This window comes from Armatimonadota bacterium, from assembly GCA_022563855.1.
Classification (GTDB): domain Bacteria; phylum Armatimonadota; class Fimbriimonadia; order Fimbriimonadales; family Fimbriimonadaceae; genus JADFMN01.
Window position 1 is genome coordinate 57672 of record JADFMN010000006.1, and the last position, 57671, is coordinate 115342.

At 60.8% G+C, this 57671-nt stretch carries 42 protein-coding genes (2 of these 42 cut by a window edge); 31 read left to right on the plus strand and 11 right to left on the minus strand.

The features are described 5' to 3' along the window. A protein-coding gene (locus IH944_08910) for a hypothetical protein (protein ID MCH7904667.1) crosses the window boundary here: on the plus strand, positions 1 to 323 show its 3' portion. Its footprint begins 319 nt before the window's first position; the window shows 323 of its 642 coding nt (coding positions 320–642); its start codon lies off the left edge, out of view; the stop codon is at positions 321 to 323. 127 nt (positions 324 to 450) lie between these two features. On the opposite strand, the gene mnmG is transcribed toward IH944_08910, so the two are convergent. Then, positions 451 to 2523, minus strand: a complete 2073-nt coding sequence (gene mnmG / locus IH944_08915; GenBank protein ID MCH7904668.1) for a tRNA uridine-5-carboxymethylaminomethyl(34) synthesis enzyme MnmG — start codon at positions 2521 to 2523, stop codon at positions 451 to 453. Positions 2524 to 2668: 145 nt separating this feature from the next. Between mnmG and IH944_08920 the strand changes: the two genes are divergently transcribed. Together IH944_08920 and IH944_08925 are read left to right on the plus strand one after the other, a co-directional pair. Beyond that, positions 2669 to 3655, plus strand: a complete 987-nt coding sequence (locus IH944_08920) for an NAD(P)/FAD-dependent oxidoreductase (protein ID MCH7904669.1) — start codon at positions 2669 to 2671, stop codon at positions 3653 to 3655. Continuing rightward, positions 3655 to 3831, plus strand: a complete 177-nt coding sequence (locus tag IH944_08925) for a hypothetical protein (GenBank protein ID MCH7904670.1) — start codon at positions 3655 to 3657, stop codon at positions 3829 to 3831. The genes IH944_08920 and IH944_08925 overlap by 1 nt, the downstream gene beginning before the upstream one ends. A 76-nt stretch (positions 3832 to 3907) precedes the next feature. Here the strand turns inward: IH944_08925 and IH944_08930 are convergent, their stop codons facing one another. The 4 genes from IH944_08930 to hemW form a co-directional block, all read right to left on the minus strand. Continuing rightward, positions 3908 to 4615: a hypothetical protein gene (locus IH944_08930; protein MCH7904671.1), complete on the minus strand. Its 708-nt coding sequence runs from the start codon at positions 4613 to 4615 to the stop codon at positions 3908 to 3910. A 410-nt stretch (positions 4616 to 5025) separates the two neighbouring features. Then, on the minus strand, positions 5026 to 5730 hold the full coding sequence (locus tag IH944_08935) for a hypothetical protein (GenBank protein ID MCH7904672.1): 705 nt from the start codon (positions 5728 to 5730) through the stop codon (positions 5026 to 5028). 42 nt (positions 5731 to 5772) lie between these two features. Then, positions 5773 to 6333 carry a hypothetical protein gene (locus tag IH944_08940; protein ID MCH7904673.1) on the minus strand — a complete coding sequence of 187 codons (561 nt, stop codon included), beginning with the start codon at positions 6331 to 6333 and terminating at the stop codon, positions 5773 to 5775. 66 nt (positions 6334 to 6399) lie between these two features. Beyond that, on the minus strand, positions 6400 to 7542 hold the full coding sequence (gene hemW, locus IH944_08945) for a radical SAM family heme chaperone HemW (GenBank protein ID MCH7904674.1): 1143 nt from the start codon (positions 7540 to 7542) through the stop codon (positions 6400 to 6402). Positions 7543 to 7790: 248 nt separating this feature from the next. On the opposite strand from hemW, the gene IH944_08950 reads away from it, so the two are divergent. Then, positions 7791 to 8816, plus strand: a complete 1026-nt coding sequence (locus IH944_08950) for a twin-arginine translocation signal domain-containing protein (GenBank protein ID MCH7904675.1) — start codon at positions 7791 to 7793, stop codon at positions 8814 to 8816. Here IH944_08950 and IH944_08955 read toward each other — a convergent pair. Beyond that, complete coding sequence (locus IH944_08955; protein ID MCH7904676.1) at positions 8813 to 10909, minus strand: arginine--tRNA ligase; 2097 nt, start codon at positions 10907 to 10909, stop codon at positions 8813 to 8815. The two genes, IH944_08950 and IH944_08955, sit on opposite strands and share 4 nt — an antisense overlap. A gap of 204 nt (positions 10910 to 11113) precedes the next feature. On the opposite strand from IH944_08955, the gene tadA reads away from it, so the two are divergent. From tadA to ribD, 23 genes are all read left to right on the plus strand, one after another. After that, the gene (gene tadA, locus IH944_08960; protein MCH7904677.1) at positions 11114 to 12874 is read left to right on the plus strand and encodes a Flp pilus assembly complex ATPase component TadA; all 1761 of its coding nucleotides are present in this window, start codon (positions 11114 to 11116) and stop codon (positions 12872 to 12874) included. A gap of 91 nt (positions 12875 to 12965) precedes the next feature. After that, positions 12966 to 14180, plus strand: coding sequence for a type IV pilus twitching motility protein PilT (locus IH944_08965; protein ID MCH7904678.1), 1215 nt, complete (start codon positions 12966 to 12968; stop codon positions 14178 to 14180). A gap of 9 nt (positions 14181 to 14189) precedes the next feature. Continuing rightward, positions 14190 to 15425: a type II secretion system F family protein gene (locus IH944_08970; protein ID MCH7904679.1), complete on the plus strand. Its 1236-nt coding sequence runs from the start codon at positions 14190 to 14192 to the stop codon at positions 15423 to 15425. Positions 15426 to 15526: 101 nt separating this feature from the next. Then, a complete protein-coding gene (locus IH944_08975; GenBank protein MCH7904680.1) occupies positions 15527 to 17368 on the plus strand; it encodes a prepilin peptidase in 1842 nt (613 codons plus the stop codon). A gap of 61 nt (positions 17369 to 17429) precedes the next feature. Next, a complete protein-coding gene (locus IH944_08980; GenBank protein MCH7904681.1) occupies positions 17430 to 18278 on the plus strand; it encodes a prepilin-type N-terminal cleavage/methylation domain-containing protein in 849 nt (282 codons plus the stop codon). Between the two features lie 46 nt (positions 18279 to 18324). Beyond that, positions 18325 to 20424, plus strand: a complete 2100-nt coding sequence (locus tag IH944_08985) for a hypothetical protein (GenBank protein MCH7904682.1) — start codon at positions 18325 to 18327, stop codon at positions 20422 to 20424. Between the two features lies 1 nt (position 20425). Continuing rightward, entirely contained in the window at positions 20426 to 22711 is a 2286-nt protein-coding gene (locus IH944_08990; protein ID MCH7904683.1) for a prepilin-type N-terminal cleavage/methylation domain-containing protein, read from the plus strand. A gap of 18 nt (positions 22712 to 22729) precedes the next feature. Beyond that, entirely contained in the window at positions 22730 to 25924 is a 3195-nt protein-coding gene (locus IH944_08995) for a hypothetical protein (protein ID MCH7904684.1), read from the plus strand. Beyond that, positions 25921 to 30702 (plus strand): hypothetical protein, encoded by a 4782-nt coding sequence (locus tag IH944_09000; GenBank protein MCH7904685.1) that lies wholly within the window; start codon positions 25921 to 25923, stop codon positions 30700 to 30702. The genes IH944_08995 and IH944_09000 overlap by 4 nt, the downstream gene beginning before the upstream one ends. Before the next feature lie 76 nt (positions 30703 to 30778). Then, entirely contained in the window at positions 30779 to 37645 is a 6867-nt protein-coding gene (locus tag IH944_09005) for a PQQ-binding-like beta-propeller repeat protein (protein MCH7904686.1), read from the plus strand. 177 nt (positions 37646 to 37822) lie between these two features. Further along, entirely contained in the window at positions 37823 to 39037 is a 1215-nt protein-coding gene (gene pilM, locus IH944_09010) for a type IV pilus assembly protein PilM (protein MCH7904687.1), read from the plus strand. A gap of 9 nt (positions 39038 to 39046) precedes the next feature. Continuing rightward, on the plus strand, positions 39047 to 39871 hold the full coding sequence (locus IH944_09015; GenBank protein ID MCH7904688.1) for a hypothetical protein: 825 nt from the start codon (positions 39047 to 39049) through the stop codon (positions 39869 to 39871). Between the two features lie 21 nt (positions 39872 to 39892). Next, a complete protein-coding gene (locus IH944_09020) occupies positions 39893 to 40663 on the plus strand; it encodes a hypothetical protein (protein ID MCH7904689.1) in 771 nt (256 codons plus the stop codon). 40 nt (positions 40664 to 40703) lie between these two features. Further along, positions 40704 to 41402, plus strand: a complete 699-nt coding sequence (locus tag IH944_09025) for a hypothetical protein (protein ID MCH7904690.1) — start codon at positions 40704 to 40706, stop codon at positions 41400 to 41402. 99 nt (positions 41403 to 41501) lie between these two features. After that, entirely contained in the window at positions 41502 to 42185 is a 684-nt protein-coding gene (locus IH944_09030; GenBank protein ID MCH7904691.1) for a hypothetical protein, read from the plus strand. Positions 42186 to 42225: 40 nt separating this feature from the next. Continuing rightward, complete coding sequence (locus tag IH944_09035) at positions 42226 to 43893, plus strand: hypothetical protein (protein MCH7904692.1); 1668 nt, start codon at positions 42226 to 42228, stop codon at positions 43891 to 43893. An 83-nt stretch (positions 43894 to 43976) separates the two neighbouring features. Continuing rightward, the gene (locus tag IH944_09040; GenBank protein ID MCH7904693.1) at positions 43977 to 44498 is read left to right on the plus strand and encodes a shikimate kinase; all 522 of its coding nucleotides are present in this window, start codon (positions 43977 to 43979) and stop codon (positions 44496 to 44498) included. Further along, on the plus strand, positions 44479 to 45489 hold the full coding sequence (gene aroB, locus IH944_09045; GenBank protein ID MCH7904694.1) for a 3-dehydroquinate synthase: 1011 nt from the start codon (positions 44479 to 44481) through the stop codon (positions 45487 to 45489). The genes IH944_09040 and aroB overlap by 20 nt, the downstream gene beginning before the upstream one ends. Continuing rightward, positions 45486 to 45695, plus strand: coding sequence for a hypothetical protein (locus IH944_09050; GenBank protein ID MCH7904695.1), 210 nt, complete (start codon positions 45486 to 45488; stop codon positions 45693 to 45695). The genes aroB and IH944_09050 overlap by 4 nt, the downstream gene beginning before the upstream one ends. Continuing rightward, positions 45692 to 47467, plus strand: coding sequence for a protein kinase (locus IH944_09055; protein ID MCH7904696.1), 1776 nt, complete (start codon positions 45692 to 45694; stop codon positions 47465 to 47467). The genes IH944_09050 and IH944_09055 overlap by 4 nt, the downstream gene beginning before the upstream one ends. Before the next feature lie 5 nt (positions 47468 to 47472). Beyond that, positions 47473 to 48126 carry a ribulose-phosphate 3-epimerase gene (gene rpe, locus IH944_09060; GenBank protein ID MCH7904697.1) on the plus strand — a complete coding sequence of 218 codons (654 nt, stop codon included), beginning with the start codon at positions 47473 to 47475 and terminating at the stop codon, positions 48124 to 48126. Continuing rightward, positions 48108 to 48404 (plus strand): hypothetical protein, encoded by a 297-nt coding sequence (locus tag IH944_09065; protein MCH7904698.1) that lies wholly within the window; start codon positions 48108 to 48110, stop codon positions 48402 to 48404. The genes rpe and IH944_09065 overlap by 19 nt, the downstream gene beginning before the upstream one ends. Further along, positions 48385 to 49443 (plus strand): bifunctional diaminohydroxyphosphoribosylaminopyrimidine deaminase/5-amino-6-(5-phosphoribosylamino)uracil reductase RibD, encoded by a 1059-nt coding sequence (ribD, locus tag IH944_09070; GenBank protein ID MCH7904699.1) that lies wholly within the window; start codon positions 48385 to 48387, stop codon positions 49441 to 49443. Before IH944_09065 ends, ribD begins: the two co-directional genes overlap by 20 nt. A gap of 82 nt (positions 49444 to 49525) precedes the next feature. Here ribD and pdxT read toward each other — a convergent pair whose 3' ends face one another. After that, the gene (gene pdxT / locus IH944_09075) at positions 49526 to 50089 is read right to left on the minus strand and encodes a pyridoxal 5'-phosphate synthase glutaminase subunit PdxT (GenBank protein ID MCH7904700.1); all 564 of its coding nucleotides are present in this window, start codon (positions 50087 to 50089) and stop codon (positions 49526 to 49528) included. Between the two features lie 190 nt (positions 50090 to 50279). Here pdxT and IH944_09080 point away from each other — a divergent pair, with 190 nt between their 5' ends. After that, positions 50280 to 51251, plus strand: a complete 972-nt coding sequence (locus IH944_09080; GenBank protein ID MCH7904701.1) for an arginase — start codon at positions 50280 to 50282, stop codon at positions 51249 to 51251. 12 nt (positions 51252 to 51263) lie between these two features. After that, positions 51264 to 52226 carry a KpsF/GutQ family sugar-phosphate isomerase gene (locus IH944_09085; protein ID MCH7904702.1) on the plus strand — a complete coding sequence of 321 codons (963 nt, stop codon included), beginning with the start codon at positions 51264 to 51266 and terminating at the stop codon, positions 52224 to 52226. 8 nt (positions 52227 to 52234) lie between these two features. On the opposite strand, the gene rpmA is transcribed toward IH944_09085, so the two are convergent. The 3 genes from rpmA to IH944_09100 form a co-directional block, all read right to left on the minus strand. Beyond that, a complete protein-coding gene (gene rpmA, locus IH944_09090; protein MCH7904703.1) occupies positions 52235 to 52495 on the minus strand; it encodes a 50S ribosomal protein L27 in 261 nt (86 codons plus the stop codon). Further along, complete coding sequence (gene rplU / locus IH944_09095) at positions 52495 to 52812, minus strand: 50S ribosomal protein L21 (GenBank protein MCH7904704.1); 318 nt, start codon at positions 52810 to 52812, stop codon at positions 52495 to 52497. Before rplU ends, rpmA begins: the two co-directional genes overlap by 1 nt. 72 nt (positions 52813 to 52884) lie before the next feature. Continuing rightward, positions 52885 to 54807 (minus strand): GGDEF domain-containing protein, encoded by a 1923-nt coding sequence (locus IH944_09100; GenBank protein MCH7904705.1) that lies wholly within the window; start codon positions 54805 to 54807, stop codon positions 52885 to 52887. A 52-nt stretch (positions 54808 to 54859) separates the two neighbouring features. Between IH944_09100 and IH944_09105 the strand changes: the two genes are divergently transcribed. After that, positions 54860 to 56719 carry a hypothetical protein gene (locus IH944_09105; GenBank protein MCH7904706.1) on the plus strand — a complete coding sequence of 620 codons (1860 nt, stop codon included), beginning with the start codon at positions 54860 to 54862 and terminating at the stop codon, positions 56717 to 56719. A gap of 326 nt (positions 56720 to 57045) precedes the next feature. Further along, on the plus strand, positions 57046 to 57471 hold the full coding sequence (locus IH944_09110) for a 30S ribosomal protein S18 (GenBank protein MCH7904707.1): 426 nt from the start codon (positions 57046 to 57048) through the stop codon (positions 57469 to 57471). On the opposite strand, the gene IH944_09115 is transcribed toward IH944_09110, so the two are convergent. Beyond that, on the minus strand, positions 57468 to 57671 hold the final stretch of the coding sequence (locus tag IH944_09115) for a DUF3187 family protein (protein MCH7904708.1). Its footprint extends 750 nt past the window's final position; only the last 204 of its 954 coding nucleotides appear in the window; its start codon lies off the right edge, out of view; the stop codon is at positions 57468 to 57470. The two genes, IH944_09110 and IH944_09115, sit on opposite strands and share 4 nt — an antisense overlap.

Here is a 57671-nt window from a genome sequence, read left to right on the forward strand (position 1 = left end):
TGGACTATCGCAGCATGTTTGTCTCGTTCATGTTCGTGTATCCGAACAAGACAGTGTCGGTCGGCGACAAGTGGTCTTACGAAGAGAAGGACGACGAGATCAAGGTTCTGCTCGAGGCTGTGGCGGAAGAGACCGTGAGGGGCACCAAGACCTTGAAAGTGCGCGCCAAGATCACGGAGGGCGAGAACGGCATGACGTGCACGGGTGACTACTGGCTCACCGCCGACGGCGAGTTGCTGAAGTACGAGCTCGACCTGAAAAACTGGTTTGTGCCGATGGTCGGAATGGCGTTCGACGCCAAGGTCACGGCGAAGAAAGCTTAGGCGTTCAGCTTTTTGGTTCGGGGGTTCGGAGGTTCGGGTTGGTTCGGATTTGTTCGGATTTGTTCGGACTTGTTCGGATTTGACCCTCGGCCCTGCCAACTGCCAACTGCCAACTGCAAACTGCAAACTAGATCCTGACCCGGTCGCGCTTGCGCAAGTGCCCGATCAAGAGGGCGATGTCGGTCGGCCGCACGCCGGGTATGCGGCTGGCCTGACCGATTGTAGTTGGTCGCACGCGAGTCAGTTTCTCCACCGTTTCGTAGCTCAAGCCGGTCAGCCGTTGGTAGTCGAAAGATTCCGGGATTGGCAGTTGCTCCAGGCTTTTGGCGCGATCGACTTCCTCTTGCTGCCTGCCCAAGTACCCGTCGTACACCGCCATGATCTCGATCTGCTGGCGTGTGGTGTACGCGATCCCGCCGTAGTCGCCGTTCGTGTTGGCGCTCGGCAGCAGGGAGAGGTCCATGCCTGCCTCATCTGCGAGGCGCTCGATTAGCCTAAGATTAACTTCCGGCCTTTTGAGCATGGCGCGAAGAGAAGTCTTGTTCTTGACCGGTGCCAGTTGATGCGCGATCAGTAGCTCGTTGTGCGCGTTGATAAAGTGCAGCTCTGAAAGACACTTGACTGAAGCATTGATCGCTGCGATCTTCTGCTCGAATCTTTTCTTGCGGAGATCACACGCGATCCCGAGCTTTATGGCGAGCGGCGTCATCCGCTGGTCGGCGTTGTCGTGCCGCAGTAGCAGGCGGTGCTCAGCGCGCGCGGTGAGCATCCGGTACGGGTCGTCCACCCCCTTCGTCACGAGGTCGTCGATCATCACGCCGATGAAGCTTTCGTGCCGTGGGAACTCGACCTTCTCCTCTCCCCGGGCGTACCGCGCCGCGTTGATCCCCGCGACGATACCTTGGCCTGCGGCCTCTTCGTAGCCGCTCGTGCCGTTGATCTGCCCGGCGAGGAACAGCCCGTCGAGCAGCTTTGACATCAGCGCGGGGGTGAGCTGCAACGGGTCGGCCATGTCGTACTCGACCGCGTACCCCGGCTTGATCATCTCGACGTTCTCAAGTCCCGGGATCGTCTTCAACGCCTCCAATTGCACCTCGCCCGGCATAGAAGAAGAGAAGCCCTGGACGTAGATGCTCTCGCTGTCCCACTCCTCCTGCTCCAGGAAGATCGGGTGCGAGTCCTTGTCGGCGAACCGCACGACCTTGTCCTCGATGCTCGGGCAGTAGCGCGGCCCGACGCCTTTGATCTCGCCGCTGAACATCGGGCTCTCGCTGAGCTTGTCGCGGAGTGTGTCATGGGTTTTGGAGTTGGTGTGGGTCTGCCAAGTCGGGAGCAGTTCGCGCTTGGGGAACGGCCGGTCGTGCAAGAAGCTCATCGGCCCCGCGTCCTCCTCGCTCGGCATGACTTCGGTCTTGCTGAAGTCGATCGACGAGAACTTGATGCGCGGCGTCGTGCCGGTCTTGAACCGCTTCTGCCGCACACCCAGGTTCTTAAGGAAGTCACTGAGGGTAGTGACCGCTTGCTCCCCATCCCGCGCAGCGACGGTCTTCTTCCGCCCTTCGTGGCAGAGCCCGTTGAGGAACGTGCCGGTGGTGATGATGGCCGCGTCGCACTCTATCGTTCGGGCCTCTTTGGGAGTGCGGTGATTTATCACCGCTTTTGCTACCGCGTCTTGACCAGTTCGGGTTGGTTCGGATTGGTTCGGGTTGGTTCGGGTTCGTCCTTCGTCGTCCCGACCCTCGACCCTAGACCCTTGACCCTCGTACCCCGCACCTCGAACCTCGTACCTCACCAGCACACCCGTCACCTTGCTGTCTTCGTGCAGCACCGTCTCCACCTGTGCTTCCAGCAAGTCCAGATTCTCCTGCTCACGCATCACGCGCTGCATGAACAGCGGGTACTCGCGCTTGCAGACCTGCGCGCGGGTGGTCTGCACCGCCGGCCCCTTGCCGGTGCCGACCTTGCGTAGATGCGTCAATGTGTAGTCGGTCGTGACCCCCATCTGCCCGCCGAGCGCATCCACCTCTCGGGCGATGTGCCCTTTCGCCGGGCCGCCGATCGAGCAGTTGCACGGCAGGTGCCCGATCTTGTCGAGCCGCAGCGTCACGCAGAGCGTGCGCCGCCCCATGCGCGCCGAAGCCAGGGCCGCCTCGATTCCAGCATGCCCCGCTCCGATGACGACGACCTCGTACCGCTCCACGCTTGAAAGTGTACCGAGGGGCGTTCGGGGTGGCTCGGGTTGGTTCGGTTTTGTTCGGATTTGTCCCGACCCGAATCCCTCCCGTCTCGGGACTCATGACTTGTGACTCGGGACTATTCCCGTATACCGGATACACTTCCTGCCAATGGATCGAGTCGACGTAACGATCATAGGCGGCGGGCCGGTGGGGCTGTTCGGGGCGTTCTACGCAGGAATGCGCGGGATGAGCGTGCGCATCATCGACAGCCTGCCCGCGCTAGGCGGCCAGCTTACGGCGCTCTATCCCGAGAAGTACGTCTACGACATGCCGGGTTTTCCCGAGGTTCTCGCCAAAGACCTGGCACGTGAGATGGCGGAACAAGCCATGCGGTTCGATCCCGCAATCGTGCTGAACGAGACGGCCTCCGCGATTACCAAAGACGATGATGGCTGGACGATTCAAGGCTCTTCGGGCGAGTCATATCCTACACGCACGGTCATCGTGTCAGCCGGCCCTGGCGCGTTCTCGCCGACGAAGCTCGGCGTTGACAACGAAGAGGATTTCGTCGACAAGGGACTGGCTTACGGCGTGATGGACAAGGAAGCGTATCGCGATAAGCGCGTCATCGTTGTCGGCGGCGGAGACAGCGCGTTCGACTGGGCGCTCAACCTCCATCCGATCGCGAAGTCGATCAAGCTCGTCCACCGGCGCGACGTGTTCCGAGCGCACGAAGAGACGATCAAAGCGGTCCGCGAGACCGACGTCGAGTTCTGCCTTTTCGAGACGGTCGTCGAGCTTCACGGTGACGGCCGCCTCGACGCAATAACGGTTGAGAACTCTAAGAGCGAAGAGACAAAGCGGTACGACTGCGACGCCGTCACGGTCAACCTTGGCTTCAAGTCGTCGCTCGGTCCGCTCGAAGAGTGGGGCATGGAGATCGTGAAGCGCCAGATCAAGGTCGATGGGATGTATCAGACCAGCCTGCCGGGGGTGTTCGCCGTCGGCGACGTCTGCACGTTCGACAACAAGATCAAATTGATCGCGACCGGCGTCGGCGAGGTGACCACGGCCGTCTGCGTTGCAAAGCGGCTCATCGACCCAAGCGCAAGGCTGTTCCCCGGCCACAGTTCGGACATGAAGCAGTTTCAGTGATGGAAGGTGCGAGGTGCGAGGTACATGGAACTTGGTACTCGGTTCTACAGAACTCGGCCGTCTCCTCGACCGTCATCCTGAGCGAGCCTGTCCCGAGCGGAGACGAAGGAAAGGATCGAGAGTCAGAGCTAGTCTCCTCGACCGTCATCCTGAGCGGATCGAAGGAGCGCGGTTGAGGAGACGGCATTCGTCGCAGAATATCGAAATCACACGCGCAGGTCCGGAGACACGCACCACAATTTTGGCCCGTTGCTAACCTGAATCTTCTGAGTCAGTCTTGACTTCTTCGATTGCATCCTTCAACGCCCGAAATTGCTCCAGACTGTCTTGCAGGTCAGCAGAGTCTTCGGCCTTCTCGCTCAGGTCGGAGAGAGCACGAGACTCGGCCTCCAAAGACCGCAAGCCATCTCGAAGTCTCGTCAGATTTGCGATCTCGTCTTCACTGGTCGTCATGCCAAGATGGATCGGGCGTCGTACGGTAAAGAGGGCGCGGCGCATTAGGGCGTCGGAGGCGCTCGCGGCCTCGCGCTGTGCCTTCAAGTAGGCGCGCGATGCACCTGCTCTAAACATTCTTGCTTCGGTGTGAAGCGCTAGCGGCACGTTCGCCGCCTCTGCGCACCGGTCGAGCAGCGCAGTGGCTTCTTCACCTATTTTGGAAACCAGCTGCCGTTTTTTCAGCAGCAGCTTCATTCTTTCGGGCAGCTTGTGTTTCAGACTATCCGCGAGCAGTTCCTGCAATCCGAAACTCTTGATTCGAATACAAGTGAAGACGTGTCTAAGGCCGGCCCCCAATACCACCGCCAAAATAACTCGCCCGAGCAATGTCAGATCGGAAACAAGTAAAGCAACGACAATCCCGGCAATACCTGCCCATGTCTCAATCCGGCGGAATTCGTAGATTGTGTTTGCTAGGACAATTCCCTTTAGCGACTTCTCGAGATTGGGATAGCTGTCGGCCATTTCACGTCGCTTTCCTCGCGTGATAAGACCAACTATACATCGTTTCGGACATGGAGGGCGTTGCTCAGTCGACGCCAAGGAGCGAAGCACAATCCGCCAGCCGGCTACTCACGGGCTATCGCGCCATTCGTCTTTTGGGTTGACGGCCGAGGGGCGAGGGTGTCGGTTGAAGGGTGCCACGGTCTGACCCGTAGGGCAGGCCGTGCGCCTGCCAGATACTTACTCTAGAACGGGAGGGCGAGCTGTCGTCCTGAGCGGAGACGAAGGAAAGGATCGAGAGCTAGAAGTAGTCCCCTCAACCGTCATCCTGAGCGGATCGAAGGAGCGCGGTTGAGGGGACGGTATTTGCCGCAGGATATCAAATGCGCCCGTGCAGGTCTGGAGACCCGCACCACAATTCCAGGCCGTCGCTAACCTGAATCAGTGTCGGTCTTGACTTCTTCGATTGCATCTTTCAACGCCCGAAAGTGCTCCAGACTGTCTTGCAGGTCAGCAGAGTCTTCTGCCCTTTCGCTCATGTCGGAAAGGGTACGCGACTCTCTTTCCAGTAAATGCAAATCATCGCGCAAGTCATTTAGTTGGTTAATCTCGGCGTCGCTCGGTTCGGTCTGAAATGTTAGTGATCGCTGGACTGCAGACAACGTCCGTCGCATCAAGACATCGGCAACTTTGAAAGCCTCGAACTGCGCCTTCAAGTAAGACGGCGAAGCTCCTGGTTTCAACATTTTTGCCTCCGTATGAGAGATCTGAACTTCCCACGACGCCTTCGAGCACTCCTCTAGAACATTCATGATATCTTTGCTTAGCATCGCCTGCAGCTTGCCCTTCTTTAACCACGAACGCATCCGTCTGGGCATAACCTCTTTCATGCCTTCCGAAATCGAAGCTGCAAAGCTGAAGTCCTTTAGACGAATTCCTTCGGCCAAATGCGACAACACGAATGTCGTGGCTAGCGCAAGAATCGCCAGCCCGTACGACCCATCAACCAAGAACATCGTGAGTGCGACCATCCCAATTGCCCAAATCCATTGATCTAGTTTTCGAAGGTATGAAAAGTAATCGGCAACAATAATTCCTTTCAGGACTCTGTCTAGATTCGGATAGCTCGCGGTCATGTCAAAACTCTGTTGCTAGCGGTCGCACCATGATCTGGGTGCTCATGTGACCACCGGCACCGTTCCAGTCATTGCAATACGGTTTTGCTCCGCCCAGTGGCAAATCGACTCGATTGCGTCGGGCTGTGCCAGAAGCCTGCAGTCGATGTAGATAGGCGGAAGCATCGACCACTTTCGTCTCACGAGACACCCCTCGTCAAGCCACTCGATAGATTTGACCCGCTTAGCTCGGATTATGACAGTGAAAGGCAGTTCGTACAGCCACTTCGTCCGGTGCCTCTCCTTAAGGCCGATCCAATCGGACTGCAATGTAAATTTGATTTGGTCGAGGGAACCAACGATTCTTCGAACTTCTGGCAGTAGACCGAATAAAACTGCACCAATGGCAAAGCCGAGCGGCGCACCCCATCCGAAAAACAGGTCCATGAGGAACGTCCCGATGACCGATGCCAGACAGAGGCAAGCGAGCGTATTTTCGTCTCTCCACTTCAATACCGTGCGCCGAGAGTGTTTATAGGACCGCAAGTCGGCGGCGTCCGTGAAGGCGTACTCGTACGACGCCCCCAAGACCCCCCGTAAACTATCGGCAGCTACGTGTGCCACATTTTGATTATACAGCGCCTCCGGGCCGGGCGAGATGATCCGAGTTCGGCCTGGGGTTGGGGAGTCCTACGGTCTGAGAGCCAATTCGCGCCAGGCGGCGACGGTGATCTCGGTGCAGAAATGCCGGCCTTCCGCGGTCAGGAACACCGAGCCGTCGCGTTCCTCGATCCAGCCGGTGTCGAGAAACTTTTCAAGAGCGGAGTGGTCGAGACTCAAGCCCTCAACAGGTACTCCTTCGTTCAGGCGGATGCCGAGCATCCAGCGCTCGAAAGCCAGCGTATCGGCGTCCAAGACCTCGCTGTCGCACCACATATCGATCGCGCCTTCGAGCGCGTCGCAGTACCGCTCCGGGTGCTTCTGGTTCGTGTACCGCGTGCGTCCGTCATCGGAAGAAGCAAAACACCCGACCGCTCCAGGGCCGTAGCCGAGATACTCCTCCTCGTGCCAGTAGCACAGGTTGTGCTCGCACTCGAAACCCGGCCTGCAGAAGTTGCTGATCTCGTACTGCCGGAAGCCCGCTTTCTCTGCCAAAGAGCAAGCAGAATCGTACATCTGCACCTGCGACTCGTCGTCCGGCAGATCTAGCAGCCCGCGCTGAGCGTAACGGTGAAACCGCGTGTTCGGCTCGATGGTCAAGCAGTAGAGGGAAAGGTGATCCGGCCGGAGCGCAAGGGCCGTCTTCAAGTTCTGTTCCCAAGTGCGCGGAGACTGACCGGGCAGAGCAAACATCAGGTCTAGATTCAGATTATCGAACCCGGCCTGCCGCGCGGCTTGCACCGCGCGGGCGATATCGCTCGCTTCGTGAACGCGGCCAAGTTGGATCAGCTCACCCGATTGAAAACTCTGCGCGCCAAGGCTCAGCCGGTTGAAGCCCGCCGCGCGCATCGCCGAGAACTTCTCCGCGTCCACCGTGCCGGGATTCGCCTCGCTCGTAATCTCCGCACCGGCAACCGGCGGATGAGCTTCGATCACGGTGCGAAGCAATCGGCATAGCTGTTCGGCAGAGAGGAAAGTCGGCGTTCCGCCGCCGAAGAAGATCGTCTTCGCTGGTCGCCCTCGCCAGTAGCTTCTCTCAATTTCAGAAACGGTCGCAGCGACAGTCCGCTCAATGATCTCACCATCAAGCGCAAAGGAATTGAAGTCGCAGTAGCCGCACTTGCTGGGGCAGAACGGCGTGTGGACGTAAACGGCGACGGGGTCGAGATTCACCGCTTAGAGGTTAGCACGGCGATCAACCCGAGAATGGCGCCACCAAGAACCGGTACCACCGGCTCACGACAACTGATTCAGCCGGAACTGATCGCTTTCATCAGCAGGTGATAGCCGAAACCGCCCGCCGCACCGATGGCTGTTCCTACTAGAGTTTCCCAGCGCATTACAAGGATCATAGCGTGTCAAACCGCATCAAAGTTCCGCGCGCCTGGGCGGACACCGTATAATTGCCGGACGCGAGCGAAATGAAACTGACACGAAGAGACGTTCTCAAGGCAGGCGCGATCGGTGCTGGCGCTTTGGCCTTGGGCGGGGCAGCGGGCGCGCTTTCGCGCGGCCTGCAGAAAAGGCCGGTGATCGGCTCTGGCGAGCACACCTACGAGGTGTATCACGACTGGCTCCAGCCCCCGGCGAACCTCAAGTGGGGCGACACCCACGGTTTGGTTCAAGACTCGAACGGTTGGATCTACGTCGCTCACACCGTCAACGGTGCGAGCGTGAGCAAAGACGCCGTCGTGGTCTTCGACGAGAAAGGCAAGTTCGTGAAGTCGTTCGGCGCGGAATTCGCCGGCGGGGCGCACGGGCTCGACATCCGCAAGGAAGGATCCGACGAGTACCTGTACCACTGTGATATCAACCGCAGGCTGATCGTGAAAACGAACCTGACGGGAGACGTGGTCTGGGAACAAGGCATGCCGACCGAGCCCGAAGTCTATGAGAACGAGGGCCAGTGGCGGCCGACGAACGTCGCGTTCGCCCCCAACGGCGACTTCTTCTTGGGCGACGGGTACGGATCGAGCTACATCCACCGGTACACCAAGGACGGCGAGTACGTCAGCCTGTTCTGCGGGCCGGGTTCGGACGCGGGGAAGGTCTCCTGCCCACACGGACTCTGGGTGGACGAGCGAGGCGACGAGCCGATGCTCGTCGTGGCTGACCGCTCGAACCGGCGGCTTCAGTACTTCACCTTGGATGGCAAGCACGACCGGTTTATTACGGAGGGCATGCGTCTGCCGTGCCACGTCCACTTCAACAAAGACCTGATGCTCGTGCCCGACCTATCGAGCATCGTCACGATTCTTGGGGCGGATAACCAAGTGGTTGCAGCCCTCGGAGACGGCCATCCGACGAACCTGCGTGGGAAGCCGCGAGAGGACTTCATTCCGGGCAAGTTCATCCACCCGCACGCCGCGATCTGGGTCAACGGCGACGATATTTTGGTCGCTGAATGGGTGCCGATCGGCCGATTGACTCTGCTGAAGAAGCTCTAACGGTCCATCCGCTTGGGCGCGCTGATGCCGAGCAGGCCGAAAACCGCCTTCAACCCGGTCGCCGTCGCCTGGCAGAGGGCGAGCCTAGCCTGACTGAGTTCAGGCTCCTCAGGCTGAATCACTCGGCAAGCGTCGTAGAAGTGGTGGTAGGTTCGCGCGAGTTCGGTGGCGTACGTCGTCAACCGGTTCACGGCATAGTCCTCAGCGCACCTCTCGACTTCGTATCCGAGGTCCTGCAGCTTCAAAATGAGCGCCTTTTCCTTCGGGTCCCGAAGCAATTCGAGGTTCGGGCCTCCACCCCTAACCCCCTCCTCCATTTCGCTGTCGCAAGAATGGAGGAGAGGGCTCTTGATCCCTGCCTCGGCAGCCTTGGCGATTAAGCTGCAGATGCGTGCGTGGGCGTACTGGACGTAGAAAACCGGGTTTTCGTCGCTCTGCTTTTCGGCCAGATCGAGGTCGAAGTCGAACGTCGTGTCGTGGTGCCGCATCAAGTAGAAAAACCGTGCGACGTCCCTGCCGACCCTCTGCTTATCCTCGTCCGAACCATCCGGTTGTACGTGCTCTCCGATTTCGTTGATTAGGTCGATGAGCGCATAGATGTTGCCGTCGCGCTTGCGCATCGGGGCTGCGACGCCGTCCTTCAGAAACCGGACGAGCTGGAAGATCAGAACGTCCAGCTTTTGGTTCGCTTCGTCGCGCGCGTCGAGGCAGTCCTGCTTTTCGCTCTTGTCGGACCAGATCATGGCGTCGTGCTCGTCGAACGTCTCGGACTTTGCTGGGCTGGGCTGCATCAGCATGGCCGCGACTACCGCATGGAGCCTGCTGATGTATCCGTGGTGGTCCGGGCCGAGCACCGTGATCAGCTTGTCGCACCCCTCCGGCCGGTTGAATTTGTCCTTGTGGTACGCGATGTCGCTGGCGATGTAGGTCAGGCGTCCGTCGGACCGGCGCAGCACCCGGTCCATGTCGTCGCCAAACTTGGTTGAGCGCAACCAGAGCGTTGCTGTCCCTGGGCTATTGGCTTCGCCTGACTCTTGGCTGTCGCCTGACTCTTGACTTGCGTCTGACTCTACACTCGCGGTCGGATCGCTCGAACTCCCTCTCCGGTGGGAGAGGGTTGGGGAGAGGGTGTCCGGCTTACCTTCCGCACCCCCTCCTTCGTCCTCCCCCAGGGGGGAGGGGGCTTGTTCGTCGCCATTCTGGGGTTCGCGGGTGACGTCTTTGATTTCGTCGTTCTTGCCGACCGCGACCTTCGTGCGAAACGTCTGCTCGTCTGCAACTTTCTTCTTGAGCAGGTTGCGAATGCCGTCGTCCACTGCACCGCTGTCATGCAATGACTGCTCGCTGAACCATGTGTCGAACTCGACGCCGAAGGCCTGTAAGTCGCCTCGCTGCGAATCTATCATCAAACGTTGGCTGTGTGTCTGGAACTCGCCTAGTGATAGGTCGCATACGTCGTATTGGTCGGATAGACTAGCTGAGACCTCTTGAACGTAATCGCCCTTGTAGCCATCATCGGGAACCTTCTTTCCCTCCGAGAGAGCCTTCACGGACAGCGCGAACAGCCGCATCTGCTCGCTGTTGATCCCGTCGTTGATGTAGTACTCGCGGTGGACGGTGTGGCCGACGGCTTCGAGCACGTTGCAGAGCGTCGAGCCGTACGCCGCCCCTCGACCCGAGCCGACCGTGATTGGGCCGTTCGGGTTCACCGACACGAACTCGACGTTGATCTTGAGCGGCTTAGCCGCGGCCCTGTGGAAAAACGACGCCCCGCCGGACAGAACGAAATCGAGCGCTCGAGCCGTCATACGCTCAGAGAGCGTGAGGTTGATGAAACCGGGGCCGGCGACTTCCACCTTGCTGAGGTCGGCGTCGTGCGAAAGCGCACCGGCGATCATCTCTCCGAGCGCTCTCGGGTTCATTCGCGCGGTCTTCGCAGCGGCCATCGCGAAGTTGCAGGCGAAGTCGCCGTGCTCTGGAGATTTGGTGTCACTAATTTCAGCCTTGGGATACTCTGCACCCGGCAGGCTTCCATCTGCCTTCAGACCTTCGATGACGGCATCGACCTTTGCGGTTAGCTCGCTCCGTAACAACTCAGGGCTGGAATACCTGAAAATGTGCGGGGTTAAAGGCCAGATTCCGCCTCCCAGCAGAAAAAAGGGTGCTACAAATTACGATTTGGCGAAAAATAGTTCTAAAATGAGTCAATTGCAAAAGCACCGGCACTTCGATAGCTGGCCCGTGCTACTGTTTTCTTGCGGACCTCTCCGCGTGGACTGACTGAGGATAAAGCGTTTATGGCATTGAAACGGGTACCGATGGCCAACTTCCTGATGGAGAAGGGCCACCTGACAAAAGAACAGCACGAAGAAGCCCTGAAGGTTCAGCGGCAGACCGGCAACACAGACCTCGGTCGAATTCTGATCGATCTCGGTCACGTCGGCGAGCGAGAGGTCTTGCAGGCGACGGCACAAGAAGCAGGGCACCAATTCGTCGATCTGGACCGCCTGAAGATCGATTCATCAGCGATCAACATCGTGCCGGAGCGCATCGTCAAGCTGCACGGCGTGATCCCGATCCGCAAGAAGGACACGACCTTGTGGCTCGCGATGGCCAACCCGCAGGACATACCCGCGCTCGACGACGTCCGTTTGGCGAGCGGTTGTCGCGTCAGGCCCGCCGTTGCGGTGCCGGGGGCGATCGAGGACGCGATCCGGAAACATTACAGCACGGCCAACGGCTCCCCGATGACGGATGAAGGGGTTACCGGTGATCAGCGCGAGCTCGTCTCCGATATGCGCGGCGTGATCGCTGCGGCACAGGTGGGTCGCGATGTTGACGACTCGTCGCTTCCGGATGACGCTACCGCAGAGCAGCTCGCCGAACAGGCACCGATCATTAAACTGGCGAACGCGCTGATCCAGCAAGGCGTCGTCGACGGTGCGTCCGACGTCCACGTCGAGCCGCAAGAGCGCCATGTGCGGGTCCGCTACCGCATCGACGGCGTTTTGATGGAGGCGATGACGGTTCCGAAGAACCTGCAGGCCCCGCTGATTTCGCGCTTTAAGATCATGGCGGACATGAACATCGCCGAGCGCAGGGTTCCTCAGGACGGTCGCATGGAGGTCCGGCACCAAGGCAACGAGTACGACCTTCGCGTCAGCTCGATTCCTTGTCCATACGGCGAAAAGGTCGTCATGCGAATCCTCGACAAAGGCAACGCCATGGTCGGTCTTCAGAAGCTCGGCTTCACGGCTGAGACGATGGCCAGAATCGAGGAGCTCGTCAGCCAGCCTAACGGTATGTTCCTCTGTACGGGGCCGACCGGCTCCGGAAAGACGACGACGCAGTACTCGGTTCTGCACAAGCTGAACACCGTCGAGGTCAACATCATCACGATCGAAGATCCGATTGAGTATCAGCTCAACGGACTCGCTCAGGTCCAGATCAACAAGAAGGCAGGTCTGACGTTCGCCACTGGTCTGCGATCCTTCCTGCGACAGGACCCCGACATCATCATGATCGGCGAGATGCGCGACTTGGAAACCGCTGAGATCGCCATCGAGGCCTCGCTGACCGGCCACCTCGTGCTCTCGACGCTGCACACGAACGATGCGCCGTCTGCCACGACGCGCATGATCGATATGGGCGTTGAGCCGTACCTGATCTCGGCGACGGTGATCGGCGTGCTGGCGCAACGTCTCGGAAGAAAAATCGACCTAGAGCACCGTGAGGCGTATACGGCCAAGGCGATTGATCTGCGCAGATTCGGATTCGAAGTGACCGACCCCGAAGAAGAGGTCGAGCTGTTCAGGGGTATCGCCCACGAGGACAACAGGATGACCGGTTACAGAGGTCGTACTGGTCTGCACGAGCTGATGGTCATGAACCAGGAGATCGCAGAGCTGATCGTGCGGCGCGGATCGGTTGCCGACATCAAGGCCGCAGCCAAGGTGGCAGGCATGCACGAATTGCGAGAGGACGGCCTGGAGAAGGTTCTCGCTGGCGTGACTGACCCCGCAGAGGTTATGCGCGTCGTATTCACCGCCGGCTACTAAAACCAGTCATCGGCTCGGTCCCTGGCGGCACCTTGCCGATACTGTTAGCTAGGTATCCTGCGGTTCGAACGAATTGGAAAGGCAGACGAGTATGGAAAAAGAATCGCAGTTGACCCCAAGTCCTCCGCCGGTAGGCGAGAACGTCGCAGCGGAGGCCGAGAAGAAAGACGTAGCTCCGCCAAAGGTTACGGGCAGCGTAGGCAAGCCGAAGACCTTAGAGGATCTTCACATCGATGAACTGCTCAACGTCATCGTCGACCGAAGTTGCTCCGACCTGCACATCTGCGTTGACAGCGAGCCGGTGATTCGCGAAGACGGCGCTCTAAAGAGGCTGAACTACGAAAAATTCACGCCGCAGCAGTCGCAGCGCATGATGTACGAGATCATCGCGGATGCGCAGATCCAGCAGTTTGAGACGACGCTCGAGCTGGACTTCTCGTACCAGTTGCCGCACCGCGCGCGGTTCCGCGTCAACATGTACCGCGAGCGCGGATCGATCGCCGGAGCGTTCCGCCTGATCTCCAACCGCATTCCGACAGTGCGCGAGCTGAACTTGCCAGCGATCCTCGACCAGCTTTCCGAGAGGCCGCGCGGATTGGTGCTGGTGACCGGCCCGACCGGTTCTGGCAAGTCCACCAGCCTCGCGGCGATGATCAACCACGTCAACGCGACTAGGGCGCTCCACATCATCACGATTGAGGATCCGATCGAGTATCTGCACTCGCACAGGCTGTGCATCATCAATCAGAGAGAGCTGGGGACCGACACGAAGAAGTTTTCAAATGCGCTGCGGGCGTGCTTGCGCGAAGACCCGGATGTGATCCTGGTCGGTGAGATGCGCGACACCGAGACCATCGCCCTGGCCATTACGGCGGCAGAGACCGGCCACTTGGTTTTCGCGACCCTGCACACGAACAACGCCGCAGAGTCGATCGACCGAATTATCGACGTGTTCCCTCCGGGGCAGCAGGAGCAGATCCGCGTTCAGCTGTCGAACAACCTCGTCGCGGTCTGCGCGCAGCAGCTGCTTCCCAGGGCCAGCGGCCCCGGCCGAATCCCAGCTATGGAGATCATGGTCGCAACGCCGGCGATCCGGAACCTCATCAGAGAGAACAAAACGCACCAGATTCCGTCCATTATTCAGACCAGCGCCGCAGCCGGGATGATGTCGATGGATCAGTGCCTGCGCAACATGTACATGAAGGGCCTCATCACTTTGGAAGAGGCTATGCTGCGTTGTATGAACCAGAAAGAACTGTCGAAGATGATCGACCTCGGCGGCACGAGCGCCAGACCGAACAGGTAGGTATAGAAAATGCCCGTTTACAGCTACACATTCAAAGATCCGAACGGTGCGACTCAGAAAGGCACCACAGAAGCAGAAAGCGAAGACAGACTGAGGAAGCGGTTCGAAGAGCAAGGCCTCGAGATCATCGAAGTCACGATGATCAAGAAGCGCGGCAGGGCGGTATCGCGCGGCTTTGGCAAAGTCAGGCTTACGCATCTCTCGGTGTTCTGCCGTCAGTTCTCCACGATGGTCGACGCCGGCGTGTCGCTTGTGCGATGCCTTGATGTGCTCGGGCGCCAGACGGAGGATCCAAAGCTGAAGAAGATCCTGCTCGACATCGGCGAAAGAGTCGAGGGTGGCGAGAGCCTTTCGCGAGGCATGCAGCGACACCCTAGAACGTTCAACAACCTGTTTATCGGTCTCATCCGGGCCGGCGAAGTCGGTGGCGTCCTCGAGGAGTCGTTGCAACGACTGTCAACGTTCCTGGAAAAGGACGTCGAGCTTCGCCGAAAGATAAAGGCCGCCATGACCTATCCGGTTTTGGTGCTGATCGCAGCTATCCTAATCGTGGGGTTCCTGGTCATTAGGATCGTTCCCGAGTTCGCCCAGCTGTTCGAGGAAATCGGTTTGAAACCAGAGGACTTCCCGAAACCCACTCAGTTCCTCGTCAACCTTTCGGACAACATTCGACACAACGGCATTATGATCCTGCTGGTGATCGGGGCAGTGATTGTCGCCTGGAAGCTGTTCACAGGCACTCGCTTTGGCCGCCGGGTAGCGGATCGAATCAAACTGCACGTGCCCGTATTCGGCAAACTGCACCAGAAAGTTTGCCTGGCGCGGTTCAGCCGAACGATGGGAACGCTGCTCACTTCGGGCGTGCCGATCTTGCAGGCGATGGAAACGGTATCGGGCGTAGTCGGCAACTCGATCATGGCCGACGCAGTGCTGGATGCGCGCGCAAGGATCAGAGAGGGAGACCGCATCGGCGACCCGCTCGAAGATTCAAAGATGTTCCCGCCCATGGTCGTGCACATGATCGGGGTCGGAGAAGAGTCGGGCTCGCTCGACTTCATGCTACAGAAGATCGCGGACTTTTACGAGTCCGAGGTCGAGGCGACCCTCCAGTCGCTCACCGCTGCGCTCGAGCCGATCATGATCGTGATCCTTGGCTTCATCGTAGGGTTCATCGTTATCTCAATGTTCCTGCCGCTGATCAAGATCATTGAACATATGTCAATGGACGGGTTCTCCGAAACGTAGGACCCGCGAACTCCGTCTTGAGGCTCGGCGCGGAAAATCTCGCCGGGCCTCGCTGTATGTCGGGTCCGCGGTTTCTTGCGCTTGGTGGAGGATAGCTGCAGATGTTTCCTGATTGGACTTGGGTGGCAGGGTTCGGTATCGGAGCGTTTATCGGATCGTTCGTCAACGTTGTCATCTACCGACTGCCAAGAGGGATTTCCCTGTCCAACCCAGCGCACAGCTTCTGTCCGTCCTGCGACCACCGCTTGACGGCGCTGGACCTCGTCCCGCTGTTGAGCTGGCTGTTCCTGCGCGGGCGGTGCAGACACTGCAAAGCCAAGGTCTCGTCCCGATACTTTTGGGTCGAGCTGTGCGTCGCTTCGCTCTGGGCGATCATTTGGTACCAGCACCTAGTAGTCGCGACGGACGTCCTCAACCCAGACCGCGTCTCCGTAAGTCTGGGGGCGGCGCACGCGATCGCATACGCGCTGTTCGCGGCCGCGCTCGTCGCCGCGATCTTCACCGATTTAGCCCATTACATCATTCCCGATCAGATCAACGCCTTTCTCCTGTTCCTCGGCTTCGGGCTCAATGTCGCGCTGATAGTGCTCCGTGAACCGAGCGGTTGGATGTGGGGCGTCCCCAGCAGCCTTGTCGGCGCGCTGTTCGGATGGGGCGTTCTTTGGGGAATCGCCTTCTTGGGCAGGCTGCTGTTCCGCAAGGACGCGATGGGGCACGGCGACATCAAGATGGCGCGTGGGATCGGCGCCGTTCTCCTGCCAGGTGCTGCAGTGATGAGCTTTGCGGTCGCGATCGTGCTTGGAGCGGTCATCGGGGTAGTGATTCTGCTGGTCCGGCGCCTTAGGCATCGCGACGGTGGGCGCGAGGTCCTTGTCAACACGATCGGCGACGCACAGCTCTTGCGGCTGATGCGACAACTGAGACTCGAGAAGCTGAACAAGAATTCAAACGCCGCCCAAAGCTCGCTGTCGAAAGCCGAGTCGCGGATCAACCAGTTGCTTGAAGGCTCTAGCGGCGTGACCTGGCTTCAGCGAAGACGGTTGCAGGGCTCTCTCAGCGGCATGAAGGAGCTCGCTGGCTGTTTCGGCGCGAATCAGGACGTCGCCATATTTCTCAGCGACGACGCCTTCGAGTGTCGGTTCAACGGAGATTTGTCCGCATGGCTTTTCACGTTGCTGAAGGGGTTCGAGAACGCCATGAAGGAGGGAGACTTGGAGGCTGCGGCCAAGCTGCTGGGACTTCTTCCAGACCGTGCGATCAGTGTGACCGTCGGCGAAGGGGTTGACCGAGCGGCGGTCGAGGAGCAGATTGAAACGGCTAATCGCGCCTTGGACTCGATCGGAATAGGGCTGCGCACATCCGGCGACCGTTCGATTTCGTCGGTCACCGTACTAGCAGACCAGAGTCAAAAGATCGCCCAGGCCAAGGACGATTCAGACTTCAGCTTCAAACTGACCGTCGACGAACCGATGACAGACCGGGGATTTGTGGCCGCGGCCCTAGCGGTGATAGGCGTTAACGTTCCAAGCCATTTGGTTGACGAACCGTCGTTGTCAGGCTCTGAGCTTGCAAAAAGGGTTCGATCCGAGGCGAAAGCTCGGATGGAGGAGCTGGATTCCATACGGACCGGGTGCAAGGAGATTCTGGAAAACGGCGAGGCGCCGGACTTTATCTTCGTCGAGTCTATAGGCTCGCTGGCCAAGTGCGGAGTGGGCTACCTCTTGGCCATGGACGTGGTTGGGCTGGCGTTCCCGAAGGTGTACGAATGGTGGTTCGGCGAAAACCCCTACGCATATGAGGAGTTTGAGGAGGATCCTGTAGTAGAATTGACGATGATTCCATTCGGGCCGTACTTGGCGGCAGGGGCGTTGATCGTCATGTTGGCCGCCAGCCCGCTCTGGGCGCTGTGGAGCCGGTACATGGCTTTCATGGGCATCGAGTAAAAAAGAATGGAACATGTTGGAGTGGATCAAAGTCAATGTATTTGCACCGGAGTGACGACATATGAGGCGACGGGTTGGATTTACCCTGATTGAGCTGCTCGTGGTCATCGCGATCATCGCGATACTGGCCGCAATAATCGTGCCTGTTTTTGGGCGGGCGAAGGACTCCGCGTATCGGCACGAGGACATATCGTCGATGAACACCCTGCGCTCGGCGGTGCAGCTCTACTACGTCGATCACGGTGCTTATCCGCCGGCGCTGCTCGGGTACGTCTCGTACTACATGACGGGGCCGAACGCGGGCAATCCGATTCCCGCCAACCAGATCAACAGCTATTTGTACAAGAGCCGAGTCGGTTCGCTCTCCACTTTCAAGCCCGCTTACAATCGGTACAACTCGCTGGAGATAACGATTGCCGTCTATCCGAACCAGGATTCTCGCAAGCCCGGCACGGCGCCGATCGGCGACTTCAACGGCGACGGATTGATCGACGGCGCCGACGACCATGAAGACGCGAGGCAGGCGTACGGCCCGCTGGACGGATTCGTCCTTCCTGGCGGTGGGGTCACGGGCGACCCGCTGGTGGCGGCGCAGTTCTACCGCGTCAGCGGATACGACGTGACCGACGTGCCGTTGCTCGACGGCGGCATTCGGATCGAGTTGAGGTACACGCTTTTCTGGACCAAGTTCGCGCTGCAGCAGAACGGCGACCTGGTCGACGACCCGCGCCAGATGGGCTACGCGAATCCGCCGGACGATACGGTCATTACTTGGAACACGTATTTTAGGTCCTGGGAGGGCGGGACGCCGAAGAACGGAAACCGAGACATCATGCTGTTCGTCGGCGGCTCCGCCAAGTCGTTCAGTTCGCGCGACGTTCACGACAGGTCGTGGAGGGTCACCCCTTAACCGCCCCGCGACGCGCATCGCAACGGCAAGGCTCCCGGACAGCGAAATGAAGCGGACCAGCAGGCGACACGGCTCAACCCTGATCGAGACACTGACGGTTATCGTCGTGTTCCTCGTCGGCATTCTGGCGATGATCCAGATTTTCCCGCCAGGCCTGACCGCGCTGCGCCACACGGGCGGCGTGCAGGCTGCTGCAGCCATAGGCAGAGCTGAAGTCCAGAGGATGCAAGCCAAGCCGGGGCAATTGCCAGAGTACATCGCGCCGGTTACGTATGTGACCACGAACGCCGGAAGCTTTATCATCTTAGACCCGAACCGTCCCTTCTCAGAGCTGATGGCCGACAAGGACCCTGACCCGGCGCCGGGATTCCTCGATCAGAACGGCGACATCTTCCTGAACGGCGGCGTCGACAATATCGGCTCCTGGGAGAAGATCAGCGGCTCGAACAGGTTCTCGCGGGTTTTCGGCGAGTCGCATCCGGTGACCTCTCCGCGCCAGGTGGGCTCTTCTCTGTACGGTTCGATCATCGATATGATGTTCGCGCCGTTCTACTTCTTCCCGACGCCCAACGGCGTCGGTGAGCCCGGTGTGCTGCAGGCGTACGGCAATAGGTTCTCGCGCAGAACGGGCAACCGGTTGCGAGGCATACCCTCGACGTTCAGGACGCCCTCGTCCACGCGCTTCTACTTCGTTCCCGCGAGCCTTACCGATTCCGGCGATCCGTTCCCTGGTTTCGACCAGATATGGGTATCGGGCTTGTCGGTCATCGACCTTCGCTTCCAGCTTAGTTTTTTCTACGACAGCGGTGGCAACACCGATGAGTACAGCACGATCATCACTGTTCTGCTAGATCCGGCGGCCCTTCCGCCGTTTGCCGGCATGGCGGGCAACTACATCGTGATCTCCGTGCCGGAGCTGATCGGTCAGGTGGACATTTACGGTCGAAACCTGTACGCGCCCGGCAACTACTTGGGCGTCGATGCGAACTCCCTGCGGGTTCAGCGCCTGTTCAGCGAGATTCCGGTTGCGAACGCGTTCAACCCATCAAACCCGTACGAGTACAAGGTGGTGAGCTCGAACCTCGGCTCGATCCTCGTCAATCCGAGGGCGTTCCAGTTCAAGGTGAGGAACGAGCGCGGCCAACTGAAGCCGCTTCAGGTGAACCTCGACTACACGGTTTTCGACTGGCGCATCCTGCGGGATGAGTTCAGAGCGCCGCGCGGAGCGCCGTACTCGCTCAAGCTTCTGCGCCCCAGCATCAAGTCGCTGACCTCGCCCGGCCCCGACGGCCGTCAGCACACCGGGATCGGCCTGGCCGTTCCGGTGCTCGACCCGAGCGGCGCTTCGGTGACCGTCCGCGACGACGACTTTGTAGTCGTCGACCTGACGACCGGCGCAGTAGTGCTCGGCAACCACACGTCGACGGGCGCCAACGAAAGCGGCTACTACGTCGACAAGACGAACGGCTTCATCACGTTCCGCGATGTGGACGGGATCGTCGATCCCAGCACGGGCAACGGCCTGAGCGCGTACATGAGCTTCCCGACCAACGACCCGCTGTTCCCGTGGAGTGCGCCTGTGTTCGTGGCGGACATCGGTGGCCGCGCCCTCCGCGCCCTGTATCTCGCGCGCGGAGAGTGGGCGGTGCAGCCGTACAAGGCCGCCAGCGAGTATAGGATCACAGGGCTTCTCGCCAGCAACGGCCTGCAGATCGCCGAGTGCTATATCGGCGCTTCCCGGCTCGACGCCGGCAACGTCCCGATCGGCGACCCCGACAGGCTGTACTTCCCGCTGGCCGATCGCGGCCACAAGGTGCTGGTCGGAGAGATTTGGTACAACCAGGGCTTCGGGCCGCGCGTTTTCCGTGATCAGGAGTTTCAGATCGACGGTATCCAGAACGTCGGCGGGACGCAGCTCGCGTACGCCGACCTTTCGGCGCGAGCGCCGGGAGCGGTGTTCGATTATTCGCGCGGATACGCGGTCCGGCGAGTGCGGGGCGCGTCCATGACCGTTCGCGTTCTTTGGAATCCGGCCAGCTTTGTTCTAGGCACCGACCCCGAGGCGAACTTCAGGAGGCTCGAGGTCTGGATGAGAAGCTGGCGCCGCATGAAGACGGATAGTTTTGCAGTGGGCGGTGCCAAGTAGGATGATGTACCGTCGAAGAGCTTTCACGCTGATCGAGCTGATCGTCGTCATGGCGATTTCAACGATGCTGCTCACGATCATCGCGATCCCGATGATCCACAGCTTCAACATCACGCGGGCGGCGCAAGGGTACGCGAATGCCCAACGTCGCGCTTCCGACGTGATCTCGATGATGGAGAAGGAGATCGGCAACGCGGTAGCAGTGCGGGACAACAGCGGTACGCGCGGGTCTCAGTACGTCGTCGTTCCCGGTTCTGACGGTTTTCCTGAGACCTTGCTGATGAGCGCAACGAAGCTGGACTTCTACAGGGCGGCCCTCGGCGAACCGCTGCGCGGACCGAGCGGGGCGTACATCAACCCAGGGACCGGAATGGAAGACCCGACCACGCCGACGCCGATCGGACAGGTGAACCTGCCCGTGGCGCGCGGCCTCACGATGGTGCGGTACTTCATCGGCCTAGCGAGGCCGCTGTCCGACACGGACAGGGACGGACTGCCCGACCGCGCCGAATCGTACAACAACCCTTACGACGGACTGCTCATGAAGCGGAACTCGGACCGCGACAACCTCTTTGTGCTGTACCGCGGCGAGGTGCAGCCGTTCGTGTTCTCGACGGCCAACAACCGATTCGAGGTCAATACGCGCGCCTTCGTCCCGTCCGATCCCGCCGACCTGAGCCGCGACCCGATTTATGACGATCCGGCGTTCTTCACGATGATGCCGGGCGTCGACTACGACCCTTCGATTGGTCCCAGGCAGCCGAACCTGACACCTGTCGGAGAGGATAAGGCTAAGCTGGTTCAGTACTGGACCCAGAACGCCACGATCGTAACGGAAGTGAGCCGGTACGACATGATCAACGTCGAATATGATCGGCGAAACGGCAAAGCGTTCTACGACAACAACGTGCCGCGCGTCACGCCGCTGATCAGAATCCAGCCGACTCGGGTCGCGAGCGAAGCAGCGCTGGGTGAAGTGTCCGCCAGGGTCGGCGAAGAGACCGACAACGCAGTGAAGCTCGGGGCTGACACGTACCGAACGGAGTACGGTGCTTGGTCAAACCTCCTGATGCGCATATGGCCCAGCGACTATCCGACGGCCTGGGGGTACGGAGCTGGCCAGCGGACGGCAGGCCAGGTCAGGCGCTCCTGGGGTTCCGGCGGACGCGCTCTGAACACGCCGTACATGGTCGGCCGCCCGCGGCTCGACCTCGCCGGTAACGTGCTCGGCTTCAGCCTCTATGCGTACGACCCGACGTCCGGCGTGAGCGATCTCGCAGGCGGACTTGAGGTCTTCGACTACTCGCTCTACAATCGGTTTTTGGAGTCCGGTCTGCCGGGCGGATTCTCGGCCGCAGTCGACGCCGCGAACGCCCGCAGCGCGTGGCTGACGATCGTCGAGCCTGCCGTGCCGGATCTCTTCGTGCCCGTGTTCCCGAACGCCAGGGCCGGTCGCGTCATCGCCAGTTTCGATATCCGCGAAGTAGGGCAGCTTGGCGTCGGATACAACGAGAACGTGCCGACCGTCGATCCGTTCGGCGGGAGCCCGGTTGGAATCGGAACGGGCCTCGCGGTCACGCCGAACGATCCGATGTTCTCAGTCGGGGCGTGGACCGATTACACGAAGATCAACGAACGCTTCGGCAAACTTTGGCGGGACTGGGCGATTCTGATGCCCGGGCTGGACCGATCCCGTTACGTGAAACGGTTCGTCCTGCTCGGAACGGTTCCACAGTCCGACGGCACGCCCAGCCCACTGAACAAGACGCCGTACGCGACGGGCGGGTCCGGGTTCAGGCGCGCCTACGTGCAACCCGGCTCCGAGGTCGTGATCGGCCCGGATCAAGGCGCAGGCCCGAACTACGGTCGTCTGATTCGCTACGTGAGAACGACGCAGCGCCCCGTCGGACCGAACGAGTACTTCATCAATTACGTCGATCAGCCCGATCCGGACTACGCCGGCATTGGCATCCCGGCGCCGCCTGCAATCCACGACCCGTCGTTCTACGATCCCAACAACTTGATCTCGGCGATCGTCCAGCCGCAGTTCAGAGCAGGCTACGTTGAGTTCAACTCCCGGTTCGGCGAACCGATTCCGGAAGGGAACATATTCGTCACGTATCGCTTCCAATTCAACGAGCAGAACGACGTCATCGCCGTCGATTACGACTCGTCGGAGTTGTTGGAGGTCGTGCTGACGGTCAAGACGTTCCCGCTGACGAGCATGCCGAACAACCAGGTGGTGACGCTGAAAGGCTCCGCCGTCGTGAGGAACTTCATCCGATAGGACAGCCTGATGAGGAAGATGCGTACTAGAAGAACGGAGTGGATCGGCCGCAACAACGGCCAAACGTTGATCATCGCGATCATCGTCCTCGGCGTGCTGCTCATTCTGGGCGGCGCCTTCGCAGCCATCATCGCGCAGTCTATGAGCCGCTCTAGCTCAAGCCAGCGCCGAACTGTGGCGAACGATCTGGCGGAAGCCGGGGCGCGGTACGCGCACTACCAGCTGCTGCACTCAGTTCTAGGAGCCGACTGGCGCCCAGCCCCGACCCCGCCGTTCAGCGTCTCGCCTGCGGGCTTTACCAAGGATCCGGATGCGATGTATCTGCGACCGGGCTCCGGCTTGATGTTTCCCGGAACGAACGACGCTCTCGTGGATCGCGGTGGCCCGGACGGCCTTGGCCCGTACACCCGGGTGTTCTTTGAGCGCGGTCGCGTTCTCTTGCGCGTACGGTACGCGCCAAGCAATTACAATGCGTTCGCCACGCCGACGGGGGGCCTGAGGCAGTCCGGCAAGACGCGCAGCTACCTAGTCATCGAATCCGTCGGTCGAGCGGGGCGGCTGCTGACGGGAGGCAAGATCGATCCGACGCGTCTGGCTCGCGAGGCGGTCAAGGTTCAGAACTACAAGGACGCAGATGACCTGGCCAACTCCCTTGGCCGCGTTCGGCACATTGATTCGCAGATCACCGCATCCCGCAAGATGGTGGCGTTCGCGACGACCGGGATCAACAACTACGCGATGTTCATCACGGATCTGAACCACGTCGCGCGCCCGGCAGATTTCGGCTGGCCGACCGCTGGCGGCGGCGGATCGTTCGACTCCGCCGTTTCGGTTGGCGCGTACTTCGCCGGCAGTCCGGTTCGCGTGGCGGTGGAGATCGGCATCTCTTACCCCGAGCCGAACGCGGGCAGAGGAAGATCCTGGCTGTTCACGCCAGGTCAAGGCGGGTTCCACAGCAATATGTCGCTGAGGATTCACGGCGACGTGCAAGTCCACCTCAACGCCTTCCTCGGTGAGGCGTTCCAGATTCACGGGAACGTGAGCGCGGCCAACGACGCCTCGAACCTCGAACTGTCCAGGTCGTACTACGACGCCGGGACCGACCTCTGGCTGAGCGACTGGGGCGGGAATCCGTCGACGGTCACAGTGCCGATATCGATCACGGGTACGGCGCTCGACAGCAGAAACCCGTCGTTCAGCACTTACGGCAGGGTGTTCGTCGACGGCGTACAGCAGCCCGACGCGATGGGGTACCCGCGCGGAATCACGTACATTGAGCCGCCGCTGATGGATTTGGAAGATCCGCAGGGCGGCGCTGACCGGTTCCTGCTGAGTTCGCGCGATTCGGGGCGGGTCATCAACGGCTTCAACCTAGGGCGCTGGGGTTTTGGCGAGGGCGTCTACGTCGATTCGCCGGAGCGAGGCAACGTCTCGACTGAAGATGAGAGAGAAGCGCTCGGCGCCATGCGGTCGCTGCCGAACGACTGGATGAATCCGAACAACGCCAATTCGTTAGGCTGGCAAGGGCCGTTCTACCGGCCGATCGGCGCATACCTGAAGCTGCGGCACGACGGATTTGAAATCGTGCGGGACAGCCGGAGCCGGCGACGGTTCTGGCGCGACCCGGCCAATGGCGCTTCGACCGGCCTCTCGACGATTCGATACAGGCTACGGGACATCGGCGGCCAAGTCTGGACCCTCAACTCGATCCAGCATCCGACGCTTGCGAATCAGCCTGCGGCGTCGCTTTCGAACGGTGATTTCTTGAACAACGGGCTTCCGTTCAACGGGGTCGTCTACTTTGAGGGCGACGCGCGCGTTCGCGGCGTGATACCCACGAACATCCAGCTAACGGTCGTTTCAGGCGGCACCATTTACGTCGAGGGCAGCATCACGAAGGGTCTGATCACAGAGTTTGGCGCGATGCTCTCGACCCCGAGCCGTTCCGCGATCAGCCTGATCGCGCGGGACTACATCACGGTCAACACTACGCAGTTCTTCGCGCCGGGGCCGGGCGAAGATCCGAAGCCCAAGAACGCCGACGCGCTTCCCGATACTCCGAATCCGATCGAGCTCGACTGGGGCGGCCCGACCAGCATCACGCTGCAAGCGCAGTTCCTCTATGGGCCGGATCCGGATCCCAGCAACGGGGGAATCAATCCTTTCAATCCGATCACCTGGGTTCCGTACGCTCTGCGATACGCCGAATGGGCAGGCGCGAACGCCGTCGGTCCAGCGTTCGAGTCGGAGCTGCTGGTCGCGAACTCGGCTGACGACAACGGTCCAGCCTTCACTTCGATGGACGTCGGTCCGACGCTCGGCACTCTCGCATCATACTTTTTCAGCCGGCAGCTCGATTTTGCAAGCGCGGGAACGATCACTTACAACGCCGCCGATCCGTACTTCACGCCTGGGCGGAACATTCCGATCTACGGGCTGGGCAATCCAGCCATCAACGCCTATCCGAAATTCGAGACCGTTGGTCACCCGCTGGTCAGGCCGGGCACCTGGTCTATCGGCGCAGGCAGGCGAACGCTCGTGCCACCGGGCGGCAACCCCGAAGGAGACTACGCACTGGCGCTGATGGACGACACGAAGTTGAGGATCAGGTTGGACTCGGTCGGACCGCTGCCGCCGAAAAACTACCTTGCGGCACGGTTTGCGATCGCTCCTTACGACGTGCGAATCGAGGCCGCGATGTACGCGCAAGAAGGCTCGTTCTACGTCATCCCCGGCAACTGGTTCAACATGAACTCGGACGATTCGCGCGAGCAGTTCAACGCGTGGGTAAGCGCGACGAACCTCGACCAAGCGCAGCGCCAGAGATTCGAGCTGTTCGGCAACACGCCTTCTGTCCCGTTCTTCGCAGAACCGCTGGACGTTAGAGTGGCGATCATTGGCGCGATCAGCCAAAACGTGCCGGCGCCGATCGCGCACCAGTCGCAATGGCTGCAGAAGTGGGGTTGGATCCCCCGCGAGATCGGCGGTACAGGCCGGTTGATTCCTTGGCAGCACGTTCCGGCGCTATACAATTTGGCCGCAGAGAACGCGGTGCCGAACTTCACTCTCGTCTTCGACCCGACCTTTGCGACGGGTTCGGCGGACGGGGCGAATCCGATGCGAGTGGACGGCAACGGCTGGGCGCTTTCCGCTACACCCAGACTGCCGGTCAGCCCGACTCTTGTGTTCTTCGGCGACGAGGTAAATCCGTGAAACTAGTACGACTTACGATCACATGTCTTTTGGCGGTTGCTGCCGTCGTTGCGCTCGCGCAGCCGCTTTCCTACGCCCATCGCAGGACGACTGTAAACGCCGGTGTGCTGCTCATCGAAAGCCAGCGCATCGGAAATCCGAGCGTGCCGGCGAACCCCGCACCGCACATATGGTTCAACATTGACTCCGATTCGTCGGTGAAGCCTGCGGGCTGGACGTTCGACAGCCCGATGGGCCAGTCGTCGATGACCGCCGACATGTGGCAGCGGTGGAGGAACCGCCCTGGCGCGGGCTTCGTTCCGCCGGTCGGGTCGAGGATCAGCAAGCGCGACGCCTCGTATTGGGAAGTGTCGCTGACGACGGTCGGCCAAGAGACCATGGCTCGGTTCGACGTGCTCTCTCTAAGCCTCAACGGAACGCTCTCCCTGAACAGCATTGAGCGCGAGAAGCTCCGCAACTACATCGATCAGGGCGGCATCCTGTGGGTGGACCTGATCAACGACGCGTCCATCGGGCTCGATCTCGCCAACGGAATCCCGTACGGGTTCGACTGGATGGTCTCGAACGCTCCGATCCAGATCAACCCCGCGCACCCGCTGCTTCGCCGACCAAATCTGCTGTCGGTCAACGACGTGAGGCGCATGGACTACGCGTTCGCGCTTTCCGGCGTTGTCACGTTGCGTGTAAACCTAGCCAAGTGGAAGGTCGCAAGACTGCTGTCGTGGATCGAGCCGGACTCGCGGCGGCTAGAGCCGGTCGCAGCAAACGTCGACGGCAACACGATCAGCTCGGGGCGGCTCGGCGACGGCTATATCGTCGTGACGTCCCGCGGCGTGTCGGCGACCCTCAACAGAGGATTCAATAGGAACGCCCCTCCGCCGGCCGTGCCGCAGGTCAACAGGGGGTTCGCTGGCCTTGAACCGGTCGTCGATCCACAGTTCACGGCTGCGGCGAAGTTCGTCGTTAACCTGCTGTCGCTGAACACGAGTTATGCGATGCCGGGAGCTGGATCGCGCAAGTCGAGCAGCAGCGGATCCAACGTTCGAGCGCCACTGCTGGAGCGATTCAACGTCTCGTTGGGCGCGATAGAGAGAGACAAGCCGCCCGCGCTGTTCAAAGGGTATCTGATCACATCGATCGGTGGTCGCGTAACCGTATTCGACGCCCAGCCGGATAGAGATATCGACGGCGACGGCGATCCGGACGACGGTGAGCCCGACTTGGCAGGGTCCGGCGCCGATCTGATCTGGCGGAGCGTAGACCTGGGCAGGCTGTCATCGCCTGCGGTGGTTGAAGTCACCAACACGTCGCTCGTCAATCCGGATCGTAAGAACTTGTTGGCGATCAACCAGATTTGGGTCGTCGACAACGGTGGCACCGTACACATTTTCGACCTCGAGACCCCGGAGGGCTCGGAGGTACAGTCGGTCGAGAAGATACTCCCACCGAACGGCGAGTTTTCGGACGGCTCCGCTTCAGGGCCGCACGCGCCGACGTTCCACGAGGGCGTCGCGTTCGTCCACGACACTCGCGCGTCGGACGGAAACGGCCGCATCCGCGCGATCGACTTGAATACGGCGATCCCGCTCTTCACGGATGCCACAGAGTGGGTGATCAAGGGAACTGGAGCGCTGCAGCCGGCAGGCGCGAGCCCGACGGTCGGCTACATACCGATCCAGGACAACTCGAGCGGACTCGATCGCGTCGTGTACCTGCCGATGGAGCCGACGGTCGTTGGAACGCCTCAGCCCGCGGCCGTGGCGAGCATCTGGTTCGGCGCCCGCGGCGAGCGACCGATTCGCGCCCGGCTCGTCAACCCGGGCATTCTTCGTATTACAACGCGCGCCAGCAGGAACGGCCTCCCGGTGTTGTTCGCCGGGTCGAACAGCTCCCTGGGCATCAAGATTACGATACTCAAGCCGAACGGCGACCCGTTTACCCTGGCCGAGATGGAGGACAATCTGAACGGCACGCTCACCGATCCGGGAACAAACGGCGAGATCGACATCGGAATTTCGACTACGGCCTGGGACTGGGACGGCACGATCACGCCTGGCAACCCGAACGACGACGTCGGGTGGCGAGTCGATTACACGATCGATTGGGGAGGGATTTCGACCGGATTGGGCGGCGTGCCTGCAGACAAGTTCGTCCGCGGAAAGCTGCAGTTCCCCGACACACTGATTACCGCTGGCTCCGGGCGAAGGCGAATTCAAGGCAACGTCGCTCTTGGATCAACCGGCAACCTGTACGTCGTCACGGCATCCCCTGATCCGCGAGGGATCGGCGGAACGCTGTTCAACCTGCGCGAAGAGGGCCGAGGCCAGTTCAGGCTCGTATACCGCTACGACCTCTACGACCAGATGACGTTCCAGCTCAACAACAGCAGCGGTACGACAGACTCGATAAATTGGCCCGGCGCGGTCACCGACGAGGACGAGCTGCTCATCGACTTTCCGTTCTTGGGGTCATCGATCTGGAATCTCAGGTTCGTAGGCGGTCCATCGGTCGTCGGCGACACGGTGTACTGTGTCGCAGCCGGCGGCAAGCGGTTCGGCATATCGTCTGCGGCCTTTATCGACGCTAGCGTTCTGTTCGCTTTTGAAGCGAATCCGGGGCCGCTGGAATTCGAAATCGAAGGCTCCGCCGACTTTACGCTCGTGCAGCCGGACATCTCGCGCAGCACGAATAAGTTGGCGCCGACACAGTTCAGCGTGATGAGGCGCGGCCAGTTCACGACAGAGCCGATCCCGAACACGAATCGGCGGCGGGTCATTTTGAAGAACGCCATGACCACGAGCAGCGGTCGCATCACGGACTCCATCAGTTCGAGCCTCCCAGTGATCATTCGGCGATCCGGACAGACGGACCTGATCATCGAACCGGAGAGTCCGGCTGTCAACGGACGGGTCTTTCCCGGCTTTGCTCGCGGTCGATTCGATCCATTGGTGTGGTACGTAGTGCTCAACGGGTTCGAAGCGGTTACGGCGCCAGTCGTCGCAGGCGAGACGCTCTACTTTGCCGGCAGCAGCATTCTCCCGTCAATCTTCGCCAGTGGCTTTACGCCGCCGTTCCGCCGGCACGGTCTGATCTACGCCTTCGATGCGCAGATCAGTCCGAGCGATCCGTTCCTTCGCACCAATTCGATCCGGCCGTGGCATCAGCAACTTTCGACGTTCGTTAAGAGGTCGGCGGCTCCTGGGGACTTTATCGCAGCCGATGCGATGCTGTGGCCACAGTTCCAGGGCGCCCGCAGTATTGACGACCTGAGGGTGCGCGTGCTGCAGGCTGCGCTGCCGGAAGAGAGGGTGCTCAACCTTGCCGTCGGCGACGGCGCGCTTGCCGCAACGAGCGACCAGCGGGTCCATGGATTTACGCGCTCCGACTTCGTCGTCGTCGACGAAGGCCGGGTATCGCGGTTCGACGCGGCCGGGAACCCGGTGTGGAGCGCCACGCAAACCGTATCAGCCGGTCTGGTGCAGCCAAACTCGGCTGCGAGCACGGGCGTTCGGCTATCGAGGCCGACGAGGCTGTACCCGACGCCGGACGGCGGGTTCTGGATCGTTGACTCTGGCAACAACCGAGTCGCTTTGATCGATGCGGCTGGCACCGAGCAGCGCACCATTTCAAGATTCAAAATCGATCCAAAGTTCGTGCCGCAAGGCATGAGCGACTCGGAATCGCTCGATCTCAGCGATCCGCGCGACGTCTTTACGTTCACCTCTCGCGTCGTACCTGCGGACAATCCGTTCTCGAACGCTCGCCCGCTGGAGTTATGGCGCCACGTGCTGATCGCAGAAGCGGGCAACAATCGGATCGTAGAATTGGTAGATCGGTACGAGCTAAACCCTGGCACCGGACGCCTGATCGGTGCCGTTCAGTATTTTGATCCGAACAGCACGAGGCCGGGAGGCGTCGAGACCGCGCTGGGAATGTTGCGCTGGCACACGCCTGAGGAGCTGTCCGGCAAGCGGTATGCCTACAACAGCATTGATGACGTGTTCATTGACGACGGTTTCGGCGGCAAGCGCCGGGTCGTAGCGTTCGGGTTCGGCAACGTCGAGCCGGGGAGGGCGACGTTTGGGCTCGATTCTTCTCCACAGGACCTGGACGTGTCGAGCGGCTTCGGCGGAATCGTCATTTATGACGGCGCCAGCACATTGGTCATCACCGACTTTTCAAAGCCGGCGATCCCCGCAGGGGCGTTCTTGGTGGAGACCGGCCCGGGAACTGGGCTGTACGACTTCCTGTCGGCGCCCAAGGCCGCCGAGCCCAATCACAAAATCGCCGGGCTGTCGTCCGTGACCCTGCGCGTCATTCCGACCGTATTCGGCGTGAGGCTGGCTGTGATGGTTTCGGAGGCTTCCGGAGTGTATGAGATCATCCAGCCGAACTTGGCGAATCCCGATCAGTGGGAAGTGAACTGGATGCTGCCCACAGAGGCGTACCGCGGCGTGCGGCGACCGCGATCCGCGGGGCCGTACAATCTGGTCCAGTTGAATGGAAACGCGCTCCAATTCAGACCGATGTACTCCCGGCGGCTGGACTCGGGCGAGGTTCTGATCGTCAACGGCTACGTCGGGCTGACGTTCAACGGCTCGACGTTCAACGGCGAAGTCGCCTTGTTCGATGGAAGGATCCTCGGAACTGGGAACGAACCGGGCTACGACGTCCTACGGCCAAACCTCGGATTCAATTCGTTGAGCATCAAATACGAACTGCCACCAGTGCTGGGCATACGCGGAATCATGCGGCCTGTGTACGCGGAGCGCCAATAACATGGAGCAAGTGCTTGTGTATAAGAGAAGATATCTCAGTAAGACCATTGCGGTAGTAGGAATAGCGTGCGCGGGATTGATCATCGCGTCTTTCGCGTCGGCGCAGGACTACAGGCAATTTCGGGGCAACCACCACAGAACGGGCATGCCGACCCTGGCCCCGTCAACCCCGCCTCTTACGCCACCGTCGTCCTACAACAACGCTGGCCGCTCGTTCTTGCGCTGGTGGGATCCGATCCTGGCGAACCGGGTCACGCTCGACACAGGTGAGATTGGAACGCTCGAGGTGCCTCCGATAGACTGGACTGCAGTCGGAGTCGGCAACGTTCCACTGGCGTTCAACTTCCTGTCGAACAACATCCTCTTGCCGCCGTACGTCTTTGCTCGGACCGTACCCAGCCTCAGCTTTTCACAACCAACGCTGGCGTCGCCCGGCTTTACCGCCGCACACTACGAGTGGCGCTTCTTCGGCGTTGGAGTTGGGCAAGAGTACGAGCTGTTCGTGAACATTCCCATCGGTCCGACGGACGTCGATCCAAGCGTCTTCGTCACGCAGCTCATGTTCCCGCAGAAGTTCTACGTGTTCGAAGTGCTGGGCGTGGTCGGCGGGCCGATCCCGATCATCGTGGACACGTTCACAAACGGTGGCGGATTCCTCCGGCTCAACGACCTGCTGACCGGCATCACGACGTTTACGGCAGACTCCAGCGGCCAGATCGCAGTGCGGCTCTATAACACGACCCCGCGCGGCCCGAACGGTGATTTCCTCGACGCCCCGTTCGCCGATCCTGGCAATGAGCTGGTCTACGCCGATGCGGCTGAGCTCGTGAACCTCGTAGCGCGCGGCGGATCGTACGCCGCGACCCCGATCGTCAGTGAGCTGACGGCGAATCCACCGGGCGGTGGACCGGCGCAGCTGCAACGGCGCGTGTACGCTTCGAGGATCGAGGAGACGACGGTCGGACAGCTCAACAAGACGTTCATGATGGGTGTCTTGTCGTCGTACGCGCACAACGGCCTCAACGTTTTCGACCCGACCGGATTGGGCAGGCGCAACCGGGTGTTCGACTGGCCCGTGCGTCGGCCGTTCAGCGATCTGCAGGTCGAGCTCGACCGGTATGCCAGCGATAAGCGCGACTGGATTCTGAACGCCGGCGGCAAGACGAGGTCGCTGCAGGTGATCCAGCAGGACAACCTCAACGGTGGAGTTGCTCCAGTAGGTGGATTCCTCGTAGGCGCCCTCCTGGCGAACTACATAGGTGTCAATTACTACATCGCACCGGTGACAAACGGCGCGACAAATTCCACGGTCACGTTCCAGCCGGACTTGCCCGAGGACAACTACTTCGTTTGGGTCTGGATGCCGGACCTCGACGACGGCTCCGCGCTCGCGATCGAAGCGCAATACGAGATCATGCGCGGCGGCGCCGTTGTGCAGACGATCAAGTTCAACCAGTCAATTGCCAGCGGTTGGGTTCCGTTGCCGGATCAACCGACCGACGGATACAGTCACTCTACGGCCACGCGGCTGTCCGTGAGGGTCGTCAACCACTCGGACGTCCTCGGCGATCTGGGGCGGCAGGTCTTCGCAGACGCCGTTAGGTTTGTGCGCACCGCAGACTTGCAGATGCGCTCGACCTCGGTTCAGGTACGGACTGACGTCAGGCTGCCGGGCGGTGCCGTCGTGAGCCGGGACGTGCTCATCATAGCGATGGAGAACGGCCGGATCTACTGCATCGACGCCCACGGCGATCCGGTGACGGCCGACCCGCCGCGGACGTATTGGGCTTATCCGAGCGAGGACGTGTTCCCCGACCCGAACCACGTCGCGGGCGAGGATGGCAAGGACGGCATGGCAGAGATGCCGACCGGTTTCGACATCAGCTCGGCGCTGGTAGCCAACGTCGGCGGTCAGGACTTCCTCTACATCGGCACGAAGAACGGCCGCGTGTACTGCCTGGAGCTGACCGGCCGAGGCGACGGCACAACGCGAAGAGTCTGGACTTATCCGGACGACTACAACCCTCTGTTCCCGGCTGCGCCGCGATCCGCAAGCCTGCTCGGACCGATCGCAGGATCGATCTCGTTCGGCCCCGGCGGCGGAACGCCTACCATCTACGTTCCGACGACGCAAGGACGAATCTTCGCGCTCGACGCAGCCGGAACGCCAGCGACCAAGTCGACGACGGTGCGTTGGCAGTATCCGCCGGCGACGGTGCTAGGCCCGATCACGATGGCGCCGGCAGTAGCGTTCGGAAACGTGTACTTCGGCGCGCCGGATTCCGACGGTTCGCCGAACGGCACGATGTTCGCGATCGACGAGGTGACCGGACTCGTTGTATGGTTCTCGACCGGCACCGTTTCCGGTTCGCACGGTCGGTACGGGCCATCGAGCCCTGCCGTCGTCGATCGCTCGCTCATGACTGGCGGCGGTCCTTTCGAAAAAATCAGCGCGGTGTTCGCCATGGACGACAAAGGTCGTTTCGTGTCGTTCAACGCTTTGACGGGCGCGTTCCAGTGGGAGACGACGGAGCTTGGCTCTGCAGCGACTAGCTCGCTGCTCTTCACCCACCAGACGGTCTACAACAACGCCGGCCTTCTGGCGCTCAACACGCCGGTCATCCTGGTTCCGACCGTCGACGGCCACATCGCGTCGTTCCCGGCCGACGGCAGCATCAACCGGGCCCTGCGACATCAATTTTGGGGCGTTACGCTCGACGGTGATGAGCAGATCGGTTCGGTCGCCTCCGGCGGCAAGGCGCCCGGCGAGATCCATTCATGGCTGTACGTCGCAGATTCGGCGGGCCTGCTTTATGCATTCAACTTTGACCCGGTGCTGGGGAACAACCAGATAATCACTCGGGGCGACCAGCCTATTTTCCGGGATACCGACATCAACAACCCGAACGATCGGGATTTGGACAACATCATGCTCCAGGCCAGCTTCATACTGCTGGTGCCGGACGCCTACGATAGCCTACTGGCGGGCCTGCAAGACGGGACCTTGAAGTACAGCGACCTGACGTCGGCAGCCTCCACTCAGGCCGCGCTGCGCCGGAGCTTTGAGTTTGGCGAAGCGCTCTACGTTCTGATCTACGATCTGCCTGAACTTTTCGGAGCAAACTCGAACTACAACATCGAGATTCAGCTCTCGGGCGGTCGGCGCGCTTCGACGAGGCGCCAAATCCAGGTGAGGTTCATTCCGGACGGCCCAACGCAGCAATTCCAGGAGAAGTTCATGCTGGGCGCGTTCCCGATGCTCCCAACTGGATCGGGCGGACTCGTGCCGGGGGACAATACGCTGCGGGCCAGGGCGATCCTGGCGGGTTCCAGCAGGCAGCGAGGCGCAGCTCGGGAGATTCCGATAAAGCTCGCCAACCCGATCGGGATCGTGTTCCTCGAAAACGACGGCTTCACGGTGGCGAGCAGCGTGGGCAATACCACAGACGTGTTCCATCCGATGGTGCAGGGCAACGGCAATGTCAGCAATGATCAGGGCAACGCTATCGAGCCGTTCACGGCGGTCGGACCGAGCCTGAGTTCGCAGTTTGGCAACGTCGCGCACGGAACCACGGGCGTTACGAGAATGCTGGTGTTGGACCGCAGTTTGATGCGCCTCATTTACGGTCGGAGCCGCGGCCTCTCAGGTATTCGGTTCTCGGCTGCGGACGTTGCTTGGATACCGGATGGCAGCGCGGACGGCGGGGTCTGGAAACCGCTCACGGACAACGTCGGCGCAGTGTATCCGTCTTTCGAGGACTATCCGATCTTCGTTCCGAACTCCAGCCTTGATTACCCGGACGTCAATCGAGACCGCATCGTCGTCACGAAACAGGCGTTCGGCCGAGTAGACAATCCGCAGTTCATCGGCGTTGAACTGGTCCCGCCGGCGATCGCCTCGATCGACGAAACGAACTACCGGACCGCAGACCCGAACCTTGGTTACGACAGGCAAATGACCCGCGTGCTCGCCCGGACGGACTTCGACATCGACCTGAACGTGCCGCGCTACCAGCCGCCAAGCAACAGAGGTCAGCCGCCAAGCAACAGCGGTTACTACGGGTCGCAGACCGTGTACGTCGACGCAGGCCGCACCGGTCGTGACCCGGGCAACGTGGAGCCGTACAGGACCATCGGGCTCGGTCTGGGCGTCGCTGTCGACGAACGTCTGACCGTCGGAACGCCGACTGTCGATCTGAGCTCGCTGCCTGCAGGCGGCGGATTCAACGGCGGCCTGGGCTTCGGTCCCCGCGCGCCGTGGGATCCAGTGACGCAGTTCAGCCCATGGAACAGCATCTACCGCACCGGCGCGATGAAGATGTTCGACCCGTTTTCGGTGTTCAACGAGGGCAACGTGAACCTTCTGAACGTTCGCGTGGCGAAGGAGTTCGACTCGAATTCGCTCATCTTCTCGGGCCGTCAGTATCGACCGGTCGAGCTGTACTCCGACGGGCTGCACGAGCTGTCGTGGCTGGACGCGTCGTTGCACCTGCACACCAACCTCGACCCGCGATTCAGCGCCACGGGCCCGTTGATGACCGGCATCGACCCGCTGGGTCGCAATATCCTGCAGAAGGCGCGCCCCGGCGACGTCGCGCCGACGCGCCTCAGCGTCAACCCAAGAAGCCGAATCAACCCGAATCTTCCGGGATCGGGCAGTTTGCTGATGGATCCAGGCCTCGTGCCAGTCGGCGATGCGGCAGTCGGCGTCACCGTTCCGATCGGCGTGCCGGTCGGCGACTACATCCGGCGTATCTTCGCTTTCGAAGATCGGCTCGGATCAAACCGCTTTGCGTGGCTGCCGTCCCTTGGCCAGGATGAGCCGTTCTCCGATCCGGGGTTCACGCTCAAGTTTACGGTGCGCGAGAGTCGCTTCACGACGAAGCCGACGCTCAAGGCTGCTCCCAACATGGAGTCGTTGCTAATGGCAGACATCCACCGCTTCCCGAACGCGCAGCCATCTGCGATGCGCGACGGTCGCGGCAACCTGTTCGTCGTCTTCGCATCGTCGAGAATAGACGTCGGTCCGAACTGGGATCCAATGGTTCGCACAGAGGCCGACTACGCAGCGCAGAATCCGTGGAGGATCTATCTGAGCTCGCTGGTGTTCGACGGGGCGGTCGTTCCGCCGGTCACCCAGAGCCCGATCGGCGACTACAACGGCTGGCTCCAGAGCAGCGGTGCTCGGTGGTTCAACAGGTCGCTGGCCGGTCCGTTCCCGACCGCGGCGCCTAGCACGCTGTTCACGCTCGGACCAGGCGAGGTCGTCGTGCCATCGAGCGTGCAGTTCGGCGCGCCGACGTTCCCATCTTCGGGGTCGTTCGACCTCACGCAGTTCCCAGACGAAAGCGGTCGTGTCTCGATCCAGAACCGGTACATGGCGTTCCTCGGCTCTGCGGCTATAGCCATGCCCGACGGCTCGGAGTCCTTCAGGGAGCAAGTGTTCTTGCAAGAACTCGGTTTCCTCTCCACTGGATTGATCACGGAAAACGCGCCGGCCACGGCGCTGCCGTTCGACTATAGCGCAGGCAAGAGCCAGCCGAGCCTCGTCCAGACCGGCAACAGCGCAACGGTGTTCTACACGTCGAACGCCGGCGGGCTTGGCGTGGTGGACTGGGCTCACTACAACGGCTTGGACTGGACGCGTCCGTCATCGCTGCAGATGGGGAACGCTTTTGAATCGGTCGACGCGCCGTCTGCGGTTCTCCGCAGGTATCAGAACAGGAGTATTGCCGACCCCAGTCAACCGATCAGGACTCGCAACGTCATCGACGTGGTGTTCACGGCCAAACTTCGAGGCAGGAGCTTCAGCGAAGCGTTCATGACTCGACTGAGTGCCAACGCGAACGGTCGACCGACAGGCCGAACTCCTCAAGCGGCGTTTGGCCCGAGAATCGACGAGTTGCTGCTCGATCCCGCGACGGGCACGTACTGGGCGCCAGGCGCCGTCTGGCGGCTCGGACGCTCCGATCTGTTCATCGCCGATCCGACGGCCCCGTTCAGCGACACGGAAACTTACATCGACGTTCTGCGCATCGTGGGCGGGACGTTCGAAACGGTCGTCGACAAGACGACGCGCACGTTCGACCGAGATACCGGCCTCATCTCGTACTCGACCGCTCTCGGCGGCCGGGTGTACGTGGACACGAACACCGGCAGCATCAGGTTCTCCGGAGCGGTCGTGCCCCGCAGTATGCGGCTGTACGTCCGGTACGCACCGTACTACCTCAAGGTCAGCGCGGGGCCGGGAGCAAACTACCGCTCTGCAAGCATGGTCTACGACGACCGATTCATCGGCATCTACTTCGACGCCATTCAACCGATCAGGAATCGATTGGGCGACATCAGCTACTGGGGCAACCAGGCCAACGGTAGGCCGGCGTTCGACGACCTGTTGCGATGGGATCGTCACGTGATCTCGTTTACTCGCACTTCCAGCGACGGCACCCAGGCGGCAAGGCCGTTCTTGAAGACGGTGAGGTTCGGCGTGCAACTGCCAACCGCAATCGCCCTCAATGCGGACGGCTCGCTGTTCAACTTCACGGTGACGTGGGACGCGGCCGTCCCCGGCGCTGAACGGTTCTATCAGGTAGACCCGGCAACAGGCCGAGTGTTCTTCATGGCGGGCACGGAGGATCGGCGGATTCAGATCAAGTACCGCGGCGTGGACGACAGCGGAGTCCTATATCCGAACCTGATCACGTTCGAGTCATCGGTCGGTTTGCTGACCGAGCTGCTCGAAGAGGCCGTGCCGATCGAACAGGTCGGAGCCGAGTCCGGCTTGCGGCTGGCGCTGGATCCGATCAGCGGCGCCTTCAACCGGCGAAACTTCAGGCGGCCTAACGTGTACTGGCTGTTCTGGACCAGCACCAGAACTGGCTCTCCGGACGTCTACTTCGAGACGATTGCGCCGAGGTTCACTCCCAGGCCTCCGGCGCGCTGATTCTGAACCGGATTCCTGCCCAGACCGGTCGCTTTTGGCCGGTCTGGGCAGGTTTGTGTAACCCAGCCGAATCTAACCTGCGTCCAGTTCTACACAGAGGCGCATTTTCGTATTGACAGTGAACCTGGCGCGGTGCTAATATCATTGGGCGTGCGTCAGGGCGCGGGTAAGTCGTATATGGCTAAGAAGTTGAACAGTGCTATCGGCGTCGATATCGGTAGCCAGACCATCAAGTTGGTCGAAATCCGGCTGCAGGGCAACCAGCCGACGGTGACCGCTATGTCCCAGGCGATGACCCCCGAGGGCGCTGTAGACCACTTCGGGGTCCATGACGACCAGGCTGTCGGGGCGGTCCTGAAGGAGCTGATCAGCTCTTCTGGCGCATCGGCCAGCGATGTCGTCGTGAGCATTGCAGGCCAAGGCTCCGTCTTAGTTCGAACCCTCGAAGTGCCGAAAATGACGGATGGAGAGCTCGCGCAGCACATGGATTGGGAGATCACCCGCAACATACCGTTTGGAGAAAAGACGATCGAAAGCGACTACAAGGCGTTTCCGTCTGCCGACGACCAGGCGCAGAACATGGACGTGGTCATGGCGATTTCGCCTCAGTCTGCGGTCGAGCTGATGGCCAGCGTAGTCAAGAAGGCTGGCAAGAAGACCGCTGCGATCGACGTCGAACCTCTAGGTATCGCCCGCTCGCTCGCCGTGACGTACGATTCGGACTACCACGACAAAACGCTCTGCGTCGTCGATATCGGGCACAAAACGACTTCCATCAACATCTACAGGAACGGTCAGCTCCTGATGCCTCGCTTGGTGCCGATCGGAGGGCAGATGTTCACCCAAGCGATCGCCGACGCAAAGAACATCGGTTTCGAAGAAGCTGAGCAGATCAAGATTAAAGACGTGAATATTCCGGCTGACGCGGCGCAGCAGATGGAAGGGCTCAACCCGTTCGACGCAGACGCTGGCACGCAGGCGATGGAGCCGTACAACCCATTTTCCGACTCGCCGGAATCCGACAAAGGCGATGCTCAGGTAGAGAACCCGCCAGCGGTCGTCGACGAGCCACCGTCCTCTGGAGGAGAGCCTGACGAGCTGTTTGCAGCCTTGGCAGACGTCTTGGACGAGATGATCGCGGAGATTCGCCGGTCGGTCGACTACTATCGCAGCAAGGGCGGAGACGTTGATCACGTGCTGCTGTCTGGCGGTGGATCGAAGCTCAAAGGGCTGCAGGCCTTCATCGAAGCGTCGGTCGGCTTGTCCGTTAGCCAGTACGACCCGCTGAAAGGCGTCGTTTCGAGCATCAGGAAACCCGACGCGTCGGTCGACGAGTCACATTGCGAGGAGTTTGTAATCGCAGTCGGCAACGCGCTGCACGTCGCATTTTAGGATCAGTCTATGAAGCTTAATCTCGTACCGTCGCACGTAAAGGAGGCACAGGGAGCTCTCGTGTTCATGCTGATTGGCGGAGTGATAGCCGCGGTGGCGGTCGCCATCTCCTTCATGTTGATCGCGAACGGGCGAGCAGCCTTGGATAAGGCCAATGCGCGCGTAGACGCCGTCGTGGACGATGTCGGGCGGGTCATGGGCAAGGCTGAGAAAGCCGATGAGATCATCCTGCTGGCAACCGGGATCGACAGGAACATCAAGCTGGCACATGCGATGAGCGAGCACAGCGCCAAGTACCCCGCGTTGTTCAAGGACGTGATGGATCACATCCCCAGCTTCTACAGGATCAGCTCGCTCTCGGCGACTCCGACCTCCGCAGCGAGCTGCACAGTGACGATGAGCGGCGTACTGCAGACCCACCAGCAATACGCGGACCTGGTCGCAGCGCTCTACAAGATGGAGGGGGTTACGAGCGTCGCGCGCGGCGGTTTCGTCTCGACGGCGAAGATCGTTCCGACGCTCACCGAGCTGGACCAAATAGGTACTGCTGTGGGGCCGGGGCAACCGAACCTTTCTTCAGACTGGGAGGCGAGGATGGATGAACAGATTCAGCTGGCAGCATCCGAGCCCCAAGGATTCCTGAACGTAGGAGGATTTGGCGCTCCGGGCCCAGGCATGAAGGGCGCCATGCCAGGCTGGTCGACCGTGACGATCACGATGTCAATCTCTCGGCCCATGCAGACGCCGGATCCGCGGGCAACGGTCAATCAGCACGGATCGGGCGGTGGTGCAGGGGCAGCAGGCGCATTGCCGGGGTTCGCAGGTGCGCGATAATCACAGACAGAGAAAACAGAAATGAAACTTAGCGGCTGGGTCTATTTAGTGGTTGGAGTCTCGATTGCGATGGTCGCGTTGTCGTACTCGTTTTTCCAGCACTTTCTGCCAGACATGGTGGACGCCACGCTCCGCACCACGTACGCCAAACTTCTTGAAAAGGAGGCGGAGAGGGAGGGTGCTGCGCAGGTCAAGATCGACCACGCGCGCAGAGACGTGGCCGAAATGGCGGCGGAATGGAAGCAGCTATCCGCCGATAAGACGCCGTCGAATGCGCTGTCCGAAGGCGGAATCAACCTGTCCAAGAATCCGTATGACCTCACGGTTGACGCGCCGAAGTACCGAAATAGCTTGCAGCGCGCGATCAACGAGCAGATGCGGTACGGCGGGGTGACTGTCCTGAGCGGCGGCAGCCGCGTGCCGCAGCCGCCCGGCGACGCAGCCAGTCTGATGAACTCGTTCTTCAACTACGACCGACTGCCGTTCCCCGTGGTCATCATCGACGTTGGGGCGATCACCGTTCGCGGCACGTTTGCGCAGATCAAGGCGAATATGGAGGGATGGAGCCAGATGCCGAACTATCTAGCTGTGGCGGACGGTCTATCTCTCACAGGAACCGCTCCGGAGTTGACTGGAACCTACAGCGTTTCCATCATCGGGTTCATGCGCGGGGGCGTGACGGGTCCGATGGGGGGTGTCGCGTCGCTGCCCGATTCCGGCGAGGAAGCTGGCGACTCGGAAGATATCGCTCAAAGGCCGGGCAGTGGAAACGTTGGAGGAATTGAACGATAGCTCAGACCTGGGCTGACCGAAGAGTATAATAATGTTACGGATGCCGATCTTTAGAACCGGATTACACCGATTCGCGGGCGCTTGCGTTTTTGCGGGCGCTGTCCTCATGCTGGCCGGGTGCGTCTCGAACGGACCGCGGGCGGAGGCGGCCAAGTCAACTCCGCCAGTCGGCGTTCAACCTGTGGAAATCGGTACCGGGCCCGGTGTGCCTATGCCGCCTGACTCCCCGTTCGTCGATCCAGCGACGCTGGGCGAGGGCATTAACTTCGTCATTCGAGCGGACCCGTTTGCACTGTCGGCAGCCGAGGTGAATTTCAACCGGGCGCAAATGGCTGAGAGCTTTTTGACAGAGATGGCCTGGGATACGCCTGGGGATCTGTCCCTGGATACGGATAGCGGCGCCCCCAGGATCGTCGTCGAGCCTGTGCCGCGGTGGCGTCTCTCCGGCATCATCATCGCCAACGGGGTGCTCGGGATTCTCGATAGAGGAGCAGGATCGGACTCTGTACAGATCAGGCCCGGAACGAAGATTCCTGGGACGGAGTGGACAGTGGTCTCAATCGATTCTGAGAGAGCCATTCTCCGCAGGGAAGGGAACAAGCGGCCGAGCGAGTTCGCGGTGAACCTGCAAGGGCCGCTATCTGGCCAGTTGCCGAGCTTCGGCGGCGGAGGCGGCGGCGGTGGCGGCGGTGGCGGCGGTGGCGGTCCACGCGGTGGCCCTGGGGTTGGCCCGCCGTAACGAGTATTATCAGTTTTCGGCACTCGGCTGAAAGAGAAATGGACGATGGACGAAACGAATTGAAGAATCAAGCGTGATTCTCTTATGGAGACAGTTAAAATGAAGAAGATAGTTGGAATGGTTTTGGGCTTGATCTTGGCAGGCTCGCTCGTCGTTGCGCCCATGGTGATTTCGGCGCAGGGCAATGTGGACGATCAGCTGATCGGCGAGCTTGTGCTCGATCAGGCCGATGTGCGCGACTCGCTCAAGATTCTGTTCAAGCAGGTCAGCGCCAGCTACACTGTCGCGCCGGACGTCCAAGGTTCGATCACGGTCAACCTCACGGACGTTCCGTTCCGCACAGCGTTGCGGGCGATCTTGAACCAGGTCGATGCGACTTACCGGGTTGAGGGCGGCATCTACCACATCATCAGAAAGCCGACATTCGACTTAGACACCGGCACCGATCCACTGCCTGACACCGGCGACAATTTCGTTACGCGCCGGATTTATCTGCGGCACGCAGATCCTCAGTTGATCGTCGATCTGCTGGCCGGTGAATCGGACGTTGGCGGCGCCCAAGGGCCAGAGCGGTCCAACCTGCCACAGTCCGGCGGCTTCGGCGGCGGCGGCGGCTTCGGCGGCGGCGGCGGCGGCGGCGGCTTCGGCGGCGGCTACGGCGGCGGCGGCGGCGGCTTCGGCGGCGGCGGCGGCGGCTTCGGCGGCAGCGGCCCGGGCAGCGGTGGCGGCGGCGGCGGCTTCGGCGGCGGCGGCGGCGGCGGCGGTGGAGGCTTCGGCAGATAGCGCCGATTGCAATTTGGGATTTGTCTGGAGGATATTTGGGATGACATTTAATGGAATCAGTAGGCTTGTAACGATCGCGGCCTGTCTGGCAGCAGTAGCTGTATCAGGCGTTGCGCTTGCGCAAGAGTCCGTGCTGGGCAAGAAGGTCGACCTTCTGCTCATCGACGTGGACTTGTTGGCCGCGACTCGTGCTTTGACGATACAGACGGGTATCCAATTCGTCGTGGAACAATCGGATGCCGAGTTCAATCGGATCAATCTAAACATCAGGAACATGACGCCAGAAGATGCGATCGGCTACGTTTGTAGGGCGGCTGGTGCTTGGGCGGAGCGGGATGCAAACGGCGTCTTTATCATACGCCACGGTTCTAAGCCGACGGGGACGGTCGGCCAGATTGAAGCTCCGATCGTAGCAAAGCCGACTCGCATAACGCGGATCAAGCTGATGAAAGCCGATCCTCTAGCGGTGCGAACTCTGCTTTCAGGACGTTCGATCTTCGATGCGCGCGACAGCGTCACGTTGATGAACAATGAGATCGGACGTGTGTACCGAAACAGCAATCAGATTTACATCCCTGGAGCCCAGGAACTGACGACCGGTGGTCGAACTGGCGTTCCGCGCGCCTTTACGCCAGCCACGGCCCGGTTGCCGGCGAACTTCGACGGTAGCCTTGATCTGCCGATCGATTCAGCTGGTCAATTCGGCGGCGCTGGCGGCGGCGGCGGCGGCTTCGGACAGGGCGGCGGCGGCGGCGGCTTCGGACAGGGCGGCGGCGGCGGCGGCTTCGGACAGGGCGGCGGCGGCGGCGGCTTCGGCGGCGGACAGGGCGGCGGTCGAGGTGGCGTTGGAGACCTTGAAGGCGGCGAGGGCCTGGTGCCGGAAGGCATTGACAGCATCGTATACGACCCCACCACAAACTCGTTCATCGTGGTCGGCACGGATGAGGCGATCCGCGAACTTGAGAATGTCATCGCGATGCTCGATGTGGCTCCGCAGCAGGTCGTGATCAAGGTCGAGTTCGTAACGACGACGCAATCGGCGGACAAAGCGCTCGGCATCGACTGGATTTACCAGCGAGGTGCCGTGTTCGCTGGCATTCGTCCCGGTTCGTTCGCCCGCACGAGCAACCCGATCTTCTTCAACTACGCAACTGGAAACGTCTCAACCAGGCTGCGCGCGCTGATGAACAGCGGCCAGGGTAGAACTGTCACGGCGCCGCTCGTGCGAACGCTGAACAACCAGACTGCGGCGATCTTCGTCTCCACGACGACGTGGATATTCATCAACCAGGTGATCAACGGTTTCGGCGGCATCATCACGATTCCGCAACCGATACCGATTCAGGTGTTCACCGGATTGACGGTCACCCCGCGCATCAACGGAGACGGCACGATCGTCATGGGTCTGGCCCCGCAGATCTCCCAGTTCGGTCAAATTAAACAGGGACCGAACGGTCAGGAGATTCCAGAAATCTCGAATCAGAGCGTCTTCGTAGTTGCTCGCGTCAAGAATGGCGAAACGATCGCCCTCGGCGGCATGAACAATAACTTCGACAGCTACTCTGAGTCGCGGATTCCGATTCTCTCCGAACTGCCGTTAATCGGTCAGTTCTTCCGAGGCAGGACGACGAATCAGACGCAGAGCGAACTGCTGATCTTCGTGACGCCGACGATCGTAGACGAAGACAACTACGGGTTAGGACCTTAACCAGTCTGAAATCCAATATCCGACAGACAATCCCGGCGGCAGGGGGCACAAGCCCTGCCGCCATTTCTTTCACTTGAAGAAGCATGGATCGCTGCCTTGTTCTCATAGGAATGATGGGCGCTGGCAAGACGATTGTCGGAAGAACGCTCGCTGCCAAGTTTGACGTGCCGTTCCGCGACACGGACAAACTGCTGGAGTACAAGCTCGGTCGTCCGGTGCATCAGCTGTTCCAACTGTACGGGGAGGCCGCGTTCCGTGCACAGGAAACGTCCGTCCTAAGCTCGATCCAGGCGCACCCGTCGGTGCTTGCAACTGGCGGTGGAATCGTCATGCTCGACGAGAACTGGACGGAAATCCGCCGAATCGGCGTTTCCCTTTTCCTCGACGTGGACGTGGACGTGCTGGTCCGTCGGCTGCGGACCGCTAAGAAGCGCCGGCCGCTGCTCGAAGTGCCAAACTGGGAGGAGACCGTGAGAAACATGCTGAATACACGACGGTCGCAGTACGAAAAAGCGGACATCGTGTTGAAACTAACCGACGAGCCGTTCGAGCAGGTCGCAGAACTGGCCATCCAGGAGCTATCTCGTGCTGACGGTTCGGCATAGCGGCGGAAGCTATAAGGTCGTGCCGACCGACGTCAAGTCGGTGTTGGCGAGCCTTGGGTCAGAGGACTTTGTCATCAGCGACACGAATCTGATCGAGCACTACGAGCTGCCCGAGAGTTCGTTCATCGTGCCCGCAGGCGAGCGCAGCAAGAGCCTGGCCCAGTTCGCCGAGGCGACGTCGTGGTTGGCCATGCGCGCTCGCCGATCGGCCAGGGTCGTGGCGTTCGGTGGAGGAGTCGTCGGCGATCTGGCCGGTTTCGTCGCTGCCACGTTCATGCGCGGCGTAAAGCTTCTACAGGTACCCACAAGCCTGCTCGCGATGGTCGACTCGTCGGTCGGCGGCAAAGTTGGCATCGACTTGCCGGAAGGAAAAAACCTGGTCGGTGCGTTTTGCCCGCCGTCGCGCGTAGACGTCCCGCTCGACGCCCTGCTCACCCTTCCCGAGCGGGAGTTCTACAACGGCTGTGCGGAGATTGTGAAGTACGCGGCGATCATGGACTTGAGTCTGCTGGAACGGCTGGAATCGACCGGGCTGGCGCCAGACAGTCCGAATCTACAGGAGGTCATCTTCCGCTGCATCGACCTAAAAAGGCAGATTGTCGAGCAAGACGAATTTGAGACATACGGGCAGCGAGCGACCCTCAACTTCGGGCACACCGTCGGGCACGCGCTGGAGACGGCGCTGGCGTACCAGGGCGTACTGCACGGCGAAGCGGTCAGCATCGGAATGGTGGTCGAAACGCGCTTGGCCGAGCGACTGGGTGTTGCGAAGGACGTTTCGCCGAGGCTGGCAGCCGTCCTTCAGACGTTCGGCCTGCCAACGAGCCTTCCAGACGACCTCGACATCGACCTGGTTCTTTCGATCATGAGTCGCGATAAGAAGGCGAGTGGAAACGGAGTTGCCTGTAGCCTCGTTAGTGAGATTGGGGCGTGTAAACTGCACACAGGTATCGCAGAGAGCGATATCAGAGCTGTTCTAGAGAACGCATGAGGTTGATTCGAGCGGTTACGGGGATCGTGATATCGGTAGGTCTCGCCGTGGGCTACGGCGCCAGCCAGTGGGCGCTCTACAGCAATCAGACTGTGGAGTACGCCCGCCGCGTCGACGGCAACGTGGTACAGGCGTTGGCGCTGGCCGCGCTGCTCGTCGCGATCGTGTTGGTCGCACTACCGGATCGAAACGGTGAGGACGCATGATCGGGGCTCTCTTACGGACGCGCTACGAGATTCTCCAACAGATCGGCGACAACCCGATCATGACGACGTTCATCGCCCACGACAGGGCTCGCGACCGAAACGTCGTCCTCAAGGTCATCAAAGAGAAGTACTGCAAAGAGCATGAGTTCATCTCGGAGCTTCTCGACCTTTCAACGCAACTCAAGAGTATCGATGAACCTGGGATCGCAAAGCTTTTGGACATCGAGCAGGATGACGGTCGATGGTTCATGGTTTGCTCGTACCTGCCAGGCAGCTCGGTCTACGATCGCCTCAAGCGGCTGTCTACACTAACGCAATCCAGCGCTTTGACGGTTATTCGCCGAGTGCTTGAAGCGCTTGTTCCGCTTCATGAGAAAGGCCATGTTCACGGCGACATCAGTGCGCGCAACGTTGTGGTCGGAAGCTCTGACGAAGCGGGGCTGTTGCTGCCGGGAGTATGGAGGGCGTACTCCAGCAGTGTCGCGGCAGGAGTCGAGATGCTGCCGCTGATCGCTCCGTACTTGGCTCCGGAAGTGACGATGGGCGGAATGCCGTCGCCGCAGAGCGACGTCTATGCTGTCGGGGTTCTACTATTTGAGATGTTGGCTGGATGCAGGCCGTACGGAGGAAAGACGCCCGCTGAGATCGCCACGCAACACGTTTCATCGGAGTATCCATCGCTGACGCGACTCAACACAGCGGTCCCGATGCCGCTTGACGAACTCGTCAAGAAGGCGATGGCAAAGAAACCGGGTGATCGGTACTTCAGCGCGAAGGCGATGCTGAACGACGTCAAGTTGCTCGAAGACGCTTTGCGGTTCGGGAAGCGGCTCACCTGGCCGCTGGATCCGCAACCCGAAACCGCTGCAGACGAGCGCGTCGGGCCCAGGTTGAACGTCGTTCGAGACCAGGAGGCTGAAAAGAAAATGGCGAAGAGAAGAGCGAGCGCGCGCGGCGAGGGCGTGCCGAGATGGATGGTCGGCATCTTCATCGTGACCGCGTCGTTTGCTATCGCGGCGATCGGAGTGCTGGCGTATAACAACTTGACCAAGCCCAAGATCCTGACTGTGCCAAATATCATCGGGATGACCTTTGCCCAGGCGACCGCGGAGCTCGATGAGATGGACTTGAAGCTCAAACGAGTCAAGCAATCTCCGTCAGATGAATACGCCGTCTACGTAGTGATGGAAGTTTCGCCCAGCGTTGGGCAGGACATTCGGCAGTTCTCGACCGTCAATGCGGTTGTGAGCACGGGCTCAAACTTCGTCGAAGTGCCCGATCTCACAGGGATGACGCCGGCGGAGGCCCGAAGGCTGCTGGCGTCGATGAACCTAGCCCTGGCAGCGTTCGTCGAGACGGTCTACGACCCCTCTGTACCCGAGGGCACGATCGTCAGCCAAAAACCTAAGGAGAGAACCAACGTCGAGAGGCAAACGAAGATCGCTGTCCAGGTCAGCACGCACTCCAGGTCCGTGATCGACGCGCCGCCGAGGGCAGACTCGAATATCTACACCCTTCGCTGGCAGTTGCCCGATAGTCCCTTTCCGATCATGCTGCGGGTCGACGTGGAAGATGTGCTAGGCACGCGAACCGTGCACCAAGAGATGTACGAGCCCGAGGAAAATATCTCTCTGGATATTGAGGCGTACGGACCGAAGGCGACGTTCTACATCTACTACGACGGCGTACTTGAGAGCCGCATCACCCAAAGTGCCAGGCCCGACGAGGACGATGACGACGGAGATAATGCTGACGAGGATTCGGTAGATTGACCGTGATGCATCCATCGATAGCGCCCTCGATTCTTTCCAGCAACCCGGGTGAGTATCGCCTCGCGGTTCGCGAGATGATCGCCGCCGGTTGCGATTGGATTCACTTCGACGTGATGGATGGCCAGTTCGTGCCGCCGATCACGTTCGGTGCAGACCTCGTGAAAAGCTTGCGGGAATTGGCGGACACGCCGTTCGAGGCGCACCTCATGACGCTGACGCCGGAGAGGCACGTGAGCGCGTTCGCGAACGCGGGATGTCAGCGGATTATCTTTCACATCGAGGCGACGGATCATCCACATCGCCTGTGTCAGACGTTGCGGGACGCTGGAATTCAGGCCGGAATCGCCCTGAACCCGGGTACGCCGGTGCAACTCCTCGAGCCACTCATCGAGGCGATCGATCTGGCGCTCGTTATGACCGTGAACCCCGGATGGGGCGGTCAGGAACTGATCGAGGAGTGCTTGGACAAGGTGCGCGCCCTGCGGGCGCTCGCGCCTGGACTGGAGATCGAAGTCGATGGCGGAATCGAGCCGGACAACATAGGGAGAGCCTGGGCAGCTGGGGCGAATACGTTTGTCGTAGGCAGCTACCTGGTGCGCGGCCCGTCGATTCCCGCCGCCATCGAGGAGTTGAGAGCTGCATGTTCCTCAAAGTCCTGACGACGACGTTTTTCTTGTTCGGAATCCTGCTTCTGGTGGCGTGGCCGTTCGTGATAGGCCCTCAGCCTGACGCGGAGTTGGGGAAGAACGTCCTTGCTGACTACGCGGTGAAGATGGCTTTCTACATCCTCGTTCTGAGCGTTGCCTGGATGGGTGCGGCGGTGTGTGCCTGGCTTCTGACGCGCAAGCTGCGAAAGGAGCTCGCCGGCCGCCGAACGGAGAATATGCGGGGTCTCGTGGAGGGCACTCTCAAAGATCATGGGCGAAAGCAGAAGTGAGCTGATGCGCCGTGCTGTGGAGCTCTCGCGAGGTGGCTTTCCAGCTCCGAATCCGCACGTCGGGTGCGTGATCGTCGCAGACGGCGAGGTCGTTGGGGAAGGATTCCATCACTACGCAGGAGGAGATCATGCGGAGGTCGTCGCACTACGGTCGGCTGGTGAGCGTGCGCGAGGCGCTGAGATGTACGTCACGCTGGAACCGTGTACGCACCACGGGAGGACGCCGCCGTGCACGGACGCGATCATCGCAGCCGGCGTCCGCCGAGTCGTCGTTGCGGTGCTCGACCCAAACCCGAGCGCGGACGGTGGCGTGAAGGTGCTGCGCGATGCCGGGATTGAGTGCGAGGTCGGCTTGCTCGGCGAAGAGGCGACGGAGGCCAACCGCGTTTTCATCAAAGCTCATCAGCGCCAAAGGTCGACCGTGTACGTCAAGGCCGCAGTCACCGTAGACGGGTTCATAGCGAACCAAGACGGCTCGAGCAAGTGGATCACGGCAGAGGACGCACGGGCAGAAGGGCATCGGCTTCGTGCTCAAATGGGGTGCGTTCTGATCGGGCGTGAGACAGCCGAGATCGACAATCCGATGCTGACAGCACGCATACCGGAGGTCGTAAACCAGCCGCTGAGGGTCGTGCTCGACCCGAACAGAAAGTTGAAAGATTCCTTGCGCGTCTTCGATAGTGAGACGCCAGCTTTGCGCGTGGTCAGGCCCGGGCTGGGCGGCGAGAGCACGCTCGAAGTCGAGCACACGCACGAAAGCGGGTTCGATCTAGACTCCTTGCTGGGCAAGCTGTTCGAGCGGGGAGTGATTGGCGTGCTCGTCGAAGGCGGCGGCGAGACGATCGCCTCGTTTCTGCGCGCCGGGCTGGTCGATGAAGTACATCTGTTCAGATCGCCCAAGGAGTTCGGCAAAGGGCGATACTGGCTAGGCGAAAGCCCGCCGCTCGTGAAGCTGAACGAAGTCCGCCGGACGAAGCTCGACGTGGACGAGTACGTCGTTTGCGAAATTGTGGAGCGCGCCGTGGAACAATCGCCTTGACCATAATGTCTTATTGCATGTAAGTGGTAGGTTCCACCCTCTCGACAAACAGGCTCCGTCCCTAACCCTTAGGGCGGAGTCTTCAAACTCCTAGAAACCAGGAATGGAATCTGTCGTCGCCCGTCAGTTCAGGATGGAACGCCGTCCCGATCCGGGATTCCTGTTTTACGGCAACGACTTGTCCCTGATACTTAGCCAGGACTTCGACCGCTTCGCCGAATTGCGTGACGATCGGAGAGCGGATGAACACCGCAGTCAGCGGATCGTCCATTCCGGCGATGGAGATATCATCCTCGAAGCTGTGAACCTGCGCGCCGAAAGCGTTGCGCTCGACCGTGATATCCAGTATCCCCAGCGTGTACTGATCACAGTCTGAGACTCGCTTCGCCATCAGAATCATGCCCATGCACGTGCCCCATATCGGTGTGCCAGAGGACGCGGCTTCGATGAGCGCATCTCCGAGCCCGAACCGGTCCATTAGCTTGCCGACCGTTGTACTCTCCCCTCCCGGAATCACGACGCGATCTACGCCAGCGAGTTGATCGGGCGTCTTGATCAGCGCAACATCCGCGCCGCACCGCTCGAAAGCGGCCTTGTGCATCTCGAAGTCGCCCTGCAGAGCGACGACCCCGACCGTTTTCGCCATGCGGCCAGTTTACAGCGCGAGCACCGGCTTCGGTTCGAACTTGAGGCTTCAGTACTTGGTCTAGGGCGTCGATCGCTCGGCCTTCGCAAACCGTCCATTTGGCTGCAACAAAGCTGGACAGCAAGCGATCGTATGGCGTGGCCCTGCGCCGTCGCCATCACGAACCGCCCTGCGGGAGTAGAATCGAGCCATGATCGAAGTGATCGGGGCTCCGTTCGACCTCTGTGGCCGGAAACCCGGAAGCAGGCTTGGGCCGGTCGCTATGCGTCTGGAAGGGCTGCTCAAGGGGCTGACAGCGCTTGGGCACGAGGTCCTCGACACAGGCCCCGTAGCTGACGTAGATGCCTGGAACCCGCAGGACGCGGAGCAGCGGTACACCAGCGCGAACGAGGTGTACCTTGAGATCCAGGAGCGGGTCGGTCGTGCGATCGAGCGATCAAGCGTGCCTCTCGTCATCGGCGGCGACCACAGCATATCGATCGGTTCGGTGTCCGGTGCGCTGCGGCAGTACGGTAACGATTTGGCAGTGCTGTGGATCGACGCGCACATGGACCTCAATACTCCGGACACTTCGCATTCTGGCAACCTGCACGGCATGCCTCTCGCGGCGCTGTCTGGGCTGACTACGAACGTCAAGGGGGCCCTCGGCACGGAATGGGCCGCGCTGGTCGAGGACGTGGTCGGGTCTGCGACCCTTGGGCCGGATCGCATCTGCTGGTTGGGTCTGCGCGACGTCGACGAGGGCGAGGTCTCCAATATGCGACGACTGGACGGCAGCCTGGCGCTGACGATGCAGGACGTTGACGAGCTAAGCGTTATCGGCGCGATGGAGCAGGTCGACGATCACGTCCGCAACAGCGGCGCCCGGGCGCTTTGGGTCAGCTTCGACGTCGATGCGCTCGATCCGATCTTCGCGCCGGGTACCGGAACGGCGGTTCGCGGAGGCTTCACCTATCGCGAGGGGCATCTGATCGCCGAGATACTCCACCGGATCATGAGCGATCCTTCGAATCCGTACCGATTGGCTGGGCTCGACGTAGTCGAGGTCAACCCGCTGATCGACATGGGGAACCAGACGGCGAGGATAGCCGTCGGTTGGGTGCACAGCTTGTTCGGCAAGACGATTCTGAATCCCGACGACCCCGGTCGATCCGAGCGGTAGACTCTTTTACGAATGTGCCTCGATACCTTGCGCCGAGTGCTGAGTGAAGAAGCCGAGGCCATAGCCCGCCTAGGCGACAGCCTCGATGCGTCTTTTTCGACCGCCGTAGACTGGATGGTCGCTTGTCCGGGCCGCGTCATTGCTTGCGGGGTGGGCAAGAGCGGCCACGTCGCGCGAAAGGCTGCCGGAACGCTGGCGAGCACCGGGACGCCATCGCTGTTCCTCCATGCGACCGAAGCGGTCCACGGCGATCTCGGGATGGTCACCAGGAACGACATCCTTCTGATCTTCACCTACAGCGGCGAGACGGACGAAGTCGTCCGCCTCTTTCCATCCTTCAACGACATCGGCGCCAAGACGATCGTCATCACTGGAAGGCCCGACAGCAGCGCAGGAAGGGCCGCTGACCTGGTGTTGAACGTCCGCGTGAGGAGGGAGGCGTGTCCGAACAACCTCGCGCCGACGACGTCCACGACGGTCATGATCGCGCTCAGCGACGCTCTGGCCGTAGCTGCGATGGAGAAGCGGAACTTCGGCGAAGACGACTTCGCCAGGTTCCACCCAGCTGGAACGCTCGGCCGGCGGCTCGTCCTGCGCGTGTCCGACGTTATGCGTGTCGGGGCAGACGTAGCGATCGTACGGGCAGAGACGCCGATCGTAGAGGTCATGCACTCTATTACGCAGGCAGGCGCCGGCGGCGCTTGCGTGGTTGACGACGAACAGCGGCTCGTAGGCTTCATCAGCGACGGCGATCTGCGCCGGCACTTTGAAGAGAACGACCAGCCGAGGAAGGCTTCTGCGAGCGACCTGATGAGCGGAGCGCCGAAGACGATCGAAACCGACCTGCTGGCGTTTGAGGCGCTTGAGGCGTTTCAGAACTTCCCGCAGAAGATCGGTGAGATGCCGGTCATCGCCGACGGCAAGTTGGTGGGACTGTTAGTCCTCAAAGACCTGCTGCGAAGCGGGATAGTGTAGCGGCGACGTCAGGAGGCTTGCGCGGCGTAGACGCTCACCCGTCTCCGTTTTGTCGGCCCTTCAAACTTCACCTGGCCGTCGATCATCGCGAAGATCGTGTGATCGTTTCCCATGCCGACGTTGTTGCCGGGGTGCAGCTTGGTTCCGCGCTGCCGCACGATGATCGTGCCGGACTTGACCACCTCGCCGCCGTACCGCTTCACTCCGAGGCGGTTCGAACGCGAGTCGCGGCCGTTGCGGGTCGATCCCTGTCCTTTCTTGTGAGCCATTACTTTCCTCCGACGACGGCCAGCACGCGCAAGTGGGTCTCAGACTGGCGGTGTCCCCAGCGCTTGCGCACGTTCTTCTTCGCCTTGTACTTGAAGCCGATGATCTTCTTGCCCCGTGTCTGTCTGACGATCTCGGTCTTGACCTTCGCGCCAGGGACGTACGGACTGCCGATCTTGATCTTCTTGCCGTCCTGAACGAGCACGACCTGGTCGAGCTCAATCTTGCCGCCTGGCTCGCCGTCGAGCTTTTCTACGACAAGGATTGCGTCCTTCTCGGCTCGATACTGCTTTCCACCAGTCTGCACGATTGCGTACATAAGAATTCCACCGGCGCCCGTGTGCGAGCGCGATGCGCGAAGAACCATTATGACAGAGCTTGAACCGCCAGATCAAGCAACGTCCTGCATCTCGATCACGGCAGCTAGGATATCTGGGTCGAACCGCCCATCATCGGAGGTATTTGCCGTCGGATCGCAGCGCAAAACTGCGGCTAGCACGTTCAGAATCCGCCCGACGAGGGGGATCCCCTCTCCGGCAAGACCCAGCCGACCAGACCCGTCAAACCGCTCGAGCGAGGCCTCCAGCGAGTTCAAGACCGAGGCCTCGACGCTCCATCGGCTTGCGAACTGCTCTCGCTCATCCTCTGCGGTTGCGAGGTAGACAGGCAGCAGCAGACAGGCAGCATAAACCTCGCTCCGTTGGTCCTTTGACAGGTCTAGCATGGACGAGAGCACTTGTACGATTGGCTTGGCGTCTTCGGCGAACGCCGTGCCCGCTGCTGCTTGTGCACCGCCAACCGAGGCGAGAACCGACGCGACGCCGTGTCGCTCCACAAGCTCGCCGTACATGCGGGTGCAGTTCCTTCCGCTGCGCTTCGCCTCGTACATCGCGTCGTCGGCAGCCTTCAGCAGAGAAGCGGCGTCTTCAGCGTCCTCAGGAAACGTGGCGAATCCCAGGCTTGCGGTGATCCGCCGAGGGTCCCTCCCAGGTCTGGCAAACTCGACTTGCTCGATTCTCTTTCGTACTCGTTCTGCGGCGTTCCGCGTCGAAGCAGCATCGCTTCCGGGCAGAATGAGCGTGAACTCTTCGCCGCCGTATCGAGCTGCCATGTCGTACTGTCGGACTGAATCCCGCAAAACAGTTCCGACGATCCGCAAGACTTCGTCGCCCGCGTCATGTCCCTCCTCTTCGTTGAAGACCCGAAAGTGATCGACGTCGATCATCACGACGCCAAGTTGACGGCCTTCCCGCCTTGCCTCTGTCAGTCGCGCGTTGAGGAACTCCTGCATAGTCCGGTGGTTCGCGATTCCCATCAGCGGATCGAACGCCGCCAACAGCTCGATACTCTCGAACAGATTGGCGCTGTTCAGTGCGAGCGTGAGGTGTTCCCCTACGGTTTCAAGCAGATCTTCGTGGCGCTCAAGTGAACCGCTCGCCTCGCGGCCGACCAGTTCGAGTACGCCGATGAGCGTATCGCCGTGAATTAGCGGCAGCACGATGATCGCTCCTGGGGGGTCGTGACAGAACTGCGCTTCGAGTCCTTCGGTCAGCGAGCTCGATCGAGCGTCCTCCAAGACGAGTTTCTGTCGCGTGCTGGCGCACAATTCAGCTACGCTGCCTCTTCCATCCACTGTGTCGAGTTGCTCGAGCGCCTCCATCTCCGACGTGTTCACACCGACGGTTGCTGCGAGCCGCATCGGCCCGTCGGCAGAACCCCTGACCCACAAGAGCACCGCACCGAGATCCAGGGTGGACTTGATCGCGTGAACGGCGGACTGGGCGAGAGGCTGAATCGTGTGATTCATGCTGAGCGCGTGCCCGATGCTTTTGAGGGCCGTTGCCGAACGGGCGTTGGCCGAAGCCGCCTCTCTGGTCTTGCTCTCTTCGCTCGCTTCGCAGATCAGTAGCAGCGCCTCGGTCGTGCCGTTGTGCCGTAGCGTGGTGGCGAGGTACCGGAACCCGTTGTAGAAGACGTTTCCGGGCGCTCCCTGCAAGGCGTCCTCAACAATGGCCCCAATCGGCGTAGCCAAGACTCCATCCGGTGCAGAGGCGTCATCTACCCCGTGTGAAAGCCCCCACGTGCAGCGGACGAACCCCGTCGAGTCCACGACTGCGACGCCTATCGAGCTCGGGTCGAACAGTGATAGCAGGCCGGGGTACGGCAGATCGAGTACGATGGAGCGTCCGTCGGGAAGGCTCAGGACGCACGGAAAGCCGATCGGCGCTTGGCCCGTATCGTTCGTTACAGGGGTCATGCCGACGTTCTGAAGCGCTTCTATGAGCGGATGGAGATCGGAGCGAGAGTCCAACATTCTGATTTTCGGGCGACCTAGGCGGCATCAGAAGCCCTGCCCAGTGAGAAACATGACCCATTTTTTGCGTCTAACGACCGTGGTCCACAAATTGATGCTCCTAGCTGGCTTCGTCGGCTGCGCAGTCATGTTTGGCTGCGGTGGCGGTGGCGGCGCCGGTGCAGGCGGCGGAGAGGGCGGTCTTACGGGGGGCTGTGCCGTCGGCGCACCCCTCGGGGTGATCGAGTACTCCACGGTGTGGGGCGCAGGCGTTCCGTCGGTCGCGTCGCAGGTTCTGCAAGTTCTGGACGCTGACGGTAGCGCGGTGCGGACCGAGGCATTGAACCGGCAGGGGGCGAACAGCTCGCAGAAGACGGTAGCGAACGTGACCCCAGGGATTTACGAACTGAGGGTCACGCTGTACTCTTTGGAAAACGCTGGCGGCGTGATCATCGGCGTCGTCTCAGTCGTTGTCGAGCTGTGCGGCGGCGCGCAAAGTCCCGCTGTCGTGAAAACGACGAGCGCGAGGCAGGCGACGAAAATCACTGTCGCACCGAGTCAGCACACCCTTTCGCAGCAGCAGAGGCAGCGGTACATAGCCACGCCGAGGGCGGCGACGAACGAGGCGGTGTTCTTTCCGACCGGCTCGATAACATGGTCGGTGCTCGGCGGCATCGGTGACGTCACAACCGACGGCGACTTCACGGCAGTCAACGTCGGCGATGGGAGCGTGCGCGCCGAAACGTCTTCGCCACCATTGGCTGGTGCGGGCTCGGTGACCGTCGAAGAGTTCATCATCACGACCACGAAGTGGACGATCCTCGTTTTCCTGAACGCGGCGAACAACCTTGCGCCTGACAGCGAGGACGACGTCAACGAGATGGAGCGCGTCGCGGCGAACTTAGATGTTCGGTTCATCGTGCAGTGGAAGCAGTCCCGCGACGTGACCCCCGGAGCGTCGTTCGACGGCGTTCGGCGATACCTGATCAAGCCGGACACGTCACCAACGATCGTCAGCGAGCTGCTGCAGTCGAACTTGGTCGATGGACAGGGCAATGCGCTCGACATGGGCGACCCGCAGGTACTCAACGACTTTCTCGTCTGGGCGAAGACGTTCTATCCTGCGGACAGGTACGTGCTAGACATCTGGAACCACGGCAACGGCTGGCGGCGGTCACTGGACAATAGGGGTGGTACGCGGGGGTTTAGCTACGACGACCAGTACGGATCCTCGATCGAAATCTGGCAGCTCGATCAAGCGCTTGCCGGGCAGCATTTCGACGTGCTGTGTTGGGACGCGAGCTTGATGCAGATGCTGGAGGTCGCGTACGAGGCCCGGACGTACGCTGACTACATCGTCGGCAGCGAGGAGAGCCCGCCGGCTGCGGGGTACCCGTACGACGAGGTGTTCGATGTCTTCAGAGACAACCCGGACGACACCACGGCGAACCTCACCAAGGGGTTCATCGACGGGATGCTCAACTACGAGCCGTATCAGTTTCGAGCGATTACGCAGAGTTCGCTGGACTCGAGCAAGCTCACCGCGCTGGCCGTGTCGATGGACACGTTTGCGCAGGAGATGATCCTCAACAGGACCACGATAGCGACGGCGGTCCAGAACGCGCGCGCCAACGCCCAGAAGTACAGCCCTACGTCGTTCCGGGTGTTTCGCGATCTCGTGGGCGTTTGCCTGTTGCTCGAAGCGGACGGCTCGGTACCGGATTCGGTGAAAGCAGCCGCTGCGGACGTGCGGGCGAAGGTCGCTGACGCGATCGTGTGGGAGGGGCACAACAACGAATATTCGCCGGGCAGCAACGGAGTGTCGATTGACTTTTCGTCCTGGGAACAGTTTGGGCCCGGCAGTACCGACTATCGGCGGCTCAAATTTGCGCAGGACACGTGTTGGGATGAGTGGCTGGTGATTGCTCCTTGATTAGAAGTTAGAAGGGCCGGCTGCTGAGGCCGGCCCTTTGGGGCTGGGTGTATGCAATCGGAGGCTGGGATTCCTCCTCAGGGTTGTATTTTCGCGTTTAAAAATCAGCGTCTGATCTCCTTGTTCCAAAGGCGTTCGTCAAACCCGCTCGCGTTCCTACCGGGTCGTGTCGCGCGAACCTGGATTCAGGGACAATTGCGCGCGGGAATTTGCTTGCTCGCACAGCACCCTTGCCAGCCTTACAGCTGGCCCGGTGCGCGATGAAAGAGCCTGCGCCTGTGCTATAATCTCGCCTTGGCGAACCTTTCTGACGCCGTGTTTGGACCATGAGCGACGAGATTAAGAGCGAAGAGCAGCAAACGGCTGACGCCGAGGCTGTCGAAAAGACCGAGGCTCCCAAGGCTAAAGACCAGGAGGCCAGCGCGCCTGCCGATAAGGAGGGCGAGGCCAAACCGGCTGACAATCGCTCAGGAGATCAGCGCGACCAGCGATTCCGTCGCCGTGGTCGAACCCGCGTCAGCTACCTGACCATCAACAAGATTTACAAGATCGATTACAAGGATATCGATCTTCTGAAGCGGTTCATCACCGAGCGCGGCAAGATCCTGCCTCGGCGGCAGACAGGCAACACCGCGAAGCAGCAGCGCACTGTCGCGAGGGCGATCAAGCGCGCCAGGGAGATGGCGCTGTTGCCGTTTGTCGCGATCGACGCCTCGAACGAGCGAATCAGCAGACGCCCGCGCGACCGCTAGTTCGTGACGGTATAGACGATCCCGATCGTCAAGTCCGGCCCGATCGTCGCCCCTCCGGGGAACCGCGCCCACCGAAAGTTGCCGTCCTCGCTGATATACACCAGCCAGCGCTCTCGTGCGGACGTCCAACGCTGGTAGCCCAGCGACATGACCCTGTGATCTGCGTCAAGCTCAGGGATTCCGCCGATAGTCGGCGACTG

What these genes read in the sequence shown, in the direction of transcription:
- IH944_08935 (MCH7904672.1), bottom strand. Translation starts at nt 5,730, where the DNA reads ATGACCGCGAGCTATCCGAATCTAGACAGAGTCCTGAAAGGAATTATT.
- rplU (MCH7904704.1), bottom strand. Translation starts at nt 52,812, where the DNA reads ATGTACGCAATCGTGCAGACTGGTGGAAAGCAGTATCGAGCCGAGAAG.
- IH944_08975 (MCH7904680.1), top strand. Translation starts at nt 15,527, where the DNA reads ATGTTTCCTGATTGGACTTGGGTGGCAGGGTTCGGTATCGGAGCGTTT.
- IH944_08920 (MCH7904669.1), top strand. Translation starts at nt 2,669, where the DNA reads ATGGATCGAGTCGACGTAACGATCATAGGCGGCGGGCCGGTGGGGCTG.
- rpmA (MCH7904703.1), bottom strand. Translation starts at nt 52,495, where the DNA reads ATGGCTCACAAGAAAGGACAGGGATCGACCCGCAACGGCCGCGACTCG.
- IH944_09020 (MCH7904689.1), top strand. Translation starts at nt 39,893, where the DNA reads ATGAAACTTAGCGGCTGGGTCTATTTAGTGGTTGGAGTCTCGATTGCG.
- tadA (MCH7904677.1), top strand. Translation starts at nt 11,114, where the DNA reads ATGGCATTGAAACGGGTACCGATGGCCAACTTCCTGATGGAGAAGGGC.
- IH944_08950 (MCH7904675.1), top strand. Translation starts at nt 7,791, where the DNA reads ATGAAACTGACACGAAGAGACGTTCTCAAGGCAGGCGCGATCGGTGCT.
- pilM (MCH7904687.1), top strand. Translation starts at nt 37,823, where the DNA reads ATGGCTAAGAAGTTGAACAGTGCTATCGGCGTCGATATCGGTAGCCAG.
- IH944_09100 (MCH7904705.1), bottom strand. Translation starts at nt 54,807, where the DNA reads ATGTTGGACTCTCGCTCCGATCTCCATCCGCTCATAGAAGCGCTTCAG.
- IH944_09050 (MCH7904695.1), top strand. Translation starts at nt 45,486, where the DNA reads ATGAGGTTGATTCGAGCGGTTACGGGGATCGTGATATCGGTAGGTCTC.
- IH944_08980 (MCH7904681.1), top strand. Translation starts at nt 17,430, where the DNA reads ATGAGGCGACGGGTTGGATTTACCCTGATTGAGCTGCTCGTGGTCATC.
- IH944_08930 (MCH7904671.1), bottom strand. Translation starts at nt 4,615, where the DNA reads ATGGCCGACAGCTATCCCAATCTCGAGAAGTCGCTAAAGGGAATTGTC.
- IH944_08995 (MCH7904684.1), top strand. Translation starts at nt 22,730, where the DNA reads ATGCGTACTAGAAGAACGGAGTGGATCGGCCGCAACAACGGCCAAACG.
- IH944_09085 (MCH7904702.1), top strand. Translation starts at nt 51,264, where the DNA reads ATGTGCCTCGATACCTTGCGCCGAGTGCTGAGTGAAGAAGCCGAGGCC.
- IH944_09040 (MCH7904693.1), top strand. Translation starts at nt 43,977, where the DNA reads ATGGATCGCTGCCTTGTTCTCATAGGAATGATGGGCGCTGGCAAGACG.
- IH944_09105 (MCH7904706.1), top strand. Translation starts at nt 54,860, where the DNA reads ATGACCCATTTTTTGCGTCTAACGACCGTGGTCCACAAATTGATGCTC.
- IH944_09035 (MCH7904692.1), top strand. Translation starts at nt 42,226, where the DNA reads ATGACATTTAATGGAATCAGTAGGCTTGTAACGATCGCGGCCTGTCTG.
- ribD (MCH7904699.1), top strand. Translation starts at nt 48,385, where the DNA reads ATGGGCGAAAGCAGAAGTGAGCTGATGCGCCGTGCTGTGGAGCTCTCG.
- rpe (MCH7904697.1), top strand. Translation starts at nt 47,473, where the DNA reads ATGCATCCATCGATAGCGCCCTCGATTCTTTCCAGCAACCCGGGTGAG.
- IH944_08965 (MCH7904678.1), top strand. Translation starts at nt 12,966, where the DNA reads ATGGAAAAAGAATCGCAGTTGACCCCAAGTCCTCCGCCGGTAGGCGAG.
- IH944_09015 (MCH7904688.1), top strand. Translation starts at nt 39,047, where the DNA reads ATGAAGCTTAATCTCGTACCGTCGCACGTAAAGGAGGCACAGGGAGCT.
- IH944_08990 (MCH7904683.1), top strand. Translation starts at nt 20,426, where the DNA reads ATGATGTACCGTCGAAGAGCTTTCACGCTGATCGAGCTGATCGTCGTC.
- IH944_09030 (MCH7904691.1), top strand. Translation starts at nt 41,502, where the DNA reads ATGAAGAAGATAGTTGGAATGGTTTTGGGCTTGATCTTGGCAGGCTCG.
- IH944_08970 (MCH7904679.1), top strand. Translation starts at nt 14,190, where the DNA reads ATGCCCGTTTACAGCTACACATTCAAAGATCCGAACGGTGCGACTCAG.
- IH944_09110 (MCH7904707.1), top strand. Translation starts at nt 57,046, where the DNA reads ATGAGCGACGAGATTAAGAGCGAAGAGCAGCAAACGGCTGACGCCGAG.
- pdxT (MCH7904700.1), bottom strand. Translation starts at nt 50,089, where the DNA reads ATGGCGAAAACGGTCGGGGTCGTCGCTCTGCAGGGCGACTTCGAGATG.
- IH944_09055 (MCH7904696.1), top strand. Translation starts at nt 45,692, where the DNA reads ATGATCGGGGCTCTCTTACGGACGCGCTACGAGATTCTCCAACAGATC.
- IH944_09025 (MCH7904690.1), top strand. Translation starts at nt 40,704, where the DNA reads ATGCCGATCTTTAGAACCGGATTACACCGATTCGCGGGCGCTTGCGTT.
- IH944_09080 (MCH7904701.1), top strand. Translation starts at nt 50,280, where the DNA reads ATGATCGAAGTGATCGGGGCTCCGTTCGACCTCTGTGGCCGGAAACCC.
- IH944_09065 (MCH7904698.1), top strand. Translation starts at nt 48,108, where the DNA reads ATGTTCCTCAAAGTCCTGACGACGACGTTTTTCTTGTTCGGAATCCTG.
- IH944_08925 (MCH7904670.1), top strand. Translation starts at nt 3,655, where the DNA reads ATGGAAGGTGCGAGGTGCGAGGTACATGGAACTTGGTACTCGGTTCTA.
- IH944_08985 (MCH7904682.1), top strand. Translation starts at nt 18,325, where the DNA reads ATGAAGCGGACCAGCAGGCGACACGGCTCAACCCTGATCGAGACACTG.